Genomic DNA, 57,671 nt, shown 5'->3' on the forward strand with positions numbered 1-57,671 from the left:
CTGTTACTTGAGGAGTTTCAACCCCAGTTATCGCTTTAACCTTTGGCGCTGTAATCGTTTGAGTAGCTGTTACCGTATCAAAGGTTACATCTTTCTTAGCAGAAATGGTGAAGTCCTTACCATTTTGAGTAATAGAAATGTTATCACCATCAATAAACTTAACAGTGTTATTACCTTCAACCTTTTCAGCCGTCTCATTATTAGCGACTACATTCCAAGCTGCTAAGTCCTTAACTTGTTGTTTACCATTAGGAGTCAAATTGCTCAAGTCTCGATCAGCTGCATTGTCGAGTTTATTTTTAGTTACATCATCGAGTTTAACAGTCACATCGTCGCCATTAGCAACCGTAGTAAGACCATTTTCACCTTTCACATTGAATTTCACATCACCTGTGTTCAAGGATTTTTCATCGGTAGAACCAGAGTTACCACCTAAAGAAATCTTACGGGCAATAGCAGCAGTATTTTGAGCAATATTAGCTTTATTAGAAGCAATATCCCCTTTATTTGTAGCAATTTCACCAGTATTTTTATCTATTGTAGTTTTATTGTCAGCAATTTTTTGCGTATTCGCAGCAATACTGTCCTTATTGGTGGCAATATCTGTTTTGTTTGTTGTAATGTCACCTACATTTTTAGCAATTGCGGTTTTATTTGTATCAATAGCAGTTTTGTTAGCTTCAGCTTTATCGTCAACTTTTTTCAATTGGGATACATTGACAGCATCTTTATCAGCAACACCATCTGCTACATTGGCAACTTTCAAATTTCCAGCATTGATACCTTTATCACCATCAATTTTTACAGTTTCATTACCGCCAGCATTATTGAAAGAAGCACTGTTTAATTTAGAAAGATCTTTTTTCAAAGCTACAGAGATTTTCTTATCATTTCTAGCAACCGCAACATTATCGTCACCAGAAAAATCTACTGTATTACCTTTTTCAACCGCTACTGGTGTAGCTTCACCATTAGCAGAAAGATTCCAACCATATTTATTTTGATCAATCGCTTGATTAATCGCATTAGCTACATTAGCAGAATCCGCCATGCCAGCAGTCGCTGTAGCGCTACCATTTGCTACTGTGATATCTTGCTTTTTACCAGAAACTGTAATTTTCTTACCATTAGCTGTAGTGCTAATGTATGTATTATCACCATTTACAGCCAATTTACTATTAGCAAGGTTCACATCGCCTGTACCAGTATCACCTGTAAAAGCTAGATTAACACTCTTTAATTGCGCCACGTTTACTGCGTCTGTATCAGCAGTACCTGCAGCAACATAGTTAATTTGACGTGTTTGGTTTATCGTACCAACAGCAACACCACCTAATTTAGACGTTAGGGCGGCACCACTTAAACCAGCATATATATCTGTACGACTAGCATTAACATTATATCCCGCTACGCCTGAAGCAATATCAGCTATAGATTTTGAGCCAACAGCTACACCATCTACGACTTTACCTCTGGCGCCATCACCAACAGCCACAGAACGACTTGCAGATGCGTCTGTTGCGGCATTTGGGCCAATAGCAATAGAATTATCGGCCGTAGCACCAGTATTATCTTTATTAGCAACATCAGAAGATTTTATAGATATATATTTATAAGCGATTTGGTCTACAATAGCGCTAAGTTGAGAGCCATTAATTGCATCTGTGGAAGTAGCACTTACTTCGCCAGGAGCCACATGTTTCAACTGACGTTCATACCCTTTAGAACCAAAAGATACAACGTCACCTGGCAATGTTTTATCACCACCAGCCCAGGAAGCAACAACATTATTTGGCAAAGTATAGCTAGATTGTTTTGTACCGCCTACATCAGTGTTAGAACCACCACCGATGGCAATAGCATTATCACGATTTGCTCTAGCGCCTGTACCAATAGCAATAGCATTTGTTACATCTTTATTGTCTTGGCCAGTAGCTCCAGTATCAGTTCCCGCCAAACGATCCTTCGCATTTGCACCTGTACCAATGGCAATACCGACATTACCAGACTGACCTTTCATCCCTAATGTGATACCAGATTCACCAGCCGTTGCCGATGTATATAGTGGTTTTCTCATATCAAATCCTGTTAAGCTTTGAACCGCACTACGCAAATCCCCAGTTTTATTCTCACCATTATTCGTAGTGTAAATAACTTTTACACTATCGGCTTTAACTACATCATCGCCACCAATAACAATAGAAGAGTTACCTTGAGCTATTGTATTTCCCCCAATGGCAATTGCTTGCTCCCCAATTACTCTTGCACCTTCATTAGCAGTATTACCACCACCAATAGCGATTCCTTGTGGACTGTTAACACTGGTACTAGAATTAGAACCTATTGCAATAGAATATCCACCAGCAGCTGCTGCATTTTGACCGAAACCTACAGCTTTATCACCAGTAATAGAAGCACCAGCCCCCAAGCCTACTGCTGTTGCATGCAGATTTGTAGGCAAAGTATTTGCCGCCATAGTGATGCTAGCATTAGTCATTGCTAATGCAGCCAAGATTGCTGCTACAACAATTTTCTTCTTGCCACCATTATTTTTAGCGAACTCAGATACTACTACGTAGCAGCTTTTTGATTTGCTCCAAACCACTTTAAAAATCTTATTCATACTTTCTCCTATAAACTATAGTAATAGTAATGCTCCCTCGATGTTTTATCATATGGTAAATCATACGAGAATTCCAAAATTTTCAATATTATAAGTATATCAAAACCTTTAATACACTATCAAGCTTTTTCATTTTTTATTCATAATTCTACACGGCGCACAAATGCAGCATTAATGCGTTTCATAGTGATTCATATCACAATTTTATATAAAATACGGGCTTATTTTATACCATAACGAAGAGATAAAATGAATATAAATTCATAATCATTATTTTAAACTTGTTTTATAAGATTATATTTTCCCACCACCTCATCAATTCATCTTACATTACATAACAAAAAGCTATCTCATAGAAATAACAATCTACAAGATAGCTTTATTGCTAGTTTATATAATTAAATAGGGAAAACCAATTAAGTTACATTAAAGGCATATACACTTTGTTCGTATGCTAATTGTATACGCTTATGTAAGCGTTTCATATATGTACGATATATCGCTTGTGCTTCTTCGACAGATACGATATCAAAATGAATTCCATCCCCCACTGGTAATTGGCTTAACCTAGGTAAATCTGCCGTAATCACAGTACCAATCTTTGTATAGCCACCTGTTGTTTGCCGATCTGCCATGAGCACTATAGGGTTTCCATCAGAAGGAACTTGGATAGAACCAAATACAGCTCCATCGGAGATAATATCCGCACCATCTATATGCTCTATAACAGGGCCATCCAAGCGAAAGCCCATGCGATCACATTGTACAGTCAATGTATATATTTTACTACCAAAGGTCTTAATCCCTTTCTCTGTAAAATACTTTGCTTGATTTCCGAGAACAACACGCAAAGGTTCGTGACACTCACGGCCGCCGCGGTTATATAGGGCGATATTGAATAAGTTATGACCATCATAGAAGTCGCACACATTCACTTCGTCTCTAGTAAATGCTTTAATGCCAAACTGATCACCTGCTTGTAACGGTCTCCCCTCAAGGCCACCTATCTTAGCCTTTGTATGAGTCGATACGCTACCATTAATAGTAGGAACATCAATACCGCCTGAGAAAGCAATATACATACGCACGCCACATTGGCTAAAACTACCAGAAATAATATCTCCTTCATGACATATAAAAGGTATGTATCGAGGCACGACTATATTATTAATAGTGGGGTGCATATCAGCCCCTGTAAAAGCAACAATACATGTACCTTGAACCGTTAGTGTAGGCGGTAGCACGGTGCATTCTAAAGCACCTAAAGGCTCCTTGTTTCCTACTAAAGCCTGCCCCAATAGATAGCTTTCACTATCCATAGGCCCCGCTACAGGCATACCATATTGTTGATAGCCGACTCGTCCTGCATCTTGAATCGTTGTATACATCCCTGGTCCATCTACGTGGATTGAAGCTTTCTTAAAACTATTTAAAGCCACGCAAATCACCTACCTCTACTTTATGTACAACAGGAATATAAGCTGAACCTAAGGATTTGATGCGATAAAATTCAGTATCATCGATGGGCACATAACGAACGTAGTCCCCTGCTCTTAATAATGCAGCTTGTTTTTTAGACATATCATACATAGTCACAGGTGTGCGCCCAATGATCTGCCATCCCCCTGGAGAATCTGATGGATATGTGCCAGTCTGTTCTCCTGCAATACCTACAGACCCGGCAGGAATCAAAGTTCTTGGCGAAGACAACCGCGGAGTTGCAATGCGAGGATCCATTCCACCTAAGTAAGTAAAACCAGGAATAAAACCTAACATATAAACCAAATAATCAGTACCACTATGAATGGATACAACCTCAGCTTCACTTATATGATTGTGAGAGGCTACAAAGCCTAGATCTGGACCATACTCGCCACCGTATATGGTCGGGATTTCAACAATCGTAACACGTTCATTTGCGCTGTCTGTTACAGATTCTTGTAATATAGGATTAATAGTTCTACAAATGTCGGAATACGTATATACCATTGCATCATATTGAACAAGCAATGCACAGTATGTAGGAACTAGTTCAATAATTCCATCTAGCTGTAAGAGTTTAATCTGCTCTATAACTTGTCGGATTTGTCGATTAATCTTTGGATCTATTGCTTGACCAAAATCAATAGAGATAGCGCAATCCCCTACAGGTGAAATTGTAGGTTTCATATGTACCTCCTGCTATAACTAGAAAGAACCATCACATTCAAGACGAATGTAATGGTGCTTTCACAGATAATTAATTAACCTAGTAACTTAGCAATACCTTTTAAAGATGTAACACCAATGTAAGATGTTACGAGCACTACAATCCACCCTGTATAATATAAAACTTTATTGTGTTTATATGTTCCTACGATTTCAGATTTATGAGTTGCTACAAGCATAACTGCCAATGTAACAGGTAATATTAACCCATTTACAGAACCGGCTAAAATCAATAGAGATGCTGGTTTACCAATAAAAATCAGGATACATGTGGAAATAAAGATAAATGCCATAATAGTCAATTTTTCATTTCGTTCTACCACCTTAAACAATGTTTTTAAGAAGGATACTGATGTGTAGGCAGCCCCTACTACAGAGGTCAATGCGGCACAGAAGAACACTATACCGAATAATTTATGCCCGATTTCACCAGCGCCGAGAAGAAACGCAGAGCCTGCTGGGTCTTTAGAATCTAGCACAAAGCCCATGGATACTACACCTAAAACGGCTAAGAACAATAACACTCGAACTAATGCATCTACAGACATGCCCATAATCGCTGCACGACGTACATCTTTTAAATGCTCTTGACCTGTAATACCAGCATCAATGAGGCGGTGACCACCAGAGAATGTTATATATCCACCTACGGTACCTCCAATAAGAGTTATCGTAGCAAGCCACGGATAATTCGTAGGTACTATCGCATGAGTTACTGCTGTCCCTACTGGAGGATTTGTTGAAAAGGCTACATAAGCAATGAGGACGAGCATAACCGTACCGAGTACTTTAGCCGTATTATCTAAAACACCACCCATCTTCTTAGATGTAAATAGTAAGATACCTAAGATACCGCTAATAGCGGCCGCTGTTGTTGTGTCGATACCAAATATAATATTGAGGCCCATAGAAGCACCACCAATATTACCGATATTAAAGGCCAATCCACCAAGGGAAATTAAAAATGCCACTATATAACCAAGGCCTGGCAATACCTTATTCGCAATATCTTGACCACGCATTTGGGATACACCAATAATCGTCCACACATTAAGCTGTGCAATAATAGAGAAAATAACGGATACAACGATAGCAAATGCAAAGTCTGCTTTCAACTCATTTGTAAATGCTGCCGTTTGTAACATAAATCCAGGTCCAATGGAAGACGTGGCCATTAAGAAAGCTGCCCCTAATAGGACAGAGAAACTCGCTTTACCTGTAATTGGTTTCATAGGAACCTCCACATATAATAATTAATCTATGCCATACTTATTGCTTAAAGCTCATACTTACATGTAATACTTACTTTTAATACTTATATTTGCATTTTTTGTTGGTATTAATTAAGCATTTATTTTAATGTATCTAATAGCGTTATCGGTGTTGAAAATTCGCCACCGTTATACCAGCTTTTGATAGCCCTTCCCAAATATACTTTGTGAAAGCTATCGCTTCAGGATTATCTCCATGAACACATATGGAGTCAGCCACAATATCAATGGTCTTCCCCGTATTAGTAACAACCTTACCCTTTGTAACCATCATGAGAACTCGGTCTAAAGCCTCTTGCGGGTCTTTGATGAAAGCACCTACTTCTGTACGAGGGACCAATGTTCCCTCCTCTGTATAGCCACGATCGGCAAACACTTCCTGTATAACAGGAATACCTCTTCGCTGTGCCTCTTGAGCAATATAACTACCACTTAAAACCATGGCCGCGATATTAGGATTTACCGCTTGCAAACCATCTAAAATTGCATCAGCTAGTACAGGTGTAACACAGGCTGTATTGTAAAAAGCACCATGTAATTTCATATGCTGTAAAGTAATGTCATAACTATCACAAAAAGCTTGAAGTGCACCTAGTTGGTACATCATATATGCTTTTGCCTCAGCAGGATTTACTGCCATCGCACGACGACCAAATCCCATCAAATCTGGATAACCAGGATGTGCCCCTACGGCAACTCCTTTTTCTTTACATATACAAACAGTCGCATCCATAATAAGAGGATCTCCAGCGTGCCAACCACAAGCAATATTAGCACTTGTTACGTGATTTAATACTTCACTATCCATGCCTAATGTATAGTTACCAAAACTTTCGCCTAAATCACTATTTAAATCTACATAATGAGACATATACTATTACCTCTCCATCTTCATTTATTTTATAAATTCTATAGAATATCGAATTTAATGATACGATTATACTAAATAAATCGATGTGTTAGCAATGATTTTTATCATGTATACAAAATTCTTTTATAACAAAAAAACCACAAGATTTTAATCTTGTGGTTTGTATGTAAACTCAATTTTTTTATCTGACTCTACTATATCCAGTAATAAGCTCATAAACCGTATTTTTTATATTGTCCGACTCTGTTATTTCAGAAACGGCACAAATAAAATCGGGATGCGCTTGCCAAACGATATCACCATTTGTCGTTTTAATCCCCCCAATAGCAACAATAGGAAACTTACTAAATTGCTTTGCCCAATATACATAAGAAATTCCTACAGGATTAGCATTGGGTTTTGTCTGTGTAGAAAAAATAGGCCCTACCCCAATATTACCTATAGTAAATGTATCCAATATATCAATTACCTCCTACAAAGCTAACGATCTCTAATCTATCAGCAGCCGTTAATTTAGTGGTTGTATATGCTTCCTTGCTAAGAATCTCGCCATTAAGCTCAACTACAAAGTGTTTACCAGAACATCCTAATTCATCAAGAACCAAATGAAGTTGCTCACCTACAACATGCTTTGGTTCTCCATTAACAATCAAATCCATCATGACCTCCCATATGAAAAAGCTTATAAAATATCAATATATTCTTCTTGTAAAGCTTTATTCATACTGCGTACAGCACAAAACTTGCCACACATCGAACAGGTTTCACTATGATCTTCCTCCGGTGCTCTACTTTCACGAATAGAACGAGCCCGTTCAGGATCAAGGGCACAAGCATATTGTGTCTCCCAATCAAGAACTTGACGTGCCTTAGCCATAGTGTCATCTATATCTCTTGCATTAGGAATACCACGAGCAATATCTGCAGCATGCGCCGCTATTTTGAAAGCCATAATTCCATCTTTTACATCATCTGCATTTGGTAAGGCTAAATGTTCCGCTGGTGTAACATAGCACAAGAATGACGCACCATGCATACCCGCTACAGCCCCACCAATGGCAGCTGTAATATGGTCATAACCAGGCGCAATATCTGTTACGAGCGGTCCCAGCACATAGAATGGCGCTCCATCACACAAGGACTCTTGTATTTCCATATTCATTTGTATTTGATGTAAAGGTACATGCCCAGGTCCTTCAATCATAGCTTGTACACCATATTGTTTCGCTCGTTTTGCCAATTCACCAAGCCTTACAAGCTCTTCAATTTGGCATACATCAGTTGCATCCGCCAAGCAACCTGGACGACAAGCATCACCTAAAGACAAAGTAACATCATATTCTTTGCAAATCTTTAAGATTCCATCAAAGTATTCATAGAATGGATTTTCATGGCCTGTCATGCTCATCCATGCAAATACCAAACTCCCTCCGCGGCTAACAATATTAAGCATCCGTTTATGATTCTTAATTTGATCTATTGTTTTCCTCGTAATACCACTGTGGATAGTAATAAAATCTACACCATCTTGAGCGTGTAATCGGATAGTGTCCAAGAAATCTTGAGCTGTTAATTCACCCAAATCTTTTTGATGATGAATGACACTATCATAGATAGGCACTGTACCAATCATTACTGGCGATGTCTCGATTAATTTACGTCTAAAAATACGAGTATCACCATGAGTAGAAAGGTCCATAATCGACTCTGCTCCAAGTCGAATAGCTCGATTAACCTTTTCAATCTCACTATCATAATCAGTAACATCTTTCGATGTACCTAAATTAACATTGACTTTCGTTCTTAGACGCTTACCAATCCCCTCAGGCGAAATGCTAGTATGCTGCTTGTTACAAGGGATAACAACCTTTCCTGCTGCCACTAGGGAGCGTAACACATCTTCATCCATACGTTCTTTTTCCGCGACTACTTTCATTTCCTTCGTAACTACGCCAGCTATAGCCGATTCCAATTGTGTCATAAACATTTTACATCCTCCTATATAAAAGACATATATAGTTAGGTATGCAAAAACGGGTATCGAACAAAATGATCGATACCCGTATTAAGTATTAGCGTGCTTCCTACGCGGGCATGATCCCGATCAGGTATAAAGGTCAGGTGCTCGCAGCCCTTTCTCAGCCTATATAATAGGCTCCCTTGCATACTCACTATATAATTATGCTTTTAATATTACTACTTTATTTAGATTTGTCAAATGATTATTCTGACACTTATACATCTATTGTTTATTTCTCAGCCTTATCTTGGTCTTTACTATCATCGGAATCTGCTTTTTCAGAGATTACAATATGCCCATCCTTAACATCAGCAAGCAAGTGTTTAGCATCGATGTGATCCAAGTAGAAATCAGTTACATTATCGCGGATTTCAGATTCGATAACACGACGTAATGGACGAGCGCCCATAGTTTTATCATACCCTTGTTCCATCAACAATTCTTTAGCTGCATCAGTTACATCAAGAGTGATGTCTTTCTTAGCCAAAGTCTTATTAACTTGATCGAGCATCAAATCTACGATTTTTTTCAAATCTTCTTTGCTTAATTGATTGAACTCGATAACTGCGTTGAAACGGTTCAAGAACTCAGGGCGGAAGAATGGAGCGATGCGTTCCATTACATCTACTTTATTTTCATCATCATTATCACTGCCATAACCGAAACCTGCATTAGATGTAGCGATGATAACAGTATTTTTAAAGTTTACTGTGTTACCTTGACCATCTGTTAAGCGACCATCGTCCAATACTTGCAAAAGTAATGTAATAACTTGAGGGTCTGCTTTTTCGATTTCATCGAATAATACGATGGAATAAGGATTACGACGTACGCGTTCAGTCAATGTGTTAGAGTTATCTTCATAACCAACATAACCAGCTGTAGCGCCGATTAATTTAGATACGGCTGTGCGATCACTATATTCGGACATATCCAAGCGAATGATTGCATCTTTGTTACCAAACATATCTAGAGCTAATTGTTTAGCTAATTCTGTTTTACCAACGCCAGTAGGACCTACGAATAAGAAGCTACCGATTGGACGGTTACCTTCGTCAAAGCCTGCACGGTTACGACGAATTGCTTTAGATACAGCTTCTACTGCTTTATCTTGACCAATTACATGAGCTTCTAAACGAGATTTCATGTCTTTCAAGCGTTCGATATCGGATGCCCCCATTTGAGATACAGGGATACCTGTCATTCTTTCAACGGCTTCTGCTACATCGTTGACCTTAGCCACTACCTTTTGATTTTCTGTATGGTTATCAAGCTCTGCTTGTAACTTTTGAATACGCATTTTTTCATTAATCGCAGATTCATAGTCTTCTTTTTGAGCATATTCCTCTTGTTTTGCTTTAGCATCAGCAATATCTGCTTCCAATGTTTTAATATCTGTTACAGGATGTTGAGATGCCAAGTGAGCTGCTGTTACATCGATTAAATCAATAGCTTTATCAGGCAAACTACGTTGTGGAATATACTGTACGGAATAATCTACAGCTGCTTTCAACACCGCATCTGGCAATTCAATATTATGATGCGCTTCGTACAACGGACGAATGCCTTGTAAGATTTTGAAAGTATCCTCTGCAGATGGTGCATTGACCTTAACTTCATTGAAACGGCGAGCAAGAGCTGCATTTTTCATGATTGTGTTACGGTATTCATCTTGTGTTGTAGCACCGATAACTGTCATTTCACCACGGGACAAAGCAGGCTTCAAGATATCTGCCAAGCCTTTAGATCCTTGACCATCACCTGTGGACCCAGCACCCAAAATTTGGTGAATTTCATCGAAGAACAAGATAATATTGCCTGCGGCTTTTACCTCTTTAATAAGATTTTGAATGTTTTCTTCGAAGGAACCACGGTATTGAGTACCAGCTTCCAATCCGGAAATATCGATGGAAATGATTTCTTTATTTTTAATAGCTGCTGGAACATCACCATTTACAATAGCTTGTGCCAAGCCTTCTACTACTGCAGTTTTACCAACACCAGCATCACCTACAAGTACAGGATTATTTTTAGTACGACGTGCTAAGATTTCTGCTGTTTCTTGGATTTCTTTGTTACGACCAATTACAGGATCGAGTTTACCATCACGAGCTTGTTGAGTTAAGTTTGTCCCCAAACGAGCAAGGATGCCATCTTGTTTAATTTTACCTTGTTGCGCAGCTTGAGCAGCTTGCATTTCCTCATTAGATGGTAATCGACCAGTTTGACGATAAAACGCAAATTCTTCTGGAGTTACTTCGCGACCATTAATCTTATAACTACGTCGTTCTGTGGAATAACCACCCATATTACCCATCAATTGATTAAACAAATCATTCATGCTAGAAAATTCATTACCAAAGTTGTTAAAGTTGTTGTTCATATAAATTACCTCACTTTTTTACTACAAGTATATCTATTTGACCTTTTATGTCTATCTAATTTCTTGCTTTATTTCTAGGTTTCTTCAACCTTATGTCATTATAATAATCTCATTTAGTCAAAAAGTCAATAGGTCAAAGTATAAATTTTTGACTTTTTTGACTTTTATTTTGACTAATTTGATTTATATGGAAAGAACATAGATAAATACTGGTTTTTGAGAGATAATTAATTTTGAACTTTTAAGTTTTTTATTATAAACCAAATTATATATATTGATTTATTGTCTATATGGTAGAATAAAAGTCAAATATATAAAAAGGAGACTAGTCAATGGCAGAACAAGATGCAAAAACTATTGATCACTTAACAAAGAATAATGCCCCTATCATTACAAGTACTAACAATAGAGAACTAAAAGAACATATTAAAGACATTTCTCGACAAGTATTAAAACGTAACTACGAACTATATAAAGCATTGGAAAATAAATGAGTACACAAAACATTCAATTCACCATACAAGACATCTATGAACTCCACACACAATTGGAAAACACATTTATTCTTTCACCTGGTATTCGTGATAAAAACTTATTAGCATCAGCAGTAAATACACCGTTTCAAACCTTTATGGGTAATGACTTATATCCATCCATCTATGATAAAGCGGCGCAATTATGTTATGGCATTGCCAATAATCATCCCTTTACAGATGGTAACAAACGCACTGCACTCCACAGTATGTATGTGTATTTAATTATTAATGGATATGATATTACCGCTACACAACAAGACGTTGAAAATTTAATTATTAATGTAGCTGCAGGAAATATGACAAATATAGAACTGGCGGAATGGTTGCGCGAAAATACCATTCAAACAGAAAATTCGTGATACTCTTATAAATTAAAAAGTGCTGTAATATAAGCAATTATCTTCTATTACAGCACTTTTTGGTATTAATATGTTTCCACTCAAAACAAAAATATTAACTACATTAAATGAGTATTACAATACAATGACCAATTATCTATATATATCAATCGAATCACCCGATTCGTTTTTCCAAACATTCCAACCATTATTAGCATTTCCCAACACAACCCAACCTGCAGTAGATGGCGAATTACAACTTACATCTTCAAGCAGAATACCATTTTCTATCAATGCAGTCTTCCTAGCATCTGGCATCCATTCTGCTTTTGTGGGAGCGCAAGTACTACCTTTTAATACAATAAATATACCTCCTTCAACTTTCATTGTAGCAGTAACAGGTCCAAATCCTTTTTTAGTTTCACTTAAATAATAGTAGCCATCTGGAACTTTTTCCCAGTCAACTTTGACAGCCCTTGCTTTTGTAGCTTCATCGAAAGTTGTTTCTTTAGTACGATCAACAGGATAAACTTGCTTGCCTTCAAAAGATGAAAGTAATTGAATAACCAAATCAAGATCTAAAGCGAAAAGTTCTGAATTTAAAACTCTACTTTTACTAAAAATATCATCTAACAATTTCTCTTTTTCATCGTAATCATCTACTTCAATTGCAAACTCTCTCTTTAAACCAACAACATTAGTATATCCATGCCGTTCAAGAGTATACATACGAGATTCAAAGTTATCACTCCCAGTCTTACCAATTTTAATAAGTCCTGGTACAACTGTAGACATTACATATATAATTCCAATTGCCATGGATCTACCTCTATTTGCAATTCTCTATCAAACTAATTCCATTCAAACTTAGATTCATCTAATACTCATATTATATCATAAAATACAGAACTATACTTTCAAATACTATAAAGAAATAAAAACACCTTGCAAAATCAAGGTGCTATTTTTGGTGATTCAGGAGGGATTCGAACCCCGCCCCACGGCTTAGAAGGCCGTTGCTAAAGTCAGTATTCATCTAGATTCACTATCATATATATGCTTGCAAGTATACATTCAAGCATAAGTACGTTATTTTTTATACTTGTATAGACTATCTGTTCACATTTTTATCCCACAAATCAGAGCCTATAATATAACAAATATCCATTGCATTAATATAAAATCATATTATAAAGTACATTTAAATCTATATCCTATATTCAAGACACGGCTTTATTTAACCGGTCTGAAATAGCCCTCTAACATATTGATGTCTATATCAAACCTTTCAAAAATCTGTTCAGCACTTTTTATAGAGTATTCATTATAATGTAAAAAGAAATCATCACTTCGAAAATCTAATTCAGAGTTCGTCCAATAGCATAATGCAATATATAATATAGTAATAGTTTTAATCTTAATACCCAAAACATTATACACATCAGAAATTACATTCCAATAATCAGATCTTCTATTTGGTAAATCCCAACAAATAACCAGTGGAACAACTGTATAGTCACTAGCTCGTCGACAATTTAAAACTGCATAATCATCTAATAAATTTCTAGGAGCATCAAGAATTTCCGTGGAGGGAATCTCAATCTCTACAACTACTTTATATTCATAAAATGAAATAATAGCATCAAACCGTTCTGAATTATCCCCTTTTCGCGGAAAATAGACAGATCCACAGAATTTAGTGAGTAATATTCTAATTAATTCCATTTCTCCATTTGGTATACTTTTGATTTTATCTATACTATCAATCAACAGTTGTATTTTCTCATTCAATGATAAATCATTATCAATCAGATTTGAAAATGTAGATGTAGTTTCTACGGGTAGGTTCTTGCTTTCAAATACTTTCAAACGTTGCTACCCCTCTCTTATTTAGAAAATCAGCTAAATCATAATATTTCTGATGCATACAACAATCTAAAGCAGCCCGTATCAGCGATTCAATATCTAAAATTACAATATTAATTTTAAATGTTTCATATATATCATCAATTAATTTATATACATCAGAACGAGTATTTGGTATTTTATATCCAATGGCAAAAGAGCTCATTTCAAATGTAGTTATATGTGGTTCACGAGCAAGAAGTAACACTTTATTTTCTAAAGCTTGCCGAATTGCTTTTACTGATAGCATTTCTTCTTCAGTAGGAGATTTTACCTCTACAGGAACAGAAAAATGATTATCAGGAACTATTACATCATACCTCATATTATTATTACCCGCAGGTGGTGCATAGGCCTCGCGTTTAAACACAATAGACATTAAATCCGCTACAAGAGGATAAAACTCAAAATGTTTCATTGTCACAACGTCATCCATCAAACTTCTAATGGCTTCTTCTAAATTAAATTTCGCGTTCTCAAGATATATTAACATTTTATTTTTACTATCAATAAGCCGATTAATGTTCTGTTTTTTTGCTGTAACAACTATATCCTTATTTTCTGATGAAACATAATAATCACATATTATATTAACTGATTTATGTCTAATTCCACCTTCAAGAATATATTGAGGCAAAATGAGTTTTAACTCATCTTTAGAGTAATATTGAAAAGGTGAAAATAACACTTCAGTACTTATACAATCTATCTTTAACCGCTCTATAAGTTTTCTACATTGCTCTAGTGGTTGTGCAACATCAAAATTTGCCCACTTAAACATCGATAGTATGCCTATTCTAGATATAAGTTTACATTCAAAACTATTGATATTAAGATCATTGCCATTTATATTAGGTACGCGCTGAATGATACTACTAATTTCTTTTCCTTGCTCAGTTAATGCTAAAAAACTCATTCGCTTACCATATACAGATAACTTTTTTTTCTCAAACCAACCTGTATATTCTAATCCAGAAATAACAAATCTAGTAAGATTTCTAACAGAATTAATCGCCATTCCATTATTCCTAGCTAAATTATATATTGCATTTTCCAACTCATTAGCATCATTTGTGGCTCTAAGCTGTTTAATAAAATTAATCTTATCCTCTTTCTCTTTCTCACAATAACCATCAGTAAGATTCATCGGTCCTAACAGAATTTCATCTCGGTGAATTTTATTATCTAATTCTCCTGCAAAATTAATCATATTCACAAATGGTTTATTAATATCAGAAAACTTAACATCTAAAATATTATTTGGATATTGAACGCCTAATAAACACTGTGCAAACAAAGATTTCGCACCGTTCTCAAATAAAGCAACATGCATGCCCACAAATGTAAATGTAAAATTTAATGCCTTACCATTAGACGTAATCCACCCAAGGAGCCTATATATTTCAGCATAACTTTTAGCCTGCATTTTCATAGATTTTCTAGAATCATCTTTTATCTGGTAAGATCTTTTCAAAGCTTCTTTACCGATGTATCCTGAAGAGCTCGCTAATCGTTCTTTTGCAAAAAACTCAGCAATATGATCTAACGTAAAAAATTCTAATTCAGAAAATTCTTTATACATTTTCTGAAAATTATTAATAAGAATACTTATATCTGATACTGGATTTCTAAATCTAATCATATATCCCCAACATTAAATCATTACGTATAATACTAACCTAAAGAATAAGACTATTTAAATAAATCCTATTCAATAATAGAAATTCTGCTCTTTGCTACCTCACACCATTTTGATTCTAATTCAATACCAATCCACCTAATATTATGCCCCTGCCGATTTAACTTTTCACAACAAACACCAAGAGTCCCTGAACCATGAAAAGGGTCCAAAATACTACCATCATACTTCCCATCTAAATTTTTGGGACAAAAAGCCTTAATAAGCTCCATTATTAAAGCTTCAGGTTTTTGAGTGGGATGTTTAGTCTTTTCTTTTTTATAAACCTTTCCAGCAAGTGTTGGAAAGGCCCATACATCACCTCTCATAGCTCCATTAGGATTAGGTCTCCATATTTTTCTTTTCCCATTTTTCCCCTTATAATAAATAGGATTTTTCAAGCGTTCTACGCTTTTGTATGGAATCCTCACATCATCAACATTATAAGTCCATTTCGTTTTCGATTTTGAAAACCATAAAAATGGTTCATACTGTGTTAATGGTGCCTTTGATGACCTCGAAAACCCGTTTTCATAATGCCAAATGTTCATGCGTCTATAATTAAGACCTACATCATACATAATAGATTGAATAAAACCTATATAATGATGTATTCCAAACCAAAGTATGCTACCAGTTGGATTAAGTAACTCTTTACAAAGTAAAATTCTTCTTCTTGTAGTCTCTAAAAACTCCTCAAAAGATAATTTATCACTATTATTCCCAAAATCTTTATTTAGATTATACGGAGGATCTGTACAAATTAAATCAAACTTTAAACCTTGTTCAATAAACTCCTCAAGGAGTTTATCACTATCTCCATTAATAACACTATTATATTTCATACATTTCACTTACACTTTCTGTTTTTCTTTTTTAAATATAAGTACATACTGATGATGTATATTTTCAACATATGCAAATGGATAACCATAAGGCAACAAACTCTTATGGTTTTGTAACAAGATTTTGGTTCCCTGTAGCTTAATAATCCCACCTCCAGGAATCTGTATATTATTTAGTCTACAAATCAAGTCGCTGTGAAAACTAATAAATTCAGACTTATCCCTAAAATCAGATACTACTATAGCCATATATTTTCCAGGTTTTATAACTCTAGCACATTCTAATAATACTTTATTTACTAAGATATCAAGAAACTCTTTATAGTCTTGAATATTTCCAAGATCATGTTTACTTTCTGAATATTTAGTTTCTAGATTATTAGCAACTCTATTCTTTTTTACCTTTTGGTCTTGCTTATTTAAAATTCCCCAATAAGGTGGACTAGTAACCATAAAATCAATAGAATTAGTATCTATATCCCTTAAAACCTCACATGAATCTCCATTAATAAATTCATGCTTCTTACTAGCTCCAACTTCAACTTCACGTTCTAACCGTTCAATAGCCAAATCATGCCATTTAGTAGATAATTCTATACTAGTACATATTCGGCGATTAAGCTCACAAGCTTTAGCTGTTGAACCAACCCCTCCAAAGGGATCTAAGACTCTCATCCCAGCTTTAGTAAAAAATAATATTAACTGAGATATATCTTGAAAAGAAAAAGGTGCTGGATGTAGTTTTTCTATTTGTGCCTCAATATGGTTAGCTCCTAATCCTTTTTGATAAAAAAAGCTTTTTGTCCCTGGTAGCCAATCTTTACCTGTCAAATCATTTAAGAGATTTCTCGGATCAACCGTACCATTTACCATGTCATGATAGATTTGGGTTTGTTTAAATTGATTTAACTCAGAATAACTATATTTTTTTTTATTATCAGTAATAATTACACTTATAACCCCATCTTTTATCGCCTTTTCAAACTTATGGCGTGAAAATTCTAGCAATTTCATTGCTTTCACACCACTAATTAGGTCTATATTTTGTTTGTTATTTACAAGATTTTGATCTGATTTTAAATTCAATGTCATTTGCTCATGAACATTAGTCTCTATACTTTTTTTCATTAACTATCCTTATCTTTATCAAACAAACTGTATTTTAAGTTTCTCTTTATAATAAAAAACGCCCCAAAACAGCAATATATATTGATTTCAGCTATAAAAACCAAACATACTTTATCTCTTTAAAATATCAGTCTTTATCACTAAACTAGCATTTCTTATATTATTACAATATATAATTCTAGTACAAATTATATATATTTTAGTAAATCTATTTAAATCTAATCATAATATACACTTCAAATACTCCCCCATAATTAAATCTCCATCCAATACGCAACACGTATCTTAATATCGATTATAATAGTAATAACAATAATTTCAAATATATATTATTACTATAATAGCATATATGGCTATTCCCTAAGGTCACCCTAAGGTTCATATGAACCTTAGGGCTTTTTTGGGAGGATTCATATGAACAAATATTACCAAAATACATTTCTATTTATTAGTAGAAAAAAGCTTATTAATACCTTTAATACGTTCGTTACAATGGGCTACTAAACATCACATTGAGCATTTAGACATTCCACTTATTCGTAAAGGATTAATAGAGAAACTGCTCAAAGATAGTCATAATCACCTCATCATACGATATCTACAATGTAAATGATACTCTAAGAATGTACAATTTTGATTATATCACCGATACTATAGTTGAGGTGATAACAACATGCAATACGTATACGGTATTAACAGTTCATTTACTGTAACATCATTATCAGATTTACCAATGTTAAGAGACATTCTGGAGGCTTGCAACTTGAAACCTAATTATAGTTTACTAGGTCGTGAATTAGGCTATGATAGACGTACCATAAAATCTCATTATGAAAATGGAACGCCTGATCCACATCGTCATAAACCATCTATGATTGATGCATTTTATGACATAATACAGACTTTATTATCTGATGATACCCCCAACAATTTTACTACAAGCGTGTTCTATGGCAATACTTGGTAGACAACCATAGACTCACAGCTGCTTACTCTACATTTCGTCGTTATATTTCAAAGATACCCGTGTTTCAATCCTATTTTGATAGAAAACATACATCGCCTAGTACGCAGCATACGATTCGCTTTGAAACCGCACCAGCTGAACAAGCACAAGTGGATTGGAAAGAGAATATTAAATTCTTATTACATGATGGAACACACATAACTTTTAATATATTGCTGATGACATTAGGCTATCCTCGATACAAATTAGCAAAGGTCACGTTCGATAGAACTACTGAAACACTACAAGATGCATTGGTAGAATTCTTTGAGCAATTACAAGGTGTTCCTCATGTACTAGTAACAGATAATATGAAAACTGTGATGGTACAACTGAAGCTAGCTGGAACTAAAGGGCAGCTTCATACCAAAGCAGAGCAATTTTCAAGTGACTTTGGATTTACATTTAAACCTTGTATTGCGCGCCGTCCACAAACGAAAGGTAAAGTAGAAAGCCAAATGAAAATTCTAGATGAAATTCATGCGTACCAAGGAAAACTGACAATACAAGAAGTGGAAGAACAGGTTCAAAAAATTATTTTACGTAGTAATCTAGCGATTTCTCAAGCCACAAGACAAATACCATCTGTACTACTTGCAAAAGAAAAGGAATCTCTTACCCCACTTCCAACAAAAGTGATAAGAGATTCCTACCGCATAGATCACCCAAAAGCCAAGGTTTCAACTAGTAACCTCATTAGCTTTCGTGATAGCCACTATTCTGTACCCCCAGGATATGTGGCCAAATCTATGACCTTAAAGACCATAGGTAAGATGCTATACATATATGATAGCACAGAATTGATTACTCAGCACCCATTAAGTAGTAAGAAAGTTAACTATTTATCTTCTCATTATGAGGCACAATTGCAGAAAACAATTCCTTATCTAAACTCTGAAGAGGTGAAAGCTAAAGCAAAATCTAATTTGGAAAAGATAGGAGCTATCTATGACACTACAGACTAATTACCAACGATTACAGGACAATTTAGCGTATCTAAAATTAAAACAATGTATGTTACACCTCGATGAAACAATTGAATTAACTAATGCACAGAACTTATCTCATATTGAGTTGTTATTGAAGCTTAGTGATTACGAGGTCGATATTAAACGATAAAATGTAATTAACCATATGGTGAAAATTAGTAATTTCCCTCATTTGAAAACACTAGCTGATTTTGAATTTTCATTTCAACCACAAATTAACGAAGTGCAAATTAAGAATTTAGCATCATTAGGCTTTATGGAACGAGCTGAAAATATTGTGTTTCTTGGATCTAGTGGTGTTGGGAAAACACATTTAGCTACATCACTAGGTATTGAAAGCTCTCGTAACAGACGAAGTACTTATTTTATTAAATGCCATAATTTAATCCAAAGTCTTAAAAGTGCAAAGGATGAAGGAAGATTAGAAGCTCGGCTCAAGCATTACGCACGCTACCAATTACTCATTATTGATGAAATTGGTTATTTGCCATTGCAGCCAGGAGATGCTAATTTGCTGTTTCAAATTATTGATAGACGGTACGAAAAGAAAAGTACCATCGTAATATCTAACATTAACTTTGATGAATGGGCGACCATTTTACATGATGAGCAAGTAGCTAATACTATTATTGATCGATTACTTCACCATTCCCATGTGATAAGCATAACTGGTGATTCATACCGGTTACGAAACCATATGCATCAGAAGGAATAACTGTACATTGTACATCGTCAAAATTGTACATTCTTATATTGACATTTACATTTCACGACTTAAAACCGAAAATTCGATTAAAGTTTTCACAAAAGAGATTCCACTCACAAAATACATTTTCCACAAAAGAGAATAATGAACTGCAGAATAATATAAGGTATCATCGGTTAATGCAAATAGTAGCCACAATGTATATGCTATCAAAAATGTTGAAAGCCACAAATGTTTGTATCCACTAGAAAATACTTTAATTTTAAACACTATATTTCTTATTCTATCTTTATCCAAATCTAGAGGCAGTTCTTGAATACAATAAATTTTATTTTTAATATTTTTCTCAAAACTAATACAAATCAATGCTATAGCAGTTGTAATAGAAATAACTGTTAATAAAGCTATAAGTAGATCTCGATAATTAATAGTTAATACTGAATAATTTATACTTCCACCTAAATATGAGACGATTGCTATACCAAAGGATGTTGGAATAACGTAACATATAATCACGAATTCTTCAAGCCAGCAGAAAAATAAATGTAAATACTTATATTTCTTTAAGAGTAAAATTTGACTATACTGATACGAATAATACCACTTAGCAATCCTATATACTAACACACTACAAACAATAAATAGAAAAAATAAATAAAAATAAATGGCATTTTCAATATATTCTAGAAACTCCATATTTCCTCTTTTCTACGATTTACAACGAATGCATCAATTACTATATCAATACTTTACACTTGTTTAATAATAGCATTAAACTTCATTAATAAAATCTAATAGTACAACCGACTATCAAACATCCCATTATAAAAAAAGCGATTCCTAGTAAAGCTGTTTTAATAGCCCAAATACGATAAAAATTACCCTTTATTTCGTTTGATTTATCCATAATATTATATTCACCTTGTGATAAAAATGATAGAAATGCTACACCTGCCGAGCAGGCTGCCCCTAAAGAATAAAAAATTAACGAAATGACAATCCCTGAAATCCATTTTGTAAACTCAGTTGTTACTATCGCACCTAAAAATGCAAGTATTGCTATAGCAGCACCTCCATTCAGCATCAAAATAATCTTTATACTAACATTAGCAAAACTTTGCAATGCAGACATGCCTGTCGGTATGGTGCTTTGTAATATCGCTTTAATTAATTCTAAACTTTGGTCTACCGTTAACTTCTCAAATATTTTTTCTAATAAATCGTTCATATCCTTATCCTCTTACATTATGTTAATTATTAGTTTTACAAAAAGCGGATAGCTCATTACGAGCTATCCGCTTATTTCTTTGGTGATCCAGGAGGGATTCGAACCCCCGACCCACGGCTTAGAAGGCCGTTGCTCTATCCAACTGAGCTACTGAACCATGTGGATTACCTATATATGGAATTATCTATTATAGTATAAATTATGTACTATGTATCGTCAACTACACCATATCTTTGTATACCCTAAAAAAGGCAAAAAAAAATGGAGCGGGTGAAGGGAATCGAACCCTCGCGACCAGCTTGGAAGGCTGGGGCTCTACCATTGAGCTACACCCGCAAATAAAAAATGGTCGGAGCAGCAGGATTCGAACCTGCGACCCCCTGGTCCCAAGCCAGGTGCGCTACCAAACTGCGCTATGCCCCGTCATTAATTACTTTGCTATTATAGCAAACCCGGTAGTTGATGTCAACCACTACTCTTGCTGAGTTCTTACTCTCTCGAGTATCGCTCTGCAACGAAAATTATTATATCATTGATAGAAACTAGTGACAAGTACTTTTTTACAACTTCATTAATTTTCTTACTTATACATTAATACATTCTTTAATATATATCTATCTTTTCTTCTATTATCCTATACGCCTACGCCTCCATATCATTTTAATCTATAAATTATTCGCCCTAATAGTATAAAGCCAATCATATGCTTAATCGAGCATATAAAAACATGCACCCCTTTCGAGGTGCATGTTGTATTGTTCTATAGTTATATAAGATTTTAAAATGCTAGTAAAGCAAATAGATTAACCTTCGTAACTACCATCTTCTACTACTTGAGGATTTTTTGCGATACCTTGTTTTACAGCAACTTCAGCAACTGCTTTAGCAACAGCTGGAGCTACACGAGGATCGAATACGGATGGCATTACGTTTTCTTCGTTCAATTCACTATCAGGAATCAAGTGAGCCAAAGCGTCAGCAGCAGCTAATTTCATTTCATCAGTGATTTGAGACGCACGAACGTCGATAGCACCGCGGAATACGCCTGGGAATACTGCTACGTTGTTGATTTGGTTAGGAGCGTCGGAACGACCTGTACCAGCAACGCGGATACCAGCAGCTTTCATATCAGCATATGTAGCTTCTGGGTTAGGGTTAGCCATTGCAAATACGATTGCATCGTCAGCCAAGTTTTCCAAAATTTCTTTTGTGAAAGCACCTGCTGCAGATACACCAAGAAGAATATCGGCGCCTTTAGCATTTTCAGCCAAGTTGCCATGTTTTTCTTCAAGTTTGAGCAAATCAATCAATTCAGCTTGCAAAGAGTCAAGTCGTTTGTAGTCTTTGTGCAATACGCCAGAGGATACCAACAATGTGATATCACGAGCACCTGCAAGGTACAACAAGCGAGCAATGTTTGCACCAGCAGCACCAGCACCGTTTACAACGATTTTAGCAGTAGCTAAATCTTTTTTAACCAAACGAAGAGCGCCTTTTACACCAGCTAAACATGCAATTGCAGTACCGTGTTGGTCATCATGGAATACAGGGATTTCTAACTCTGCTTTCAAACGATTTTCAACTTCATAGCATTTAGGAGAGGAAATATCTTCTAAATTAATACCAGCAAAGTTTTTTTGCAATAATTTTACTGTATTGATCAATGTATCAGCATCTTTTGTATCTACAACCAATGGAATGCAGTCTACATCACCGAATTTTTTGAACAATAAGGATTTGCCTTCCATTACTGGCAATGCTGCTGCAGCGCCAATATCACCAAGACCAAGTACACGAGTACCGTCAGATACAACGGCAACCATGTTGGAACGGCAAGTTAATTCGAAGGATTCTGCTTCATTATCTTTAATACGCAAACATGGTTCTGCTACACCTGGTGTGTAAGCTACAGATAAATCATGAGCGTCTTTTAATTCATATTTAGTTCCTACAGTAAGGAAACCTTTTAATTCACGTTTTTTTTGTACAGCTAATTCACGTACGTCCATAACAATTCTCCTTTGTGGATACACTCGGACTCTTTAGAGTCGGTAATTTATACCTTTAACTAATTATATTATACAAAATGCTAAATCATAATTCAAGTTTTTTCGATATAGTTTTTCGAAATTTTTAAAAACTACTATCATTAAGCTCCAGTAGTAATAAAGATTAAGCTCTAATAGTAATAAAGTAAATTATAAAAAAGTAGATAAACCATATAAGGCTTATCTACTTCAAATCTATCTTCGTATTATACGGTAAAAGCTGTCACACCAATGTTATAAAAGCGGTCTTTAAGCTTTTACAGATGGCAAATTGCGTCCATAGAAGATTTCCATCATTTCTTGTTTTAATTGATGTTTAATTTGCTTGATTTCACGATCGCTCAACTCTGACTCAGTGATGCCAAAAAGATAATTATCTAAATCAAATTCTTTTAACATCATCTTTGTATGGAAAATATTTTCTTGATATACATTTACATCAATCATGTTGTACATGTTGCGAGTTTTTGCACTAATGTAATTTTGAATGGAATTGATACGATGATCGATATAAATTTTCTTACCAGATACGTCACGAGTAAAGCCACGTACATGATAATCCAAGGTAAGAATATCAGAGTCAAAACTTTGAATTAAGTAATTCAGTGCATTTAGCGGAGAGATTTGTCCACATGTAGACACTTCAATGTCGGCACGGAATGTACTAATCCCTTTGTGCGGATGGCTTTCAGGATACGTATGTACAGTAAGATGCGATTTATCTAGATGCATAACTACATCTTCTTTTTCAATTTCCTCTTCAGAAATCAAAATTGTAACAGACGCACCTTGAGGATCATAATCTTGTTTCGCTACATTAAGGATGTTAGCGCCGATAATATGGCTAACTTCCGTCAAAATAGCCGTTAAACGATCCGCATTGTATACTTCATCAATGTACTGAATGTATTGTTTTTTCTCTTCTTCCGTACGAGTATAACAAATATCATAAATATTAAAACTCAATGTCTTTGTGAGATTGTTAAAACCATATAACTTCATTTTAGGCTTTGCTTTAACTGGTGTATCCATGATATGTCATAACCCTTTCCATGCATAGACTTACTATTCCTTTTGAAAGTTTCGCAAACGAAGCTTTCACCATATAACTAAACAATATCTTGTTTATACACAAACTCTACATCAAACTGTCCATTATCGTAGGTAACGATGGCAAAGGTACCACCGGAGCGATCACGAGCCAAAGAAATACTGCCAGGATTTACAAATACCGCATCACGGGCACGAACCTCACCATGATGATGGCTATGACCGGACACGATGAGTCGCGCACCCATGTCAGTTCCTAACTCAATCAGTTTTTGTATTCGATTATAATATGATACCTCATGACCATGCGTCATGTAAATATAGGTATCTTCAAGAGGAATTAATTGCTCTCGTGGTTCAAGCGGTTGCACACGGTCGTTGTTCCCACGCACAGCATATACAGGAATATCCGTATGTTCCTGCATATAACGTGCGTCATCTCCAAAATCGCCAGCGTGAAGCCACATATCAATGTCTTGATCAGCGGTAGCAGCCAAGACGAGGTCGATATCCTCTAGATACCCATGAGTATCACTTAAAATGCCAATTCGTTTCATTGTATTTAATCTCTAATGCCACTATATTATATATTTATATGAACTATACCATATAGTTCAGAAATATCAAAGCTTACTAATTAATTCGCGTAATGCTCGACCACGATGGCTAATCGTTTCTTTTACGTCGATGCTAAGCTCTGCCATCGTCTTTTCAAATTCAGGCACATAGAAGTATGGATCATATCCAAAACCATTCTCCCCTTTTGGCTCATCTTGAACGAGTCCATCACAATAGCCTTCCGCAGTAACTTCTCGACCATCAGGATATACAAGCGCTAAAGCGCATACATAATGGCCTGTACGGTCACGTTTACCCTGTAGTTCACGAATTAATTTCTCATTATTTGCATTATCATCACCATGATGACCTGCATAACGCGCAGAATATACACCTGGTGCACCATTGAGAACATCAAGCGTAATGCCAGAGTCATCAGCAAGACATGGGCGATTCGTAGCCTTTGCATAGTAGCGAGCCTTCAACAAAGCATTTTCCATAAAGGTTGTACCAGTTTCCTCAGGCTCCTCAATGGAAATCACAGCTTTTACAGGTACACAATCGATAGATAAATGGGAGAAAGCCTCTGAAAACTCACGAATTTTTCCTTTATTGCCTGTAGCAAGTACAAATTGTTCCATCTTACACCTCCGGAACTGTAGGATACGCTTTACCTATTTTATCTGCTGTCGCACCAAGTACTTCACGTTGTTTAGCCATGAGCTCATCTGTAGCAGCCTCTGCTAAATCAAGTAAAGCATTGAGTTCATCACGGTTAAAGGTACCGTGTTCGCCTGTACCTTGTACTTCAACCATATTGCCAGAACCTGTACGAACTACATTCATATCTACGATGGCTGCACTGTCCTCTTCATAACAAAGATCTGTAATAGGGCCGTCAGGACCAATACCTACCGAAATAGCGGCACAGAAGTCAGTAATTGGAAATTTGCCTGCTCCGCCAAAGGTGAAGTCCACCGCATCAACGAGGGCTACAAAAGCACCCGTAATAGATGCTGTACGCGTACCGCCATCCGCTTGGATAACGTCGCAGTCGATAGTAATAGAGCGTTCGCCTAAAGCTTCAAGGTCTACGACAGCGCGCAAAGCACGGCCGATAAGACGTTGAATTTCTACGGTACGACCAGTTTGCTTCCCCTTTGCGGCCTCACGACTCACGCGAGTTTGCGTAGAACGTGGCAATAAGGAATATTCCGCAGTTACCCATCCTTGTCCAGAGCCTTTTAGCCAGCGCGGCACAGAATCCTCAACAGTGGCCGTACAGATAACCTTAGTCTTACCGCACTCAATGAGTACAGAACCTTCTGCATACTCTGTAAAATTCCGTGTTATTTTAATAGGTCGCAATTGACCGGCTGTTCTATTATCGCTGCGCATAGGAACCTCACCATTCTAAATGTAAATATTAGAACGCCCCTTACACAAAGGGGCGTTATTTCTTATATTATATCACAATTTTACTATTTTTCAGCATTACGAATTATATTGTAATTCGCGATTCTAACATGATAACTCGCGTTATCATTTACGGAGATTAACATTTAGTTCATATTGTCCGTCACCGAGTGGATCTACCACAACGTAACGGCTTGCTCCCCCTTCTGCTTTGGCTCGTTTTGCTTCTACAATAGCATCTTGACGCGTCCCTCCATCTGCTTGCCAAGGAATGAACATAGCATATACACTTTGCGGTCCATACGGTCCATATTGTCCTCGTGAAAGTACGCTATGCCAACCTACTTTGTTTTCATACATGCGCACCTTTTCAAGGCGCTCCTCCTGAACGCCTGTTTCGTCATAGTACACATTATAATGATTAGACCAAACATCCCTTGCACCTACGCGCTCGTCTTCGGCCATCTTATGACGGTTAGCCCATTGTATTTTCCACTTAACGATTAAATCATCTATGTAACTAGTTACATTTTGACTCTGTTTGTATTTAACAGGATCAAAGGCAGGTTCTACGACTTTGCTGTAATCAAGACCTGCCATGGATAAAATGATACCCGTATTTATATATGGCAACGCTTCTTGTACGGAATAGCCTCCTTCAAGTACAGCTATATCTGCTTGTAACAAATCGACTAGTTCTGCATAGCCCTTTGCGGTTACCTGCATATTAGCCAACGGATCACTAAAGTGATTATCTTGTCCTGCCGAATTAATAACAATATCTGGATTAAATTCTTCAAGGATAGGCAGTACTAACTCACGCATGACCTTCATCAAGCCTTCGTCACCTGTGCCCGGGGGCAAAGGAATATCTATATTACCACCGATAGCCTGAGGACCTCCAAATTCATCCATAAAACCTGTTCCTGGATAGAGGGTTCGTCCATCTTGGTGAAAGCTAATGTATAAGGTGTCTGGATCGTGGTAAAACACATCTTGAGTGCCATCACCGTGATGTACATCGGTATCTACTACGGCAACGCGTTTGATTCCATAGGTTTGGCGCATGTGTTGGATCATAACGGCTTCAATATTAATTGTACAGAAGCCGCGAATACCATGAACCATAGCCATTGCATGGTGACCTGGTGGTCTTACTAACGCAAAAGCACGGTCTACTTCACCACGTATGACCGCATCAGCTGCCGCAATAGCACCTCCAGCAGATACACGATGGGCTTCCGTCACCCAAGACTCTAAATCTGGAGCGCCAACGTGAACTCGCTCTATTGTATCCCAATCCGCTACTATTGGATTATATTCTCTAATATTGGGTATATCTAATAAACCTTCCTCTACGATTTGATCTCGCGTATAAAGTAAACGCTCTTGTCGTTCAGGATGTGTTTCAGAAATTTTCCAGTCAAAAGCAGGGAAAAAGACAAGGCCTAAACTGTGATAATATTTAGCTTTATCAATAGTAGAGCTCGTAGCCTCATCCTGTTTAGTATCCATATTCAGAATACCATGACGCTCTCGATAGGATAGTCCTTTATTCCACATAGTGTTTCACCCCCGCCGCCAGTTGTACTTTCACAGTAATTAAACGCTCCATAGATTGCCATCCCTCTACTACAGGGAAATCCTCAATACTAATGACCTCTATCTCTTGCACCGTATCTAAACCTAAACGTATCGCCTCTTCACTAAGAGTTTCTTTTGCTCGTTCCACAACTTGTTCCGCTCGTTTCAAAGTACAGTTTTGTTGTTTAACACCTAATTCAGGAATGACTAGCAACCGACGTTTTGTGTCTACATGAACAGTGAGTTCGATGGTAGATAAAGCTAGTGCAGCGCCTATAGCATTTGCTACGGCAGCATTCTCAGGAATCGTAACAGGTAACTCTAGATACTCCCCGATACTCGGACCTAAACTTGGTGCTGTGCCCCCTACCACAACGATATGTTCTGGTACAAATACATCAGGATTTACAATATCTGCTACCACATAAATAGGTCGTTTATTTTCTACTTTTACGACCTCGTTAATACCATGTTGAATCGTTTGCAACGCTTTTTCTACTATTAGTCGTGCTACATCAGAGGCAGTCTTAATAAGAGTTAATTGATTATTTGAGGTATTTACATTTTTAGATCGTAATGTAGCCTGTATAGCATCCGCTAAATCTTGTAAAGCTCGTGATGCCAGATTAAAGTCACCATAGTTTGCATGACCGAGCACGATAAGTGCATCCCCCAAGGTAGGTTCTATACCACCTAGAGCCACTGATGGTCCCACTCGTTCAGGACCTACGGTAAGATTACCATTTTTAAGGCGAATTACAGATTCCCCACCAATACCGACGGAAGTAACGGCAAAGGATCGCACTGCACTTGGATACTCACGGATAGATACACCATTTTTTGTCATCAATGGTTTACCATGCTTCCAAAGGGATATATCCGTTGTAGTACCCCCAATATCTAGAGCCACTGTATGCTTATTACCTATAACGCCGAGAGCCGATAGTCCAAGAACTGTTGCAGCAGGGCCTGTAAAGGCAGTCTCTACTGGACGACTCACCATATGCTCCATAGGTAGAGAACCACCATCGGCCTTTAAAATGTGAAGTGGAGCCAATATATTCCGTGCACTAAGAGCATCTTCAACATTTTTCTTAAACACCGTAAATACGGGTGTCACAGCGCTATTAAAATAAGCACTAATAGTACGACGAGGGAAATTTAAAGAACCACTTAATAAACTGCCATTAGAAATTGTATGATACGTATTTTTCAATTCCTCTGTAATAGATAGTTCTTCTTGAGGATTCCGCACCCCAAATTTAGCGGACACAGCAGCCAAATCGGTACCACTACGTGCTTGAACCATGTTGGCTATACCACGTACAGCATCAGCAGGGGTACGCTCTACAACGATACCTCTATGATCTGTATAACCTTGAAGATATATAGGTTCCACGGGGAATATATCATCTACATTACGGCCTGGACCTGTAATCACATAGAGATCTACTACTTGCTCCTTCGCTTCTACGATGGTATTTGTCACCACGGTAGTAGATAAGGTTACTTGTTCAATATTTGATGTATCATAGCCCTCCAAAACCGCATCTAAGGCCTCACCTATACCATTCATTAGATTATCCTTTGTAGTCCGCCTCTTCGCAGTTGCCACTACACGATGGGCATCAATGATAACCGCATCGGTAAAAGTTCCACCTACGTCTAACCCTAGTAACATATAACCTCCTTTTAGTATTAATAAAGAATCCATACAAACTCAAAACGTAGTAAAGAAAACTCCATTTAAGCTAGCATATATTCTCTGATCTAATATGCAATCCCTATTCAAATCTGCGTATAGTCCATATTCAGGCTCATTATATAAAAAAGCTGTACCCATCTCTATGTGATGAGTACAGCCTTCTGTTATTTACCAGATACAGATGCGTAATTTTTGATGATAACAATCGGAGTCATTTGACTATCGTTACCAAATGGATTATCAATCAACAATTGTGCAATTTTTTTAGCGTCAATTCCACGACTTGTACCTAAAATAGCGGACCGTTTCAAATCATTAACATCAGCTACAACGGCACCATAACAACCAGTGCGAGATACAATTTTCTCAGCCACTTTATCAGGATCCTTTGGACCAAATACAATGTGCTTATCAAATGGAGGCATAGTCCCCGTTACATCATCTGTTAAGGATGCAGCCCGAGCAATTGCATAGAATACCCCTGGTTTACGGAAAATTTTAGCAATAGCGCCTAAAATAAAAGCACCTAATACCTTCCATTTACCATCCAAATTCATAGCCGATTGCATACCATAAATAGATGCCATGGAACCATCTGGATGGATAAAACGATTAATTAAACGAGCTTGCCAGCACACATTTAGCTCTTCAGGACGTGTAAAACGACCTTGCGTAATAGCTACTACAGATTCAGCAACGCATACGATATCTTCAGGTCCAATATTATGGCCCCCAAATTCAACGATAGCATCAACGATGTCATCATTATCTGTAAGAATACGTGTTGGCACACATACTAACTCTAATTCTGCCATTGTTATGCCTCCTTATTGAACCATTGCTGCTTGAACTTCTTCAGCAGTCAAACGAATACGCTGTTTATCGATATGAAAGTCTGTCCGACCTACGATTTGATAGTAAATGTCGATATCCATATAAGGGAAGCCCTTAATATCTTCACGAATATTACCAGTTTTACCTGTTAACGTAACATATACACGAATTGTGCCACCTTTGCGTGGTTTGATAATTATAGCTTCAAAGTATCCATCTTGACGCGGACGATTAATATCCATAGCCCAAGCATTTACTTTAACTGCATCAAAATGTTCTTCTGGTAATAATGGACGTGGAAATAAGTCCATTATTGTGCCCAATTGGCGCCCTTTATTTACAAATGGTATATCACAGAACAAAGTAATGGACTCAAAACTACGATCAGATACTTGAAAGTTCGTTGCCCGTTTCGCTAATAAGACAATATTTTCATTACCTTGTTTCAACACAAACAAACGGAATAATAAGTACAGAGCTGCAACAGCCACAATAATAGCTATTACTGCACTGAGGATGTTATAAAACCACATAGGGTATCTCCTTTATAATGTAATATGTTCAATGGTACGACGGCTTGTATCAAGGAAGGATGCACTCAACGTATCACCAAGTTCGACATCCTTTGTAAAATACAATGTCACGGTGCCTACAGTATCTTGAGGATTGAAAAGATTTTTACTCTCTAGTCTGTGACGAACCAATTCACTTGTTTCAAAAGCAGGATCAATGAACTGAATGCGACACGATGTTAGTTCCTCTAGTAAAGGTTGTACAAATGGAAAATGAGTACACCCCAAAACAACAACCTCAATTTCTCGAGATAATAAAGGTTCTAAATAATCCTTGCATACTTCACGAACAAAGTAATCATCTAAATGACCTTGTTCAATAAGCCCCGCCAACTCTGGACAAGGTTGTTCCCAAACAAAAACCTCGTGATCAACTTCTAAAGCCACATGCTTATGAATATGACTATTTACAGTGGCCACGGTCGCCATAATACCGATAGTCTTGCTTTTACTTTTATTAATAGCTGTTTTTACACCTTGTGATACACCAATAACTGGCACAGATACAAGTTCACGTACCGCATCAAGAGCCACAACGGTGAAGGTGTTACAAGCAATCACCATCAACTTAACAGGCTGCTTTTCTAGCGTCTCCGCAATACGGCACGCTAAATAAGTGATTTCATCATCACTGCGATTACCTACAGGATTATTCGCATTATCACCGATATAGATAAAATCTTCGTTAGGAAATTGTTCTTGTAATACCTTTAACACAGATAGTCCGCCTACACCAGAGTCAAATACACCGATAGGCAATTGTTGTACATTACTCATGCGGCATCTCCTCAACAGCTGCTAACATAGGCAGATAGAAAGTATCGTCTAATCGCACAATTTTTCCTGTTAATTTTGACATAAAGGCGTTCTTAGTTTCCCCCGTAGCAAGTATTGCACCATCACTAGCACGGCGCATGCGATAGCGAAACACCATTTGAGCCCTCGTCATCTTAACCAAATACGTTTCGATGTGAAGTTCATCATCGAAATTCGCAGGTTCTTTATAATTGCAAGATACATTCATGATGGGAAATACAATATCCTCATTCATCATATCCCACAAAGTGACACCGATCTTACGAAGGAATTCAATGCGCGCCATTTCAAACCATCTAAAATGATTACTATGGTGAGCAATCCCCATCATATCAGTTTCATAAAATCGTACATTTACTGAAGCAATATGCATAAATTCTGTCCTTTTTAAATAGTATACAATTTTTATTCTATATCTATTACTTTAGTGTGTCAAATAAATAAAGGCAGTTCAATCACTGTGGATCAAACTGCCTAAAATGGTAAAAGTTAGCGACTGCTACCAAATGGAAAGAATTTTTTTGCCTCTTCTTGATGACTCGTTTTGATATAACGATTCGCAATCTTAAAGGCTAATCCGAGTACTGCCACATCATCTACCCAACCTAATACAGCAATCGTATCCGGTACAATATCAATAGGTAATACCAAATATCCTAAGGCACCTGCAATGACCGCTTTTACATATTTGGGAGTGTCCTTGTCGCGAAAACAAAGGAACAAGGTTACTGCTTGTTGTACAAAGGCAAGTTTCTTACCATATCGACCAAGAAACCCTAAAAATCTTGATTCGCTAAAATACTTACCATATTTAATAATCTTAAATGGATTCATAGTAATAATAATCCTTCAGCGTTTATTTACGCAAACCGCCAATTTTATCTTTCGCTGTGTTAACAGTGTTTGTAGCAACATCTTTTGCTGTCTCTACAGCATCAGAAGCTTTAGTTTTTGCAGTTTCTACTGCTACCTGTGCAGAAGCTTTTGCCACTTCTACACCACCTTTTGCGAATTCTTTAGCTACTTCAATACCTTCTTTAGCAAAATCAAGTTTTTCTTTCGCTACATCAGAAACCTTTGCTACAACTTCTGCTGCGTTATCATGAATTTGGTATTTTGTTTCATTATTCCATTTATTGATGGCAGGTGTTACTTTTTCTTCGTAAACTTGCTTTAAAGATTCTTTAGCAAGACCCGTTTCATTAGCAATCCCAGCCCATACGTCACGTTGACCTTGAGTGAAAGGAATACTAGCACTTGCATCACGAACGATTTCAGAAGCAATAGCTTTACCATTTTCAAGGAATTCAGCAACCATCGGTTTGTAACGTTCGATATCAGAAGGCATACCATCTTGAATCCAAATATTTGCAATTTTACCAATAGCATAAGTTAAACCGATAGCTACAGGAACGCGAACAGCTTTAATTGGAATTAGAAGGGATACTGCAGCTGTACCTACAGCTGTGCTAAGACCACCTACTAAACCAACTACAGCACCAGCTTGCAATTCTACGTCATAAAGATGAGCAATACGAGTTACCATATACGTAGCATTGGCGCACAAAGCGACACTGCTGAATTTAGAGGATAATGCCAATGCTGCCGCACGACCTGCCCCCCAGAAAATAAATTGTTCAACTTGATAGTCACGATCTTGAGATCCATCCATAAGTGGCTCAAGTGTTACGCCATTATATTCTGCCATAAGTATTCTCCTTTGTTGTGAACCAACTATAGGTCTTATTATTAGTATTATTATACCATTCTATTGATAGAAGTGAAATGAATTTTTCTAATTATCCATATATAACAGCTTCTAATATTTTCTATATTACCAACTTGTGAGTCCACCATCGATTGTCCATGCTGCACCTGTCACAAAAGAAGCCTTATTACTCAACAAAAATACAATTACTTCGCCAATTTCATGGGGCTTAGCAATGCGACCTAGTGGGTAATGTTGGCCCATTTCAGCCTTTGCAGCTGCCGCATCTTGATTGGCATTAGCAATCTGTTTGTCCACTAATGATGTATCTACATCACCAGGACACACACAGTTTACACGAACACTGTGAGGTGCCATTTCAAGGGATAGAGATTTTGTAAAGCTCACTACAGCCCCCTTTGATGCACCATATACAGAACACGCTACATTACCTTGTAAACCTGCATCACTAGCAATTGTTACAATACTGCCCTTTGATGATCGTAAATAGGGAAGCGCCGCTTGACATAAGAATACAGTACCTTTTACATTAGTCCCAAACATTTCATCAAAAGCTGCCTCTGTAACATCAGCTAGCAACTCTTCTTCATAGTAGCCTGCAGCTGTTACAAGAGCAGACACTCCACCAAACAAATCTACTGTTTCTTTTACAATTTGCTGACAATCCTCAATTTTAGATACATCACCTTGAATATATTGTACCTTAGATGAATAACGACGTAGCTTAGTTTTAGCCTTTTGACCAACTTTTTCATTTCGACCATTGATGACTACACACCAACCTTCTTTGAGTAAAAGCTTTGCCGTAGCAAATCCAATACCCGATGTACCACCACTGATCAATGCCACTTGTACATCACTTTTATGAGGCATACCTTGCCCTCCTATAAAGTTGAAACATAGTCATAGACTAATTTCAACAACATAACTGTCGTTACCGACAAGAATACAACTCGCACCAAAGATGAGCCTTTTGCAATGGCGAGGTGCGATCCTACATAAGCGCCAATAATTTGACCCACTCCTGCAGCCAGACCATACATAATATTGACATGCCCTAAATATAAAAATACCAATAAAGACGCCAAATTACTAGTAAAATTTAATATTTTTGCATTAGCAGAAGCATGCAGGAAATCAAAACCAGTAAAGATAAAGCCCATAATCAAAAATGTACCTGTACCAGGGCCTATAAAGCCATCATATATACCGATGCCAAGAGCAAAAGCCATGCAAATATATAGCGCTTTCCCTGCTACCTGAGATGTACGATTGATTTCACCCCAGTCTTTTTTGAACACCACAAAAAGCGTTACACAAACAAGTAATATGATGATAATAGGCTTTACATACAGTGGAGGTAAAGAAACAACCGCCAATGTACCAAGCATAGAACCCACAAAGGTAAAAGGCAATAATTTACGAACTAGAGAAAAATCAACCATGTGATTTCTCAAAAATGTAATGGATGCGCTACCAGCTCCAAAGATACTAGATAATTTATTACTGCCCAGAGCCACACTAGGTGGAAGATTTGTTAATAACATGGCAGGTACAGAGATAAGGCCTCCACCGCCCACAATGGAGTCTACAAAGCCAGCAAATGCACCAGCTACGGCAAGTAAAATGAGTATAAGGATATCGAATGGTAAACCTGTTACCGCAATGAGCCACTCCATAATAAACCTCCTACAGATAGCACATCAACGGTCGCCAAAGGCCACCGTTGTCATGCTAGTTTATTTTATTTTGCGCCTAGACGATCGAGAGCCAATGTATAACCATCCGCACCATATACTAAACAGCGCTTTACACGACTAATCGTCGCAGTACTCGCACCTGTTTCTTCTACAATTTTCTCATAGCTATCCCCTGCACGAAGCATTTTTGCTACCTGCAAACGTTGAGATAATGCTTTTAATTCGTTAATCGTACAGATGTCTTCAAAAAATGCATAGCATTCTTCTGTATTTTCAAGCGTTAAAATGGCGGTGAACAATTCGTCATTTTGTTGACTTCTCAATTTTTCATTGATACTCATCGGAGCCTCCTACTTCTTATTCATCGCTTTAGACCAAGCATCACCAATCATTTGTACAACTTGTACCAATACAATCAAGATGATGATTGTAGCGATCATAATATCGGCTTGGAAACGTTGGTAACCATATCGGATAGCAATATCCCCGAGACCACCGCCGCCGATAGCACCTGCCATCGCAGAGTAACCGATGAGGTTGACGATAAGCACCGTCACATTGTCAATAATTGTTGGCAATGCTTCTGGTAATAATACTTTCCAAATGATTTGTAATGGGCTTGCCCCCATGGATTGAGCCGCCTCGATAACACCAAAATTAATATCCTTAATAGACGTTTCTACAAGGCGCGCCAAGAATGGAATCGCCGCAATTGTCAATGGTACACATGCTGCAGTTGTACCGATGGATGTACCTACCACCATGCGAGTAAATGGAATGATGGCAACCATCAAGATGATGAAAGGTACGGAACGAGTGGCATTCACAATTGCACCTAACACTTTATTTAGTGCTACATTTTCCAAGATATGACCTTTAGAAGTAACAACCAAAACAACACCAAGAGGAATACCTAATAACATTGCCATTACCGTAGAAATTATCGTCATTTGCAATGTATCAAGGGTACCAGTTATGAGTAGATTAATGATTTGCTCTGACATAACCGATCACCTCGCTTTCAATTGGTAACGTTTTGATGTAGTCCAAACCTTCTTGTGCATTTTCTGGGTCACCATTCAAGATAACGATGAGGCGACCAACGCTCGTATTTTGGATGTAATCAATGCCGCCAAAAAGGATGCTTACATCTAAATTAAAGCGTCTTACGAGACCTGCTACTACAGGCTCATCTGTTGCTTGTCCTGTAAATTTGAGGCGAACTAATGGCGCGGTTCCTGCAATCCATTGATCATGCAACTCTAGATGTTCCAATGCTTCTGGAGGTAAGTTTTCACTCACTACAGAGCTAATAAACTCTTTTGTCGTATTTTCGCGAGGATGTGTGAATACTTCAACCGTGCTACCTTCTTCGAGTATTACACCGCCTTCAATAACTGCCACGCGATCACAGATTTCACGGATAACGTGCATCTCATGTGTAATGAGCACAATAGTGAGCCCCATCTTTTCGTTAATATCTTTCAACAATTTCAAAATAGAATCTGTTGTTTGAGGATCAAGGGCAGATGTGGCTTCATCACAAAGGAGAACCTTTGGATTTGAGGCCAATGCACGAGCGATACCAACACGTTGCTTTTGACCACCAGATAATTGAGATGGATAGTTGTTCATACGCTCTGTAAGACCTACGATATCAAGGATCGGCTCGATGCGCTCCTTGATTTCAGCCTTGCTCATACCTTGTAATTCCAACGGAAATGCTACATTGTCATACACTGTGCGAGAAGACAAGAGGTTAAAATGTTGGAAAATCATACCGATATCTTTACGTGCTTTACGCAAAGCTGATTTACTAAGTGTGGTTAAGTCTGTACCATTTACGATAACAGAGCCAGATGTAGGTGCTTCGAGCATATTGATGCAACGAATCAATGTGGATTTACCGGCACCGGATTGGCCGATAATGCCAAAGATTTCGCCTTCTTTCACATTTAGGCTAATATCTTTCAACGCTTCCACACGAGTAGCACCTTCATAGACTTTACTAATGTGTTTTAATTGTATCAAAATAATTTCCTTTCTTAAGGTAAATGTGTATCATTTGATGAAAGCAACTTATCTATCAAGGTAGCCCTTCTTCCATCAATTTTTCTAGTGCTTCGCGTAGACGAAGTGTAACGGCACCTGGTTTACCACCAGATACTAAATTTCTGTCTAGCTTAGTAATTGGGATGACACCACCAATTGTATCGGTAAAGAATAATTCATCCGCATCATCTACAAAATTACGATCGAATTCTTTCTCAATAATGGTAATACCTAAAGATGGTGCTACACGCGTTAAGATCATTTGGCGCGTAATACCTTTTAAGATATGATTATCCGCTGGATGCGTGTACAAGATACCATCCTTAACAGCAAACACATTAGATGTGGCGCCTTCTGTACAAATGCCATCACGGAACAAGATTGCTGTATAAGCAAATTTCTTTTCTGCTTTTGTTTGTGCCAAGATATTCGGGATCAAGTTTGTAGTCTTAATATCTACATGATCCCAACGTTCATCAGGTAAAGCTATCGCTTTTACACCTTCACCCAATTTATTGACTTCATCTAAATCCAAGGTACGGATAGACATAAGCATTTGTGGTTCTAATTTGGAGCGATCATAAGCATGGTGACGTGGTGCTACACCACGAGAGATTTGTAAATAAATATAGCCCTCTTTGATTTCACTTTGCTCGATCAAAATTTCGTGCAATTCTGTCAAATCATCAGGGGTCATTTTTACAGGGATATCCATTTCACGCATAGAGCGATACAAACGATCTTGGTGGTAAGACAAAGCGAAGCAACGGCCTTTTACGACGCGAACAACTTCATATACAGAGTCACCAAACAAATAGCCACGGTCATCAATACTGATAACTTTGGCACCTGGTTCAACGAATTCACCGTTAAAATATGTTAATTCTTGCATAGGAGCACCTCTTTTTCTTTTCGTTACTCTATCAAGTGATAATCATCATGGACTTATTATAACACAATTACTTTCAAATTTTCACACTTTACTTTGTGAAAGATATTAATTAGATATACAAAAATCCGCTAGGATACCATAGTTAAAAACTATATCCTAGCGGATGAATTGTATTTATATTATTGTAACTCTAAATTAAGGATGCAGAACTAGCTAGCACTATGAACGGCATGAAAGTACTAATACCAATTAAGACTCTCCAAAAACAATAGTTTTCATCCTATACTAGTGCCCCAGTACAAATTTACGAATAGACTTAGGTAAGTAATTGAAACCTACTGTAGTCAAATAGGATAATGCCAACGCCATGGCATACATAACGAGAACATTGGCCACCGTGTACAAGAAATTGTATTTAACCATCACAGCAGATATGATTAACAGCCAGAACGGATGTGTTAAATAAATGCCATAGGACTTATCCCCTATCTCAGACCAAATGGATTCCATAGTCACATTCATAGGTAGTGTTTGGAATAGGAATAAACTAAACATCGTTCCCAAACCAGTATAAAGAACACCCATCGGACTCATTTGATGTACCGTATAAATTGCTTCTAGCACCGAGTAATGCCATACGTCCATAACATAGTAATAGGATCCAAGCATCAATAATACAGATCCTACCGCACTAGCACCTAAAAGATAACGATAGCGCCACATGTATTCGCAGACGGTTTCATATCGTTCAGCACATACGGCACCTAAAAGGAAAATCCACACATAATGAATAACCCAATAGTTGAGTCGCATATCAAAAAGATATTTAAGAACTGGCTGATTGCTTAGATTTTCTGTTACCCAACGGCCAAGCATGTAAGACGAAACATAATCGATACCAACTTGGATGACAAATAGTAACACCAGCCAAAATATAGGCCGTTTTAAGATAACTTTCACCATGGCCCGCCATAATGGCATCATCACGTAGAACCATAGCAAAATTACCATAAAGTATAGATGATACATAGAGGTACCAAAGAGTAGATTTATCGCCAACGGCCCTGGATGTAAATTGCCAAGGTTATGAGCTGTCACCCCTGTATATAGCAGGTAAAAGATGGACCACGTAATATATGGAAATAGCACCACCTGAATGCGGCGGTGCATAAATTCCTTATATGAGAATGGTCCCTCTACCGAGGTATGATAAAACAATCCAAATGCAGAGAGAAAGAAAAACGCAGGCACTCCAAAGCGAGAAAGAATTTCTAACACGCTGATGAGTTCTAAATTTACAAAAGGATTTTGCAATGCGTAAGATCCTACATGAATGCCGATAACACCGAGCATACAGAGGCCTCGCATATAAGTAATTTCCGGTAAAAACGCTTTTTTCATAGCCATTGCCTATTCACTATTGACCAGGTGCCACTGCAGGTGTCGGTACCACACGTGGACCTTGAGACTCTGTAGCTGGTTGTTTAACTACAGGAGGGGTAGATGTAGGTGTTTGAGGCGTTGCAGCTTTTTCAGGTTGTGCGGCTTGTGCTGGTACAGCCTGACCATTTGCTTTAGCAGCCGCTTCTGCCTTAGCCTTAGCTTCTGCTTCAGCCTTAGCTTTTGCTTCAGCTTCTCGTTTCAAGCGTAATTCTTTTTCAAGTGGTACCACTGGTTTGTCATAAACAGTGATATCCGTTTCAAATAGACGTCCCCATGGGAATGTAGCTTTTACTGTACGAGGATTGATTTTAAGGTATTTTTCAGCGAAATCTTGAATGCGTTCACCTAAGTAACTTTCAAGACGTTCATTTAATTCACCAGAGTAACGAACATTGTCTGTTCTGATAGAATCTTGCATACGATAAATATCTTTACGAATATTTGCTTGATATGCCCAGTTATCCAAATATTGTTGCGTCAACATATCACGATGACCTTCTGGACTCATAGATTTAAGCAATAATCCTTGAGCAATAGCGTAACCTACTGTGTTACTTGCTGTATTCCAACCATTATACGCACCGATTTTGTACAACAAATCTCGTTTATACATAGCGGATACCAATGTATTATCTGCACCATTATTGAAAGCAATATCTGCAACGCTTACGTTCACACCAGAGTCAACAGCTTGTTGAATGCGATCTACGAAAGCATTTGTAGAGTTGGAGATCATTGGGAAGTTTTCGAAGTTTTCAGACTCGCCTGTACTCGTAGTAAGAGGTGTATTAACAGCCAATAATACAGTTGGTTTACCTTGTGTCACCATCGTGCCACCTACAGCCTCAACGTGTTGAGCAATTGTTTTATCAATCGTTTGATCTTCGTAACCTGGCAATGTTTTACCTCCGCCACCGAGTGGATAAATTACGGAGAATGTAGGTTTTTCTGTGCTCACATCGGTACGGGAACGCGCCATCAACAAGAGACCAAGTTGGTCAGCACCAGGAAAGCTACCGTATTTTTCAACAGAAATATCCTTGGAATATTTGTTGAGGTAACGACCTTCTAGAGCGGATTGAGATAATTGAGATGTATCATCATGACCTAATGCAAAGTAGTCGAATACACCACTGCGAGTTTCATCAATCAACTCTTTGTTGATTTTCATATTTTTTTGACGGCGGTCAAACCAGTCTTGCAAGTATTCCACAGGAACAGAGGCTTGTAAGCTCATCAATTTTTGAGTTTCTTCTTGCGTTAAAGAGCCAGAATCTAATTTATCTTGTAATGCAGCAATTTGAAAGATTGTTGGGCCATATTCCGCATAGTAGGCCGGTTCAGTACCGCCACCACTCGCACGTGGGGAACGCATTACGGTGCCAAAGCCATAGATGCGTACATTTTTATTACGCGCTTTTAAACCTTCAATACGTTTCAAGCGATTTTGCAATGTGCTAAGTGGAATATTATGTTTACGAGAATCTACAAGACCTCCATAAATAAGAGTATCTGTACTTAATACCATAACATCAGCACGACCTGCATTTTGCTCTACCCAAGCCATAATTTGATCAGCTTGACCTTGGTACGTCTTACCAGAAATCAAGTGTTGAGGTGGTGTCAACACAGTCATACCCGCCTCACGAGCTGTATCAACTGTATATTGCAAACTTACAGGACGATCATCTTGAGGTACATATAATACGGTTTCTGCATCAATTTTGATGGATGTACCTGTAGCAATGGCTGTAACCATTAATGCTACTTTCAACCATTTATTTGTCATAAAGCAAATCTCCTTCTGTGTACACGAGTACTCTCGACTCGAAAATTAACTCTTATATAATACTCTTTTTTTCTGACACTTTTATGAAATACTTAATAGTATAATTATATCATTTACCTGTTATTTCTCAAATGCAGTGCCTTTAGCTTTAGCGCACTTTGGGTAAGCTCCAATTATATTTAATAGCTAGTAAACGGATAACTAGTACAACGGTAAACGCACCATATACAGCCTCTCCAACCCAGTTAGAAATAACCATTAAGTAATAAACGATGCCCCCAATAACACTAGGTAGAGCATACACATCTTCTTTCAAAACAGACGGAATCCGTTGAGCCAGCATATCTCGGATAATACCACCTCCAACGGCAGTAATAGTTCCTAATAAAACAATGAAAATTGGCAGCTCAGGATATAGTTTAAACCCTGCAGATGCTCCAGTTACTGTAAACGATGCTAGCCCCACAGCGTCGGCTAATAAATAGCTTGCTCGGCTACGAGGGCCCATAGCATGCTTGCGATAACGGCTGTTATAGATAATAAATACGATAATTGTTACGGAAATAACCACAGTTACATATACAATATTGCGTAACGAATTCGGCGGAAAATACCCCAAGAGAACATCACGCACAATTCCACCACCGATTGCCGTAGCCAGTGCCAATACAGCCATACCAAATATATCCATTCTCCGCGCCACCCCAACAAGTGCTCCGGAGATAGCAAAGGCAATAGTGCCAATCATATCAAATATATACCAAATAATATCCATAATACCCTCACACAATCTATTCGCATAACTTCGCACACTATGATAGACTTTATGTAAGATATTATACATTAAGAGGTATGAGAATGACAAAGAACATTACACCTATAGAGATTAAAAATATGGATGAGCGTAGCCGTGATGAATATTTTATGGGTTTTGCCCTAGAGGAGGCCCACAAAGCTTATGCTCTAGGAGAAATTCCTATCGGCGCCATTTTAGTTCAAAACAATACAATCATTTCACGCCACCATAATCGCCGCGAATTAGATCACGATGCAACGGCTCATGCAGAGGTGCTCGTCATCCGCGAAGCATGCGATGTACTCAAGCGCTGGCGGTTGACTGGTTGTACCCTGTATGTTACGATAGAGCCGTGTCCGATGTGCGCTGGAGCCATCATCAACAGTCGTATTGACCGTGTTGTATATGGTGCAAGTGATTACAAAGGAGGCGCTGTAGAGTCTCTTTTCAATGTACTCTCTCACCCTGGTTTAAATCATGAACCCGAATTAGCATCGGGGGTCCTTGGTGATGAATGTAGTCAAATCATGAAAGACTTTTTTAAAGAGCGCCGTAAAACACGGAGGAGTACCCAAGAGGCTGAAGGGTCCGCACTCGAAATGCGGTAGGTCGGGCAACCGGCGCGGGGGTTCAAATCCCTCCTCCTCTGCCATATAAAATATATAAAGCGCTAACCATGGTTAGCGCTTTTTTGCGAAGGGACCACTACTATGAAAAAATATTACCCTTATCTCATTACGGTGAGTCATATGATTAACGACTCCTGTCAAAGTGTATTACCTGCCCTCTTGCCATTATTTATCTACACTTATGGACTTAGTTTAGAGCAAGCAGGCTTTCTCATATTAGCCAATACAGCATTATCTTTATTGTTACAGCCATTATTAGGTTATGTCTCTGACAAGATCAATCAGCCACGGCTCATCGCCTTAGGTGTTCTGCTCTCTGCTTGTAGCACAGGTGCCATGGGTTTTGTAACCTCCTATGAAAGCTTACTTGTTTGTGCTACCTTAGCTGGTGTAGGCTCCTCTATCTTCCACCCTGAAGGAGCGAAAATCATGAATCGCCTCGGAGGTGGTAAAAAAGGTAAAGCCATGGGTACCTTCGCCATCGGTGGTAGCTCTGGTTTTGCCATCGGCCCACTCTTTGCGGGCTCTATTGCCTATACAGTAGGTCCTCATGGACTGGCAGCTTTCACCATAGTGGGTCTTATCATCTCAACAGTTTTATTCGTCCTCATGCCGCGCATAGTCACTCAAGCACGCACTATCGACCAAGCGGTAGCTATGGAAAACCCTACACTAGTGGCAAAGCCGCTAAAAAATTACTGGAAATACTTTGGTATCTTGTTTATTATCATCCTAAGCCAATCAGTAAACTTCCGCGTTATCAATGCATTTATTCCTATCTTCTGGACTCGTGAACTCGGCACTAGCCCAGAGCAAGGTAGCTTTGCATTAACCATATTCTTTAGTATCGGTATCTTCATGACATATATTGGCGGTCTATTAGGTGACAAATATGGTCCCATCAAAATCATTAGACTATCCCTATTGATTTGGTTGCCAGCTATGTTCCTATTAACAGAAGTGCCTACCTTCTCCCCTGTTATCATGATGCCTATAGCCTATATGTTACTACTCATGATTGGCGCTGCTAAAGCTCTTAGCTACAGCCCCGTTATCGTACTAGGCCAAACCTACCTTGCTAAAAGCATCGGCTTTGCGTCCGGTATTACCCTCGGGGTGAGCCAAACTATCGGCGGTATCATCGCACCTGTAGTAGGTAACCTTGCGGATACCTATTCTTTACCTGCCGCTATGATGACACTCGTACCATTCCTAGTAGTGGGTCTTGGGGCTTCATTGATACTTAAAGATCCTAAAAAATTACAATAAACAAAAAAAGAACCCTTCACGTGAACTGTACCCCAAAAATTGGACACAATTTTTGAAGGTACAGACCAACGAAGGGTTCTTTTTATATTCAGCTAACCACGTCACTTGCAGTTTAGTGTTTTAGCATTTCATTCAATATAACTACGTCCGTTTCTTTCATACCTTGTGCCACAGCACCAATACTGCGGATAGTTTCATCAACGGAGTATGCTACAAGGCCATCGCCTTTTTGGTAGTTTTTGTCAAGGCGAGCTTGTTTATATCCCATAAAGGCGCCATCAAGGGAAATTGCAATTTTACCTGCACAGGATGGTTTCGCACCATCACATACGATACCAGATAGACTTGCAAGACCATTTACAAGGGTATTCTCAATGATATCTTTACTATCACCTTTCAAAAAGGCTATGCCTGCTACGCTTACCACACCGGCAGATACAACGCCACAGTATGCAGACAATTTACCAATACCAGATTTAACGTAAAGAGTTAGCAAGTTAGCAAAGACGAGAGCGCGATACAATTCATCTTCACTTTTACCAAGTTCCTCGGCAGTCGTAATGATTGGTACAGACACGGTTAAACCTTGATTACCAGAGCCAGAGCAGATAACGACAGGCAATGGACAACCACTCATACGCGCATCAGAGCCAGCTGCGGCACGAGCCTTACATTTCGTTTCGAGAGATGGATTTTCTTCATCTAACAATAACAATTGTCCAATATTAGATCCATAATCATTGGATAGACCTTCCTTAGAAATTGCAGTATTATACTCAACTTGCTGTTTAATTTGAGGTAGGATACCAGAAATATCACCTGTTAAAGCAAATTCGTAAATGCTATCGAAGGTCATGGCATATTCTGTTTTAGCCGCTTTCTTGATTTCATTGACTGTTTCAGAGACAATCTCGCCATCTACTGATACATAGGTTACATTCGTATGGTCATTTTCAATGCGAACAACCGCTGTATGTTCATCTGTTTCTGCAGTGATTTCTATATATAGATTATCTACGCCTTCAGCAAGTGAAACGGTACAGAAGTTAGCATCAAGCAATGTACCAAGCCATTTGCGATCTTCGTCTGTAGCAGATTCCAACACCTCAAGTTCACGCTCTGGATGACCTACAATAGCACCCAGTGTAGCGGCCGCCGTTAGTCCTTTTCGCCCCCCAGAATTTGGAATGACTACAGATTTTACATTTTTGATAATATTCGCGCTGCATCTTGCGTGAATATGGTTAGGAAACTCATCTAAAACAGAGACTGCCTTCGCAGCCGCATAAGCCAATGCAATTGGCTCAGTACAACCGAAGGCAGGACGCATCTCTGACTGTAACAAAGAAATATAATCCATCTTATACTTCCGCAATAATTTCCACTTCTACAATAACGCCTAATGGAAGGTCTTTTACTGCTACACATGAACGAGCTGGTTTAGAAGTGAAATATTTAGCATACACTTCATTAAATGCTTTGAAATCACCAATATCAGCTAAGAAGCAAGTTGTTTTAACAACCTTGGAAAAGTCTGTACCAGCTTCAGTCAATACGGCTTCAATATTTTTGCATACTTGTTCAGTTTGCTCTACAATGCCCCCTTCAACAACTGTACCAGTTGCAGGATTGAGTGGAATTTGACCAGAAGCAAATAATAAACCGCCAACCACTTTAGCTTGAGAGTAAGGGCCTACTGCTGCTGGTGCTTTGTCTGTAGAAATTGTTTTCATGATAAATCTCCTTTTATAAATAAATATAAATTAATATGACTATATTTAAGGCGAGAAACTCATGTTGATGCCTCAATATATATGACTTACCTCAATATATCACATATAAAATAAAAGTACGTATATAACCAATTATTTAATTGATTTGAATGCATTGTCAAATATTGGTTTGAAATAATCACGTTGTACATCAGTTGTTATACCTACATACAACACTGGTTTTCCTGGCTTCAACACAAATGCAGCATTTGCATAGAGTGGAGTTTGTACATTTCCATCTGCATATAACAAGCGAGAGCTTGCTGCATATGTTTGATATTTTGTACCAGCCACCGGATGTACTTGTTCTGCATTTTCTACGGTTAGAGTTTTAAGTGTTTTAGGCATAATCGTTGCTTTTTGGGGATCACGACTAGATACATTAATAGGTCCATTTAAAGGAACTACCGTTGTGCTAGTGGGAATCTGTTTATTTATTGTTCCTAATAGAAGTTGCTCTGTTACAGGATCAATTTGACCTTTATCAAGAGCGGCCATTGCCGCTATAAACATAGGGTCATTAGCCTTTTCTTTAGCCACTTGTTGCGCTATTTGTTTAACATCTACAGCCACTACGAATGCATCTTTTTGACCAGTTTTATCTGCCCCTTGCAATTGGTATATATCAAAATTAGTACCAAAGTTTTGGAAAAATTCCTTTGCCATCATATTCGACATCGTAGATTTTGAAGGTTCTTCATTTAATTGTTTTTCTACAAAATCACGTGTATTTGTTTTGGATGCAGAAACAACAGTTACATTGTTAGGCACTATCATGGATCCTGCAATTGTTTGTACATCCTTAGCAAAACCTACGCCAGATACAGTCCCCATTAGGCAAGCTGCACAAGCCAATACTTTCAAAGATTTCATATTATTTTCCTCCCTTGAGAGATTGTGTTTGATACATATGATTCAACTCATTAGCCCAATAATCATGGCTAGAGTCATCAGACATTAAAAGCTGTAAAGATACACCTTTATCTGTAGGAACAGCATAACCAATTAAGGAATAGGTATTTCTAAAGCCATCATATTTTAGACTACCGCGTAAATCGCCTGTCACAGCTGTACCATAGCGTGTTTGAACAGGTTTATAGGCCACATGCGTTGCATCTAGGCTTACTTGTTTTGCCATAAAGTCTACATAAGAACGGACCTCTTCTATACTTTTAGGAGATGATTTCTTATCTGTGGCAAGCATTTTATCAAAGACACCTATAATTTGAGAAGGTAACTTATCATTTATCGTTTTTAGATCTTTAGATAATTTAGCACCTTCAATAGTATTGCTCTTCAGGCCTTGTAATTGTTGTTGGGCCGTCTCTTTGGAGTAAGATTCTACATATTTAGAGATAGAATGCTTTAATGCAGCTTTTTCCGCATCTGACCCCTTCTCTAAAATAGTCTTATTCATACCTATAACTTGATCAATTGCATTTTTAGAATAGTTAATAACAATTAAACCACCTATATGATGTCCTTGTTTATCAGTACCTTGCAGTTGATAGAAGGAGTAACCATCAAGAAAATCCCCCTTCACTGGTTCAACAGCTACACCAGTCTGTACTTTCACAACATTATTAATAGTATCAACAGCAGATTTATTTGCTACTTTGAGAAATTTATCTTGTTCTTGATTACGCAATCTTGCATCAGTAGAAATATGCACAACTTCTACAGCTTTCACAGTTGGGGAAGTTGTGCCGTACATACCATAACCTAAATCTACCGTATCAGCACATGCCACTGCCCCCATACCCACAGTTAAACAGGTGGCACAAGCCAATGTCATCAACTTTTTATTGAGAGTTCTCATAAGACACCTCACCTTTTTAACAATACACTATGTATAGATTGTTAGATAATCTATGCAGTATATATTAAGAGTTTAAAGGAGAATCTATACTGCATATATTAATTATTATACTATATCGACATATATAACTGTATAGTATAATTTACAAGCTTACCTTTCTGCTATACAATACATAAATAGACATGTAAAGATGATATATGTATGAGAAATGGAAAGGAGTGCACACTCGGTGTGCTTTTAACATGATACAAGAATTAATTCCTCTCACTAGGCCTCGCACATTAGCTGCTGCATTGGGGCCTACCATTTTAGGTGCCGCCTTTAGTTATTATGCATTTGGTGCTGCTCAGGGTACAGGTCTTGCCATTTTCCATACAATGCTCATATTTTTAGCTGTTGTAACAGCCCAAATTGTAGCTAATTTATGGAATGAATATAAAGACTTTAAATCTGGACTCGATGCTGGTCAAAAGGTAGGTAATGCTGGTTCTATCACACGTGGCGTTATAACACCAGAGCTCATTATAACGATGATTAAAGTACTCATGTTTGTACCCATTATTATTGGTCTTTATTTATCTGCTACTATAACTTGGTACTACATCCCGGTAGGCTTCCTATGTATTCTAATTAGTTTCCTTTACTCTGGCGGTCCAAAACCAATTTCTCGAACACCATTTGGAGAAATTTCCTCTGGTATCGCCATGGGTTTTGCTATCGTACTCATTACAGGCTATGCTTGGACACGAGAATTATCCTTAGCCCTGTTAATTCCTGCAATTTCATCTACATTGCTAGTTGGTTCCATCATGTTGACGAATAATATCCGAGATATTCGTAATGATGAAAGCCATGGACGTCACACGTTGCCAATCGTGCTTGGTCGTGAAAGAGCACTCAGCTTAATGAGTATCTCATATATTTTCAATTTTATTTGGATCATTGCTTGGATTATAGTAGGCCATATGACATGGTTCGCCTTATTAGCATTCCTTGCAGCACCACTAGCTTTCAAAACAATTCATACATTATCTACCAATACAGATGAGTTCCAACTAGATAAGGCTATGGGTACTACCGCTGGGGCAGCTATGATTTATCAACTAATGTGGGCGATTGGACTTATCATGGGCAAATTATTTTAAAAATGAACATACTTATATTATAGGTTCTCCATAGTTTTTAGTTATGGAGAACCTATAATAATTCCTTCTTGATAGATAGGAAATTATTTAGTACTATAGATTTAATATTTTATATGTAATTATTGTATAAGGAGTGTGTCTAATGAGAAAATTTTTAGCATTGGCAGCTACTGTAATCCTTGGCGGCGCTTTATTAATCGCAGGCTGTGGTAACGACAACAAACAAGCTGCTAGCGATGGCAAACAAGTATTAAAAATTGGGGCAACAGCAGTACCTCACGCAGAAATTTTGGAACAAGTTAAACCAATCTTAGCAAAAGATGGTATCGAATTAAAAATCACTGAATTTACTGATTACAACACACCTAACTTGGCTTTAGGGGACAAAGAAATTGATGCCAACTTCTTCCAACACGTACCTTACATGGAGGAATTCGCAAAAGCTCACAAACTTGACTTAGTATCTGCCGGTGGTGTTCATCTTGAGCCAATGGGTTTATACTCCCGTAAAATCAAAGATTTGAAAGATCTTCCAAAAGGCGCTAAAATCGCTATTCCTAATGACCCTACAAACGGTGGCCGTGCATTATTGTTATTACAAAAACAAGGTCTAATTACATTAAAAGACTCTACAAACATCTTATCTACAGTGCAAGATATTACTGCGAACCCTAACGAATATCAATTCGTAGAATTAGAAGCAGCACAAGTACCTCGTTCCCTTGACGATGTAGCCTTAGCCGCTATCAACACTAACTTTGCATTAAACGCAGGTCTTAACCCTGGCAAAGATGCATTGGCAATTGAAAATAACGATTCCCCTTACGTAAATATCGTAACTGTACTTAAAGGCAATGAAAATGACCCTCGCATCAAAAAATTGATGGCTGCACTTCATAGTCCTGAAATTATCAAATTCATCCAAGAAAAATACCAAGGTGCTATTGTTCCTGCATTCTAAGGTATACCAAAAAGAGACCACATCAACGTGGTCTCTTTTTTATATGTTATCGGCCCCAAATCTAAAAGGTAATAAACCTTCTAATTCAACAACTGTATAGTCCCCTCTTAAATTCGCCATTATAATACGAGGTATTTCAAATTCAGAAATCACCTGACGACAAGCACCACATGGTGCACAAGGCCCTTCCGTATCAGCAACTACGGCAAGGGCTTTAAATTTTGTTTGCCCTTCCGACACAGCCTTAAATATAGCAGTTCTCTCCGCACAATTAGTTAATCCATAAGAAGCGTTTTCTATATTACACCCTTCATAGATGGTTCCATCTTCGCAAAGAAGGGCTGCGCCCACACCAAAATGTGAATAAGGACTATAGGTTTTGTCGCGAGCCACAATAGCACGATTGATGAGCTTTTGAATATCCTTTTCTTTCATATTGCACTCCTCACTCTACAACATCTAGTATAGTATCCACTACTTTAGGTGCAGTATTACCAATAGTAATCGCCGCTAAATAGGTCTGGGCCGCATTAGTGAATAAGCTTTCATCAGAAGCATATAGTGTAGCTATCCTTTCACCCATTCTGACAGCGTCCCCAGTTTTTTTGTGCATTACAATACCTGCACTATAATCGATGGGGCCATCTTTAACGGTCCGACCAGCTCCAAGCATAACGGATGCAATCCCGCATTGTTCTGTATTCATATGGGTAATATAACCGTCTTGAGGCGCTATCACATCATAGGTAAACTGGCCGATTGTCAATATACTTTCATCATCGATAACGCGGCTATCTCCTCCTTGAGCATCAACCATTAAACGTAATCGTTCTAGGGCTACGCCAGAATCTAATGCTTGTTGCACACGATTAAGAGCAGTTTCATAATCACACATATGACTCAATACGAGCATATGAGCAGCCATGATAATACATTCATGCGTTAAATCCTCTGGACCATGACCTTTCAACGTATCAATAACCTCGCGAATCTCCAAAGCATTTCCAATAGCATGGCCTAGCGGTCGATCCATATCCGTCAAAATAGCCTTAACTGAACGACCATTTTCCTTTCCAATATCTACCATTGCTTTAGCCAATTCACTAGCATCCTCTATGTTTTTCATAAAGGCACCACTGCCAACCTTTACATCTAACAAAATTGCTTGAGCACCAGAAGCCAATTTTTTGCTCATAACAGAGGATGCAATAAGAGGGATACTATCAACAGTTCCCGTCACATCGCGCAAAGCATATAGCTTTTTATCAGCAGGTGCAAGCCCTTCCGACTGACCAATAACAGCAAGACCAATTTTATTAACTTGATTGATAAAAGCATCTTGCTCTAAAGATACCTTTAAATTTGGAATAGATTCCATCTTATCAATAGTGCCACCTGTATGACCAAGTCCACGTCCAGACATCTTAGCCACCTTGCCTCCACAAGCGGCTACGAGAGGCGCAATAATAAGTGTGGTCTTATCTCCTACGCCACCTGTACTATGTTTATCTACGGTGATCCCATCAATATTCGATAAGTCTACCATATTACCTGATTGAGCCATAGCCAAGGTCAAAGTTCCTAGTTCGCGAGCATTCATACCATTAAAAACTATGGTCATCAAGAGCGCACTCACTTGGTAATCAGGGATTTCCCCCTTTACATAGCCATCTATGACAAAGCGGATTTCTTTATCTGATAACGGCAAGTCCGCCCTTTTCTTCAGAATAATATCATACATACGCATAGTTACACCGCCATTCTAAGAAACCACCTAAGCATAGCCTAGGTGGTTTTCTATTATACTTCTTCGTTCAAGTGATTCTTTAATAACTCTACAGCTGCACTGGCTCCAATTCGGCTACAACCTTCTGCAATATAGGCTTTCATATCCGTAATAGAGCGAATACCCCCTGCGGCCTTAATCTGTACATTAGGACCAATATGCTTTTTAAAGAGTCTAATATCTTCAAGGCTTGCACCGCCGCTACCAAATCCAGTAGATGTTTTAATATAGTCTGCGCCACCATTTGTAATACATTTGCAAAGCGCTACCTTTTCAGAATCTGTAAGATAACAAGTTTCAATGATAACTTTTAAAATCTTATCACCACAAGCCTTCTTAAGCGCCTCAATTTCGCTAGTTACCGCTTCAAAATCACCTTGCTTTACATCTCCAAGATTAATAACCATATCAATTTCAGAAGCGCCCTCTTCAATAGCCTGTTTCGTTTCGGCCACCTTTACCTCTGTTGTTTCATATCCTAAAGGGAACCCGATAACGGTACATATGTTAAGTTCTGGATATGCTTCATGGGCGGATGCTACAAAATCTGGAGGAATACAAACAGATGCAGTTTTATACCTTAAACCATCCTCACAAACTTCTTTAATATCATCCCATGTGGCTGTAGGACGCAATAATGTATGATCTACATAAGCTAATAATTCTTTCCCCAACATAGTACCTCTCCTTACTAAAAGAACGACATTTGTTCTGGTTCTGGCTCTTTATGTAATGCATCTTGAGCAGAGCGATTTTTATCATCAATGAATGGTTCTAATGGTACGCCTGTAATCTTTAATAAATCTGGTAAACTATTAACGCCTTTTAACTTAGCAGCTTCTAATACAACCTTTGCACAAGTCTCTGCATCATCCAGTGCATAGTGATGTTTAAACTCAACTCCAATGTATGCGGCCATTGTATTCAACTTATGATTAACCAAATCAGGCCATACCGCACGTGAAAGTTTAACTGTACATGCATAATCTAGTTCTGGCCAAGGGATTTTATAATAATCTAAAGTAGCACGCAATACGTTCATATCGAATTTCGCATTGTGAGCCACCATAATATTCCCTTTTAAATGATTTTCATAAATGGCATTCCACAACTGATCAAAGGTCTTTTCATGAATAACATCCTTCGGTTGGATACCATGAATTTCAATACATTCATCATCAAAACTCATAAACGGAGGCTTGATGAGGCTATATGCCTTTTTGGTAATTTGTCCGTCCTTTACGGTAATAACCGCCAAGGAGCACGCACTATTTTTAAATTTATTTGCTGTTTCAAAGTCTAATGCAACAAAATCTAACATAGGACTCCTTTCAAAATCTATATATAAGAATTATATTCATTTACTCTACTTATTATAGCATGAAATAGACTATAATCTACTGTTCAAAGGTGACCAATAATCACCTCATTCACACCAATTTTAATTGACAGATAGGCCCTCAGTATGTGAAAATTATTTAGATATGTATGTAGTATGGAGGTTGCAACATGGCAGATGACAGATTAATCGTTGCCCTTGACGTATCCACAATGGATGCAGTGAAAGAAATCGTATTATCCCTCGGTGATTCGGTTAGCTTTTACAAGGTCGGTATGGAGCTATTCTATGCCGAAGGAGCAAAAACAATTCATTTTTTACAGGAGCAAAACAAACAGGTATTTCTTGATTTAAAATTGCACGACATTCCAAATACCGTAGCCCATGGCGTTTCTTCTTTAACACGTCTCGGTGCTAGTTTAATTACTCTACATGGTCAAGGTGGTCCTGTCATGATGAAAGCTGCTGTTGAGGCAGCTCGTGAGAGTGGGGAGAAACTAGGCGTTGAGCGACCAAAATTATTAGCCATCACTGCTTTAACTAGTTTCGACGATGAATCTTGGACTGCTATCGGTGGTCAGCTACCGATTTCCGACCAAGTCATTCGCCTTGCAAAACTCGCTAAAGACTGTGGTATGGATGGTGTTGTATGTTCCGCATTAGAAGCTAAAATGATTCGGGAAGCATGTGGCGATGACTTCCTCATCGTTACCCCTGGTATTCGCCCTTCCTTTGCAACAACAGACGACCAAAAACGCGTTGCTACACCAGCTAGTGCTTTACAAGATGGAGCATCTCGCCTTGTTATCGGTCGACCTATTACACAAGCTGAAAACCCTCGTGAAGCGGTTCGTTTAATTATTGAAGAAATGGAGAAAGTATCCAAATGATGACAGAACAAGAAGTAAAACAATTACTGATCGACACTCAAGCTATTTTAGAAGGTCACTTCCTTTTGACATCTGGTCTCCACAGTCCAATGTACGTTGAAAAATTCAATGTATTACAACACCCAAAATATACTGAAAAACTTTGTAAAGAATTAGCTGAACGCTTCCGCGATCAAAATGTGGAACTTGTTATTGGACCTATGACTGGCGGCATCTTACTTGCTCACGAAGTAGGTAAAGCTCTTGGCACTCGTGCTATCTTCACAGAACGTGAAAAAGGCATAATGACATTGCGTCGTGGCTTTAAAATCGAGCCAGGCACTCGTGTCCTTATCGTAGAAGATATCGTAACAACTGGTGGTTCTGTACAAGAAGTAGTAAATGTTGTCAACCAATCCGGTGGTGAAATCGTAGGTGTAGGCCTTCTTGTTAACCGTTCTGGGGGCAAAGCAGAATTCGGTGTACCTCATGAAAAGGTACAAGCATTACTTAATCTTGAAGTTCCAACTTATAAACCTGAAGAATGCCCTCTTTGCAAAGACGGCGTAGCTATGACAGAACGCGGTTCTAAACACATCAAATAATTTTTTAACGACCTATATACATGCATAGGTCGTTTTTCATTAGGAAGTTAATAAAATATTCCCAGTCCATCAACTACTGTCTATATTTATAAATAGATACAAAAAGAGCTCCTTCACTGAGGAGCTCTTTTTGTTTGTGTGTAGTTATTGTGTGTAAGAGAGAGATTCTGATACGAATGTATCACATAGAGTATGTGGCTCTATGGTGGCCATGAATGCACTTTCATGACCACGTACTCTATAATCTTATAAGAGAAATGGACTCATAAAGTATCGTTAGTTTTGTGTAGCTTGTGGCACACCTTGTTCACTTTGTTGTTGTGGTGCATTACCATTAGTTTGTTGAGGTGGTTGGCCTTGCATAGGCATTTGACCTTGTGGAGGCATTTGACCATTTGAATGCATATGCTGGCCATTATTTGGTCCCATACCATCTTGAGGCATCATTTGGTTTTGACCATTTTGGTGCATATGCTCGCCATTATTTGGCCCCATGCCATCTTGAGGCATCATTTGATTATTTCCATCCATCATATGTTTATCCATATATTTATTAGGACCATCATGTCTATGTGGCTTTCTAAACTGTTGTTCATTCGTTTTCATCCATTCACCAAAATTAGGTAAATCATTAACAGCAAAAGATGTACATGCCCCAACAGCACAAATTACGGTTAAAATCGCTGTTATTATAATTCGTCTCATAAATCCTCCTTAGTCCACATTGCGGAAGTAACGTTCACGCACACCGCGAAGCTCTGTACCAACAAAGACGCATGTAAGTCCACCAAATAGACCTACACCACCAAGTGCCACTAAAGTTACAATGGACAATACTGGAAATGCAGTAACATTCTCAAATGGTTGCCATGAGCTACCTAGTAAGAACAAGATAGCCGGTGTAATAATGAATATAAGAGCACCTACAATATAGGATAAGGCACTTCCAATAGAGAGCAAAGTCTTAGATGCTTTTTTAGCCATCCCCGGTAATTGAGGTAAAAGACGCTCTTTATAATCATCAAATCGTGCATAAATTTCCTGCATATTAACGGATTTACTTTCACTACCATCTTGATTCATTGTGTCTGTAATGATACCTGCATCTACGTAGGATGCATATATTTCCTCTGGAGTCCCTAAGGATTTAATGATCTCACTATCGGTAAGACCCTTTTCATAACCTACCGCAAAATGTTCTTCATAAACCTCTATAATACTCTCCACATCTGCAACACGTGCTTTTTTAAATATATTACGCAATGCATCCAAAAAGCTATTTTTGTTCATTATTATCGACTCCTTTCAACAGCATATTGATAACACCAGAAAAATCATCCCATTCTTGACGCATCTTGTTATATGCTGCACGGCCTTCGTTCGTGATATGATAGTATTTCCGTGATGGGCCTGTAGAAGACTCCTTTAAATACGTTTCAACATACTTTTCTTTTTTCAGTCTGTTAAACAATGGATATATCGTTCCTTCAGATATTTCAATATATTCCGAAATGGTGCTTACGATTTCGTATCCGTAGCGATCATTTTGTGTTAATAATGCTAGCACCAGCATGTCCATAACACCTTTTTTTAATTGAACTTGCATAGTTCCTCCCTTTTAGGCTGTGCTTGCCTGCCAATGTGAAAGCTCTCTTACGGTCACTATCATGTACTGACAAATACATAATAACATAAGGTACCTCGGAACGCAAGGTACTTTGTAAAAAAAAATATTAGAACTTAATATATTTTTTTCTATTTCTAATCTATAAACACAGTTAATTTCTGCATTTATAGGAAAAATTTTTTCAAAAAATTTTCTTATTTATGGTATTTTTTATACAAAATCTATTAAAGCACCCTATTATAACTAAAAATCCTCATCTAAAAGATGAGGATTTTCTAACACTACAAAAGAAATTAGTGCATTATTGGAATACTTAATTAAGTTTTATTTACTAGATTCTAATTTGAAGACGCTTCCCCTAATTTAAGCTGTGCGCTCTTCATTTTTCCGTTATGAGTGTAGGATACCAAAATTGTATCTCCAGGGCTCTTAGCATCAATTTGTTCTTTTAATTCAAGTAATGTAGTAATATCTTTACCATCAATTTGTGCAATCGTATCTCCTTCTACGAGACCAGCTTGTGCAGCAGGACCATTAGAATCAAGTTGAACAACAAGAAGTCCATCACCTTCATAGGTTACATTATTGCGCGCTGCAGTTTGACGGTCTACAGCCCACACCCCAATATAAGGGCGAATGACCTTACCATTTTTAATAATAGAATCAACAATTGTCATTGCGGAATTAATTGGAATGGCAAAGCCCATACCTTCAATTCCCTCTTTAGAGATTTTAGAGCTGTTGATACCAATTAACTCGCCATCTGCATTAATAAGTGCACCACCTGAGTTACCTGGATTAATGGCTGCATCAGTTTGAATCAATGGGAATCGTTGGCCTTGATCATCAATTGTACGTGCTAAGGCACTAATAACACCAGAGGTAACTGAACCTTTAAACTCAAGACCTAAAGGATTGCCAATAGCAATAGCTGGCTCCCCTACTTGCAAGGAGTCAGAGTCACCAATTTTGATAGGTTTAATATTTTTTGGAGGTTTAATTTTTACAACTGCTAAGTCCGTTTGCGAATCTGAACCTATAACAGTACCCGTCACCGTGCTGCCATCAGACAATGATACTGTAACCTCCCCATTTCTAGCCCCCGCTACCACATGTTTATTTGTTATAATA

General features: G+C 37.9%; 62 protein-coding genes, 4 tRNA genes and 1 riboswitch (1 of these 67 running past the window's edge). Of the genes, 13 read left to right on the top strand and 53 right to left on the bottom strand.

Features of this window, described 5'->3' with window-relative positions; all coding sequences use genetic code 11:
* From KHY58_RS04155 to KHY58_RS04195, 9 genes are all read right to left on the bottom strand, one after another.
* A partial coding sequence (locus KHY58_RS04155; protein ID WP_278472201.1) for an ESPR-type extended signal peptide-containing protein occupies nt 1-2,623 on the bottom strand: 2,623 nt, incomplete at its 3' end.
* A gap of 416 nt (nt 2,624-3,039) precedes the next feature.
* Nucleotides 3,040-4,011 carry a biotin-dependent carboxyltransferase family protein gene (locus KHY58_RS04160; protein WP_391595576.1) on the bottom strand — a complete coding sequence of 324 codons (972 nt, stop codon included), beginning with the start codon at nt 4,009-4,011 and terminating at the stop codon, nt 3,040-3,042.
* Between the two features lie 37 nt (nt 4,012-4,048).
* A complete protein-coding gene (pxpB, locus tag KHY58_RS04165) occupies nt 4,049-4,792 on the bottom strand; it encodes a 5-oxoprolinase subunit PxpB (protein WP_278472206.1) in 744 nt (247 codons plus the stop codon).
* 74 nt (nt 4,793-4,866) lie between these two features.
* Nucleotides 4,867-6,063: an NRAMP family divalent metal transporter gene (locus tag KHY58_RS04170; protein ID WP_278472208.1), complete on the bottom strand. Its 1,197-nt coding sequence runs from the start codon at nt 6,061-6,063 to the stop codon at nt 4,867-4,869.
* A gap of 142 nt (nt 6,064-6,205) precedes the next feature.
* Nucleotides 6,206-6,973, bottom strand: coding sequence for a LamB/YcsF family protein (locus tag KHY58_RS04175; protein ID WP_278472210.1), 768 nt, complete (start codon nt 6,971-6,973; stop codon nt 6,206-6,208).
* 181 nt (nt 6,974-7,154) lie between these two features.
* A complete protein-coding gene (locus tag KHY58_RS04180; protein ID WP_278472211.1) occupies nt 7,155-7,430 on the bottom strand; it encodes a thiamine phosphate synthase in 276 nt (91 codons plus the stop codon).
* A 4-nt stretch (nt 7,431-7,434) separates the two neighbouring features.
* Complete coding sequence (thiS, locus tag KHY58_RS04185) at nt 7,435-7,632, bottom strand: sulfur carrier protein ThiS (protein ID WP_278472213.1); 198 nt, start codon at nt 7,630-7,632, stop codon at nt 7,435-7,437.
* Nucleotides 7,633-7,655: 23 nt separating this feature from the next.
* A complete protein-coding gene (gene thiC, locus KHY58_RS04190) occupies nt 7,656-8,960 on the bottom strand; it encodes a phosphomethylpyrimidine synthase ThiC (RefSeq protein WP_278472216.1) in 1,305 nt (434 codons plus the stop codon).
* A gap of 77 nt (nt 8,961-9,037) precedes the next feature.
* A riboswitch (TPP riboswitch) is annotated at nt 9,038-9,145 on the bottom strand.
* Between the two features lie 77 nt (nt 9,146-9,222).
* Complete coding sequence (locus KHY58_RS04195) at nt 9,223-11,376, bottom strand: ATP-dependent Clp protease ATP-binding subunit (RefSeq protein WP_004698322.1); 2,154 nt, start codon at nt 11,374-11,376, stop codon at nt 9,223-9,225.
* Between the two features lie 332 nt (nt 11,377-11,708).
* Here KHY58_RS04195 and KHY58_RS04200 point away from each other — a divergent pair, with 332 nt between their 5' ends.
* Both KHY58_RS04200 and KHY58_RS04205 read left to right on the top strand, forming a co-directional pair.
* Nucleotides 11,709-11,870 carry a hypothetical protein gene (locus tag KHY58_RS04200; RefSeq protein WP_278472218.1) on the top strand — a complete coding sequence of 54 codons (162 nt, stop codon included), beginning with the start codon at nt 11,709-11,711 and terminating at the stop codon, nt 11,868-11,870.
* Nucleotides 11,867-12,271 (top strand): type II toxin-antitoxin system death-on-curing family toxin, encoded by a 405-nt coding sequence (locus tag KHY58_RS04205; protein ID WP_278472220.1) that lies wholly within the window; start codon nt 11,867-11,869, stop codon nt 12,269-12,271. The genes KHY58_RS04200 and KHY58_RS04205 overlap by 4 nt, the downstream gene beginning before the upstream one ends.
* Nucleotides 12,272-12,403: 132 nt before the next feature.
* Here the strand turns inward: KHY58_RS04205 and KHY58_RS04210 are convergent, their stop codons facing one another.
* From KHY58_RS04210 to KHY58_RS04230, 5 genes are all read right to left on the bottom strand, one after another.
* The gene (locus KHY58_RS04210) at nt 12,404-13,069 is read right to left on the bottom strand and encodes a DUF4357 domain-containing protein (protein WP_278472222.1); all 666 of its coding nucleotides are present in this window, start codon (nt 13,067-13,069) and stop codon (nt 12,404-12,406) included.
* A 414-nt stretch (nt 13,070-13,483) separates the two neighbouring features.
* Entirely contained in the window at nt 13,484-14,119 is a 636-nt protein-coding gene (locus KHY58_RS04215) for a hypothetical protein (RefSeq protein ID WP_278472225.1), read from the bottom strand.
* Nucleotides 14,106-15,797, bottom strand: a complete 1,692-nt coding sequence (locus KHY58_RS04220) for a hypothetical protein (RefSeq protein ID WP_278472227.1) — start codon at nt 15,795-15,797, stop codon at nt 14,106-14,108. Before KHY58_RS04220 ends, KHY58_RS04215 begins: the two co-directional genes overlap by 14 nt.
* A 65-nt stretch (nt 15,798-15,862) precedes the next feature.
* Nucleotides 15,863-16,678 (bottom strand): DNA-methyltransferase, encoded by an 816-nt coding sequence (locus KHY58_RS04225; protein WP_278472229.1) that lies wholly within the window; start codon nt 16,676-16,678, stop codon nt 15,863-15,865.
* 9 nt (nt 16,679-16,687) lie between these two features.
* Nucleotides 16,688-17,806 (bottom strand): DNA methyltransferase, encoded by a 1,119-nt coding sequence (locus KHY58_RS04230; protein WP_278472231.1) that lies wholly within the window; start codon nt 17,804-17,806, stop codon nt 16,688-16,690.
* A gap of 763 nt (nt 17,807-18,569) precedes the next feature.
* Between KHY58_RS04230 and KHY58_RS04235 the strand changes: the two genes are divergently transcribed.
* The 4 genes from KHY58_RS04235 to istB are packed head-to-tail and all read left to right on the top strand — an operon-like array spanning nt 18,570 to nt 20,516.
* Nucleotides 18,570-18,773, top strand: coding sequence for a hypothetical protein (locus KHY58_RS04235; protein ID WP_278472234.1), 204 nt, complete (start codon nt 18,570-18,572; stop codon nt 18,771-18,773).
* Nucleotides 18,767-19,777 (top strand): IS21 family transposase, encoded by a 1,011-nt coding sequence (gene istA, locus KHY58_RS04240; RefSeq protein WP_278472236.1) that lies wholly within the window; start codon nt 18,767-18,769, stop codon nt 19,775-19,777. The genes KHY58_RS04235 and istA overlap by 7 nt, the downstream gene beginning before the upstream one ends.
* On the top strand, nt 19,761-19,931 hold the full coding sequence (locus tag KHY58_RS04245; protein ID WP_278472238.1) for a hypothetical protein: 171 nt from the start codon (nt 19,761-19,763) through the stop codon (nt 19,929-19,931). Before istA ends, KHY58_RS04245 begins: the two co-directional genes overlap by 17 nt.
* 15 nt (nt 19,932-19,946) lie before the next feature.
* Nucleotides 19,947-20,516 carry an IS21-like element helper ATPase IstB gene (istB, locus tag KHY58_RS04250; RefSeq protein ID WP_278472240.1) on the top strand — a complete coding sequence of 190 codons (570 nt, stop codon included), beginning with the start codon at nt 19,947-19,949 and terminating at the stop codon, nt 20,514-20,516.
* Nucleotides 20,517-20,561: 45 nt separating this feature from the next.
* On the opposite strand, the gene KHY58_RS04255 is transcribed toward istB, so the two are convergent.
* From KHY58_RS04255 to KHY58_RS04385, 27 genes are all read right to left on the bottom strand, one after another.
* Nucleotides 20,562-21,203 carry a hypothetical protein gene (locus KHY58_RS04255; protein WP_278472243.1) on the bottom strand — a complete coding sequence of 214 codons (642 nt, stop codon included), beginning with the start codon at nt 21,201-21,203 and terminating at the stop codon, nt 20,562-20,564.
* Nucleotides 21,204-21,288: 85 nt separating this feature from the next.
* The gene (locus KHY58_RS04260) at nt 21,289-21,735 is read right to left on the bottom strand and encodes a hypothetical protein (RefSeq protein ID WP_278472245.1); all 447 of its coding nucleotides are present in this window, start codon (nt 21,733-21,735) and stop codon (nt 21,289-21,291) included.
* 80 nt (nt 21,736-21,815) lie between these two features.
* Nucleotides 21,816-21,892 (bottom strand) — tRNA-Arg (locus KHY58_RS04265).
* Nucleotides 21,893-21,997: 105 nt separating this feature from the next.
* Nucleotides 21,998-22,071, bottom strand: a tRNA-Gly gene (locus tag KHY58_RS04270).
* Between the two features lie 10 nt (nt 22,072-22,081).
* A tRNA-Pro gene (locus KHY58_RS04275) sits at nt 22,082-22,158 on the bottom strand.
* 380 nt (nt 22,159-22,538) lie between these two features.
* A complete protein-coding gene (locus KHY58_RS04280) occupies nt 22,539-23,744 on the bottom strand; it encodes an NAD(P)-dependent malic enzyme (protein ID WP_278472248.1) in 1,206 nt (401 codons plus the stop codon).
* A 288-nt stretch (nt 23,745-24,032) separates the two neighbouring features.
* Nucleotides 24,033-24,815, bottom strand: a complete 783-nt coding sequence (speD, locus tag KHY58_RS04285) for an adenosylmethionine decarboxylase (protein ID WP_008715652.1) — start codon at nt 24,813-24,815, stop codon at nt 24,033-24,035.
* 77 nt (nt 24,816-24,892) lie between these two features.
* Nucleotides 24,893-25,390: a metallophosphoesterase family protein gene (locus KHY58_RS04290; RefSeq protein WP_004693585.1), complete on the bottom strand. Its 498-nt coding sequence runs from the start codon at nt 25,388-25,390 to the stop codon at nt 24,893-24,895.
* Between the two features lie 66 nt (nt 25,391-25,456).
* A complete protein-coding gene (locus tag KHY58_RS04295) occupies nt 25,457-26,032 on the bottom strand; it encodes an XTP/dITP diphosphatase (RefSeq protein WP_278472251.1) in 576 nt (191 codons plus the stop codon).
* A 1-nt stretch (nt 26,033) separates the two neighbouring features.
* The gene (gene rph / locus KHY58_RS04300) at nt 26,034-26,789 is read right to left on the bottom strand and encodes a ribonuclease PH (protein ID WP_278472254.1); all 756 of its coding nucleotides are present in this window, start codon (nt 26,787-26,789) and stop codon (nt 26,034-26,036) included.
* Between the two features lie 144 nt (nt 26,790-26,933).
* Nucleotides 26,934-28,370: a histone deacetylase family protein gene (locus KHY58_RS04305; protein ID WP_278472257.1), complete on the bottom strand. Its 1,437-nt coding sequence runs from the start codon at nt 28,368-28,370 to the stop codon at nt 26,934-26,936.
* The gene (locus KHY58_RS04310) at nt 28,360-30,072 is read right to left on the bottom strand and encodes a hydantoinase/oxoprolinase family protein (RefSeq protein ID WP_278472266.1); all 1,713 of its coding nucleotides are present in this window, start codon (nt 30,070-30,072) and stop codon (nt 28,360-28,362) included. Before KHY58_RS04310 ends, KHY58_RS04305 begins: the two co-directional genes overlap by 11 nt.
* 188 nt (nt 30,073-30,260) lie before the next feature.
* A complete protein-coding gene (locus KHY58_RS04315; protein ID WP_004693597.1) occupies nt 30,261-30,911 on the bottom strand; it encodes a coenzyme F420-0:L-glutamate ligase in 651 nt (216 codons plus the stop codon).
* 12 nt (nt 30,912-30,923) lie between these two features.
* Nucleotides 30,924-31,463 carry a hypothetical protein gene (locus KHY58_RS04320; RefSeq protein WP_270279153.1) on the bottom strand — a complete coding sequence of 180 codons (540 nt, stop codon included), beginning with the start codon at nt 31,461-31,463 and terminating at the stop codon, nt 30,924-30,926.
* 12 nt (nt 31,464-31,475) lie between these two features.
* On the bottom strand, nt 31,476-32,279 hold the full coding sequence (murI, locus tag KHY58_RS04325; RefSeq protein ID WP_270279154.1) for a glutamate racemase: 804 nt from the start codon (nt 32,277-32,279) through the stop codon (nt 31,476-31,478).
* Complete coding sequence (locus KHY58_RS04330; RefSeq protein WP_012863983.1) at nt 32,272-32,691, bottom strand: acyl-CoA thioesterase; 420 nt, start codon at nt 32,689-32,691, stop codon at nt 32,272-32,274. Before KHY58_RS04330 ends, murI begins: the two co-directional genes overlap by 8 nt.
* A 116-nt stretch (nt 32,692-32,807) precedes the next feature.
* Entirely contained in the window at nt 32,808-33,152 is a 345-nt protein-coding gene (locus tag KHY58_RS04335; RefSeq protein WP_012863982.1) for a YkvA family protein, read from the bottom strand.
* A gap of 22 nt (nt 33,153-33,174) precedes the next feature.
* Complete coding sequence (locus KHY58_RS04340) at nt 33,175-34,026, bottom strand: hypothetical protein (RefSeq protein ID WP_278472268.1); 852 nt, start codon at nt 34,024-34,026, stop codon at nt 33,175-33,177.
* A 126-nt stretch (nt 34,027-34,152) separates the two neighbouring features.
* Nucleotides 34,153-34,920: an SDR family NAD(P)-dependent oxidoreductase gene (locus tag KHY58_RS04345; RefSeq protein WP_278472269.1), complete on the bottom strand. Its 768-nt coding sequence runs from the start codon at nt 34,918-34,920 to the stop codon at nt 34,153-34,155.
* 11 nt (nt 34,921-34,931) lie between these two features.
* The gene (locus tag KHY58_RS04350; protein WP_278472271.1) at nt 34,932-35,726 is read right to left on the bottom strand and encodes a TSUP family transporter; all 795 of its coding nucleotides are present in this window, start codon (nt 35,724-35,726) and stop codon (nt 34,932-34,934) included.
* Between the two features lie 65 nt (nt 35,727-35,791).
* Nucleotides 35,792-36,088 (bottom strand): YerC/YecD family TrpR-related protein, encoded by a 297-nt coding sequence (locus KHY58_RS04355; RefSeq protein ID WP_004693609.1) that lies wholly within the window; start codon nt 36,086-36,088, stop codon nt 35,792-35,794.
* 9 nt (nt 36,089-36,097) lie between these two features.
* Nucleotides 36,098-36,751: a methionine ABC transporter permease gene (locus KHY58_RS04360; RefSeq protein WP_004693611.1), complete on the bottom strand. Its 654-nt coding sequence runs from the start codon at nt 36,749-36,751 to the stop codon at nt 36,098-36,100.
* On the bottom strand, nt 36,732-37,778 hold the full coding sequence (locus KHY58_RS04365; RefSeq protein ID WP_278472273.1) for a methionine ABC transporter ATP-binding protein: 1,047 nt from the start codon (nt 37,776-37,778) through the stop codon (nt 36,732-36,734). Before KHY58_RS04365 ends, KHY58_RS04360 begins: the two co-directional genes overlap by 20 nt.
* Nucleotides 37,779-37,833: 55 nt before the next feature.
* Nucleotides 37,834-38,691, bottom strand: a complete 858-nt coding sequence (locus KHY58_RS04370; protein ID WP_278472275.1) for an aminotransferase class IV — start codon at nt 38,689-38,691, stop codon at nt 37,834-37,836.
* Nucleotides 38,692-38,976: 285 nt separating this feature from the next.
* A complete protein-coding gene (locus KHY58_RS04375) occupies nt 38,977-40,098 on the bottom strand; it encodes an acyltransferase (protein WP_042466692.1) in 1,122 nt (373 codons plus the stop codon).
* A 10-nt stretch (nt 40,099-40,108) separates the two neighbouring features.
* Nucleotides 40,109-41,923 carry a DUF4127 family protein gene (locus tag KHY58_RS04380; RefSeq protein ID WP_004693619.1) on the bottom strand — a complete coding sequence of 605 codons (1,815 nt, stop codon included), beginning with the start codon at nt 41,921-41,923 and terminating at the stop codon, nt 40,109-40,111.
* A gap of 148 nt (nt 41,924-42,071) precedes the next feature.
* The gene (locus KHY58_RS04385; RefSeq protein ID WP_004693621.1) at nt 42,072-42,698 is read right to left on the bottom strand and encodes a trimeric intracellular cation channel family protein; all 627 of its coding nucleotides are present in this window, start codon (nt 42,696-42,698) and stop codon (nt 42,072-42,074) included.
* A gap of 83 nt (nt 42,699-42,781) precedes the next feature.
* On the opposite strand from KHY58_RS04385, the gene tadA reads away from it, so the two are divergent.
* From tadA to KHY58_RS04400, 3 genes are all read left to right on the top strand, one after another.
* The gene (gene tadA, locus KHY58_RS04390; protein ID WP_004693623.1) at nt 42,782-43,327 is read left to right on the top strand and encodes a tRNA adenosine(34) deaminase TadA; all 546 of its coding nucleotides are present in this window, start codon (nt 42,782-42,784) and stop codon (nt 43,325-43,327) included.
* Nucleotides 43,281-43,371, top strand: a tRNA-Ser gene (locus tag KHY58_RS04395). The genes tadA and KHY58_RS04395 overlap by 47 nt, the downstream gene beginning before the upstream one ends.
* A gap of 58 nt (nt 43,372-43,429) precedes the next feature.
* Complete coding sequence (locus KHY58_RS04400) at nt 43,430-44,617, top strand: MFS transporter (protein WP_278472277.1); 1,188 nt, start codon at nt 43,430-43,432, stop codon at nt 44,615-44,617.
* A 112-nt stretch (nt 44,618-44,729) separates the two neighbouring features.
* Here the strand turns inward: KHY58_RS04400 and KHY58_RS04405 are convergent, their stop codons facing one another.
* The 4 genes from KHY58_RS04405 to KHY58_RS04420 all read right to left on the bottom strand — a co-directional run bounded on the left by KHY58_RS04405 (nt 44,730) and on the right by KHY58_RS04420 (nt 48,208).
* Complete coding sequence (locus KHY58_RS04405) at nt 44,730-45,977, bottom strand: serine dehydratase subunit alpha family protein (protein ID WP_278472279.1); 1,248 nt, start codon at nt 45,975-45,977, stop codon at nt 44,730-44,732.
* A 1-nt stretch (nt 45,978) separates the two neighbouring features.
* Complete coding sequence (locus KHY58_RS04410; protein ID WP_004698345.1) at nt 45,979-46,350, bottom strand: RidA family protein; 372 nt, start codon at nt 46,348-46,350, stop codon at nt 45,979-45,981.
* Nucleotides 46,351-46,482: 132 nt separating this feature from the next.
* Entirely contained in the window at nt 46,483-47,262 is a 780-nt protein-coding gene (locus tag KHY58_RS04415; protein ID WP_278470466.1) for a hypothetical protein, read from the bottom strand.
* A 1-nt stretch (nt 47,263) separates the two neighbouring features.
* The gene (locus tag KHY58_RS04420) at nt 47,264-48,208 is read right to left on the bottom strand and encodes a hypothetical protein (protein ID WP_278470464.1); all 945 of its coding nucleotides are present in this window, start codon (nt 48,206-48,208) and stop codon (nt 47,264-47,266) included.
* Nucleotides 48,209-48,450: 242 nt separating this feature from the next.
* Between KHY58_RS04420 and menA the strand changes: the two genes are divergently transcribed.
* Both menA and KHY58_RS04430 read left to right on the top strand, forming a co-directional pair.
* A complete protein-coding gene (menA, locus tag KHY58_RS04425; protein ID WP_278470461.1) occupies nt 48,451-49,353 on the top strand; it encodes a 1,4-dihydroxy-2-naphthoate octaprenyltransferase in 903 nt (300 codons plus the stop codon).
* Between the two features lie 142 nt (nt 49,354-49,495).
* On the top strand, nt 49,496-50,314 hold the full coding sequence (locus tag KHY58_RS04430) for a MetQ/NlpA family ABC transporter substrate-binding protein (RefSeq protein ID WP_004698373.1): 819 nt from the start codon (nt 49,496-49,498) through the stop codon (nt 50,312-50,314).
* 39 nt (nt 50,315-50,353) lie between these two features.
* On the opposite strand, the gene KHY58_RS04435 is transcribed toward KHY58_RS04430, so the two are convergent.
* From KHY58_RS04435 to KHY58_RS04450, 4 genes are read right to left on the bottom strand one after another with little or no spacing between them, the layout of a single operon-like run.
* Nucleotides 50,354-50,749, bottom strand: a complete 396-nt coding sequence (locus KHY58_RS04435) for a cytidine deaminase (protein WP_004698320.1) — start codon at nt 50,747-50,749, stop codon at nt 50,354-50,356.
* Between the two features lie 10 nt (nt 50,750-50,759).
* On the bottom strand, nt 50,760-52,061 hold the full coding sequence (locus tag KHY58_RS04440; RefSeq protein ID WP_278470458.1) for a pyrimidine-nucleoside phosphorylase: 1,302 nt from the start codon (nt 52,059-52,061) through the stop codon (nt 50,760-50,762).
* 53 nt (nt 52,062-52,114) lie between these two features.
* Nucleotides 52,115-52,777: a deoxyribose-phosphate aldolase gene (gene deoC, locus KHY58_RS04445; RefSeq protein WP_004693644.1), complete on the bottom strand. Its 663-nt coding sequence runs from the start codon at nt 52,775-52,777 to the stop codon at nt 52,115-52,117.
* A 14-nt stretch (nt 52,778-52,791) separates the two neighbouring features.
* The gene (locus KHY58_RS04450) at nt 52,792-53,421 is read right to left on the bottom strand and encodes a 3'-5' exonuclease (protein WP_128114152.1); all 630 of its coding nucleotides are present in this window, start codon (nt 53,419-53,421) and stop codon (nt 52,792-52,794) included.
* Nucleotides 53,422-53,609: 188 nt separating this feature from the next.
* Here KHY58_RS04450 and pyrF point away from each other — a divergent pair, with 188 nt between their 5' ends.
* Nucleotides 53,610-54,329 (top strand): orotidine-5'-phosphate decarboxylase, encoded by a 720-nt coding sequence (gene pyrF, locus KHY58_RS04455; RefSeq protein WP_012863963.1) that lies wholly within the window; start codon nt 53,610-53,612, stop codon nt 54,327-54,329.
* A complete protein-coding gene (pyrE, locus tag KHY58_RS04460) occupies nt 54,326-54,913 on the top strand; it encodes an orotate phosphoribosyltransferase (protein WP_004698369.1) in 588 nt (195 codons plus the stop codon). The genes pyrF and pyrE overlap by 4 nt, the downstream gene beginning before the upstream one ends.
* A 276-nt stretch (nt 54,914-55,189) precedes the next feature.
* Here the strand turns inward: pyrE and KHY58_RS04465 are convergent, their stop codons facing one another.
* From KHY58_RS04465 to KHY58_RS04480, 4 genes are all read right to left on the bottom strand, one after another.
* The gene (locus KHY58_RS04465) at nt 55,190-55,618 is read right to left on the bottom strand and encodes a transcriptional regulator (RefSeq protein ID WP_128114153.1); all 429 of its coding nucleotides are present in this window, start codon (nt 55,616-55,618) and stop codon (nt 55,190-55,192) included.
* 9 nt (nt 55,619-55,627) lie between these two features.
* Nucleotides 55,628-56,203, bottom strand: coding sequence for a DUF1700 domain-containing protein (locus KHY58_RS04470; RefSeq protein WP_008602778.1), 576 nt, complete (start codon nt 56,201-56,203; stop codon nt 55,628-55,630).
* The gene (locus tag KHY58_RS04475; RefSeq protein WP_004693657.1) at nt 56,190-56,519 is read right to left on the bottom strand and encodes a PadR family transcriptional regulator; all 330 of its coding nucleotides are present in this window, start codon (nt 56,517-56,519) and stop codon (nt 56,190-56,192) included. Before KHY58_RS04475 ends, KHY58_RS04470 begins: the two co-directional genes overlap by 14 nt.
* Before the next feature lie 359 nt (nt 56,520-56,878).
* Nucleotides 56,879-57,671, bottom strand: the 3' portion of a protein-coding gene (locus tag KHY58_RS04480) for a S1C family serine protease (protein WP_195213462.1). 305 nt of this gene lie beyond the right edge of the window; 793 of the gene's 1,098 nt are visible here — the last part of the coding sequence; the start codon falls outside the window, past its right edge — the gene reads right to left on this strand; its stop codon occupies nt 56,879-56,881.

The organism is Veillonella parvula, from assembly GCF_018366295.1.
In the GTDB taxonomy this organism is placed as follows: domain Bacteria; phylum Bacillota; class Negativicutes; order Veillonellales; family Veillonellaceae; genus Veillonella; species Veillonella parvula_P.

Coding starts and splice junctions, on each gene's coding strand:
- KHY58_RS04465 (WP_128114153.1), bottom strand. CDS start 55,618: ATGAGACGAATTATAATAACAGCGATTTTAACCGTAATTTGTGCTGTT.
- KHY58_RS04350 (WP_278472271.1), bottom strand. CDS start 35,726: ATGGAGTGGCTCATTGCGGTAACAGGTTTACCATTCGATATCCTTATA.
- KHY58_RS04280 (WP_278472248.1), bottom strand. CDS start 23,744: ATGGACGTACGTGAATTAGCTGTACAAAAAAAACGTGAATTAAAAGGT.
- KHY58_RS04220 (WP_278472227.1), bottom strand. CDS start 15,797: ATGATTAGATTTAGAAATCCAGTATCAGATATAAGTATTCTTATTAAT.
- KHY58_RS04195 (WP_004698322.1), bottom strand. CDS start 11,376: ATGAACAACAACTTTAACAACTTTGGTAATGAATTTTCTAGCATGAAT.
- KHY58_RS04375 (WP_042466692.1), bottom strand. CDS start 40,098: ATGGCTATGAAAAAAGCGTTTTTACCGGAAATTACTTATATGCGAGGC.
- thiS (WP_278472213.1), bottom strand. CDS start 7,632: ATGGATTTGATTGTTAATGGAGAACCAAAGCATGTTGTAGGTGAGCAA.
- KHY58_RS04210 (WP_278472222.1), bottom strand. CDS start 13,069: ATGGCAATTGGAATTATATATGTAATGTCTACAGTTGTACCAGGACTT.
- pyrF (WP_012863963.1), top strand. CDS start 53,610: ATGGCAGATGACAGATTAATCGTTGCCCTTGACGTATCCACAATGGAT.
- KHY58_RS04410 (WP_004698345.1), bottom strand. CDS start 46,350: ATGAAAACAATTTCTACAGACAAAGCACCAGCAGCAGTAGGCCCTTAC.
- KHY58_RS04225 (WP_278472229.1), bottom strand. CDS start 16,678: ATGAAATATAATAGTGTTATTAATGGAGATAGTGATAAACTCCTTGAG.
- KHY58_RS04160 (WP_391595576.1), bottom strand. CDS start 4,011: ATGTATACAACGATTCAAGATGCAGGACGAGTCGGCTATCAACAATAT.
- KHY58_RS04290 (WP_004693585.1), bottom strand. CDS start 25,390: ATGAAACGAATTGGCATTTTAAGTGATACTCATGGGTATCTAGAGGAT.
- pxpB (WP_278472206.1), bottom strand. CDS start 4,792: ATGAAACCTACAATTTCACCTGTAGGGGATTGCGCTATCTCTATTGAT.
- KHY58_RS04370 (WP_278472275.1), bottom strand. CDS start 38,691: ATGCAAGAATTAACATATTTTAACGGTGAATTCGTTGAACCAGGTGCC.
- KHY58_RS04305 (WP_278472257.1), bottom strand. CDS start 28,370: ATGTGGAATAAAGGACTATCCTATCGAGAGCGTCATGGTATTCTGAAT.
- KHY58_RS04385 (WP_004693621.1), bottom strand. CDS start 42,698: ATGGATATTATTTGGTATATATTTGATATGATTGGCACTATTGCCTTT.
- KHY58_RS04405 (WP_278472279.1), bottom strand. CDS start 45,977: ATGGATTATATTTCTTTGTTACAGTCAGAGATGCGTCCTGCCTTCGGT.
- menA (WP_278470461.1), top strand. CDS start 48,451: ATGATACAAGAATTAATTCCTCTCACTAGGCCTCGCACATTAGCTGCT.
- pyrE (WP_004698369.1), top strand. CDS start 54,326: ATGATGACAGAACAAGAAGTAAAACAATTACTGATCGACACTCAAGCT.
- KHY58_RS04310 (WP_278472266.1), bottom strand. CDS start 30,072: ATGTTACTAGGGTTAGACGTAGGTGGAACTTTTACCGATGCGGTTATC.
- KHY58_RS04420 (WP_278470464.1), bottom strand. CDS start 48,208: ATGAGAACTCTCAATAAAAAGTTGATGACATTGGCTTGTGCCACCTGT.
- KHY58_RS04450 (WP_128114152.1), bottom strand. CDS start 53,421: ATGTTAGATTTTGTTGCATTAGACTTTGAAACAGCAAATAAATTTAAA.
- tadA (WP_004693623.1), top strand. CDS start 42,782: ATGACAAAGAACATTACACCTATAGAGATTAAAAATATGGATGAGCGT.
- KHY58_RS04470 (WP_008602778.1), bottom strand. CDS start 56,203: ATGAACAAAAATAGCTTTTTGGATGCATTGCGTAATATATTTAAAAAA.
- KHY58_RS04330 (WP_012863983.1), bottom strand. CDS start 32,691: ATGCATATTGCTTCAGTAAATGTACGATTTTATGAAACTGATATGATG.
- KHY58_RS04400 (WP_278472277.1), top strand. CDS start 43,430: ATGAAAAAATATTACCCTTATCTCATTACGGTGAGTCATATGATTAAC.
- speD (WP_008715652.1), bottom strand. CDS start 24,815: ATGGATACACCAGTTAAAGCAAAGCCTAAAATGAAGTTATATGGTTTT.
- KHY58_RS04345 (WP_278472269.1), bottom strand. CDS start 34,920: ATGCCTCATAAAAGTGATGTACAAGTGGCATTGATCAGTGGTGGTACA.
- KHY58_RS04335 (WP_012863982.1), bottom strand. CDS start 33,152: ATGAATCCATTTAAGATTATTAAATATGGTAAGTATTTTAGCGAATCA.
- rph (WP_278472254.1), bottom strand. CDS start 26,789: ATGCGCAGCGATAATAGAACAGCCGGTCAATTGCGACCTATTAAAATA.
- KHY58_RS04415 (WP_278470466.1), bottom strand. CDS start 47,262: ATGAAATCTTTGAAAGTATTGGCTTGTGCAGCTTGCCTAATGGGGACT.
- KHY58_RS04340 (WP_278472268.1), bottom strand. CDS start 34,026: ATGGCAGAATATAATGGCGTAACACTTGAGCCACTTATGGATGGATCT.
- KHY58_RS04230 (WP_278472231.1), bottom strand. CDS start 17,806: ATGAAAAAAAGTATAGAGACTAATGTTCATGAGCAAATGACATTGAAT.
- KHY58_RS04360 (WP_004693611.1), bottom strand. CDS start 36,751: ATGTCAGAGCAAATCATTAATCTACTCATAACTGGTACCCTTGATACA.
- istB (WP_278472240.1), top strand. CDS start 19,947: ATGGTGAAAATTAGTAATTTCCCTCATTTGAAAACACTAGCTGATTTT.
- KHY58_RS04320 (WP_270279153.1), bottom strand. CDS start 31,463: ATGTGGTTTTATAACATCCTCAGTGCAGTAATAGCTATTATTGTGGCT.
- KHY58_RS04245 (WP_278472238.1), top strand. CDS start 19,761: ATGACACTACAGACTAATTACCAACGATTACAGGACAATTTAGCGTAT.
- KHY58_RS04175 (WP_278472210.1), bottom strand. CDS start 6,973: ATGTCTCATTATGTAGATTTAAATAGTGATTTAGGCGAAAGTTTTGGT.
- KHY58_RS04295 (WP_278472251.1), bottom strand. CDS start 26,032: ATGGAACAATTTGTACTTGCTACAGGCAATAAAGGAAAAATTCGTGAG.
- KHY58_RS04475 (WP_004693657.1), bottom strand. CDS start 56,519: ATGCAAGTTCAATTAAAAAAAGGTGTTATGGACATGCTGGTGCTAGCA.
- KHY58_RS04380 (WP_004693619.1), bottom strand. CDS start 41,923: ATGACAAATAAATGGTTGAAAGTAGCATTAATGGTTACAGCCATTGCT.
- KHY58_RS04430 (WP_004698373.1), top strand. CDS start 49,496: ATGAGAAAATTTTTAGCATTGGCAGCTACTGTAATCCTTGGCGGCGCT.
- deoC (WP_004693644.1), bottom strand. CDS start 52,777: ATGTTGGGGAAAGAATTATTAGCTTATGTAGATCATACATTATTGCGT.
- KHY58_RS04260 (WP_278472245.1), bottom strand. CDS start 21,735: ATGAACGATTTATTAGAAAAAATATTTGAGAAGTTAACGGTAGACCAA.
- KHY58_RS04315 (WP_004693597.1), bottom strand. CDS start 30,911: ATGGCAGAATTAGAGTTAGTATGTGTGCCAACACGTATTCTTACAGAT.
- KHY58_RS04355 (WP_004693609.1), bottom strand. CDS start 36,088: ATGAGTATCAATGAAAAATTGAGAAGTCAACAAAATGACGAATTGTTC.
- KHY58_RS04440 (WP_278470458.1), bottom strand. CDS start 52,061: ATGCGTATGTATGATATTATTCTGAAGAAAAGGGCGGACTTGCCGTTA.
- KHY58_RS04200 (WP_278472218.1), top strand. CDS start 11,709: ATGGCAGAACAAGATGCAAAAACTATTGATCACTTAACAAAGAATAAT.
- murI (WP_270279154.1), bottom strand. CDS start 32,279: ATGAGTAATGTACAACAATTGCCTATCGGTGTATTTGACTCTGGTGTA.
- KHY58_RS04205 (WP_278472220.1), top strand. CDS start 11,867: ATGAGTACACAAAACATTCAATTCACCATACAAGACATCTATGAACTC.
- KHY58_RS04255 (WP_278472243.1), bottom strand. CDS start 21,203: ATGGAGTTTCTAGAATATATTGAAAATGCCATTTATTTTTATTTATTT.
- thiC (WP_278472216.1), bottom strand. CDS start 8,960: ATGTTTATGACACAATTGGAATCGGCTATAGCTGGCGTAGTTACGAAG.
- KHY58_RS04435 (WP_004698320.1), bottom strand. CDS start 50,749: ATGAAAGAAAAGGATATTCAAAAGCTCATCAATCGTGCTATTGTGGCT.
- KHY58_RS04170 (WP_278472208.1), bottom strand. CDS start 6,063: ATGAAACCAATTACAGGTAAAGCGAGTTTCTCTGTCCTATTAGGGGCA.